This window comes from Bradyrhizobium sp. 2S1 (assembly GCF_011516625.5).
Classification (GTDB): Bacteria; Pseudomonadota; Alphaproteobacteria; order Rhizobiales; family Xanthobacteraceae; genus Bradyrhizobium; species Bradyrhizobium septentrionale.
Genome location: NZ_CP147717.1, coordinates 4,579,087 through 4,636,757, shown reverse-complemented (window position 1 = coordinate 4,636,757; position 57,671 = coordinate 4,579,087). Strand labels below are relative to the sequence as shown.

At 62.7% G+C, this 57,671-nt stretch carries 47 protein-coding genes and 10 pseudogenes (1 of these 57 running past the window's edge); 19 read left to right on the top strand and 38 right to left on the bottom strand.

Going from position 1 to position 57,671, the window contains the following annotated elements; translation table 11 throughout:
* Positions 1–39: 39 nt before the first annotated feature.
* The 10 genes and pseudogenes from HAP54_RS21910 to HAP54_RS21865 form a co-directional block, all read right to left on the bottom strand.
* Positions 40–363: a hypothetical protein gene (locus HAP54_RS21910; RefSeq protein ID WP_029084510.1), complete on the bottom strand. Its 324-nt coding sequence runs from the start codon at positions 361–363 to the stop codon at positions 40–42.
* Between the two features lie 29 nt (positions 364–392).
* Positions 393–1,565 carry a phage major capsid protein gene (locus HAP54_RS21905; RefSeq protein WP_166303808.1) on the bottom strand — a complete coding sequence of 391 codons (1,173 nt, stop codon included), beginning with the start codon at positions 1,563–1,565 and terminating at the stop codon, positions 393–395.
* Between the two features lie 24 nt (positions 1,566–1,589).
* On the bottom strand, positions 1,590–2,426 hold the full coding sequence (locus tag HAP54_RS21900; RefSeq protein WP_339156889.1) for an HK97 family phage prohead protease: 837 nt from the start codon (positions 2,424–2,426) through the stop codon (positions 1,590–1,592).
* Positions 2,427–2,607: 181 nt separating this feature from the next.
* Positions 2,608–3,939 (bottom strand): annotated as a pseudogene (locus tag HAP54_RS21895) (nickel-dependent hydrogenase large subunit); the annotation flags it as partial.
* A gap of 13 nt (positions 3,940–3,952) precedes the next feature.
* Positions 3,953–5,053, bottom strand: coding sequence for a hydrogenase small subunit (locus tag HAP54_RS21890; RefSeq protein WP_166303802.1), 1,101 nt, complete (start codon positions 5,051–5,053; stop codon positions 3,953–3,955).
* 1,384 nt (positions 5,054–6,437) lie between these two features.
* Positions 6,438–7,115, bottom strand: a complete 678-nt coding sequence (locus HAP54_RS21885; protein WP_166308237.1) for a molybdate ABC transporter permease subunit — start codon at positions 7,113–7,115, stop codon at positions 6,438–6,440.
* 1,129 nt (positions 7,116–8,244) lie between these two features.
* Positions 8,245–9,229 (bottom strand): annotated as a pseudogene (locus HAP54_RS21880) (PDR/VanB family oxidoreductase).
* A gap of 10 nt (positions 9,230–9,239) precedes the next feature.
* A pseudogene (locus HAP54_RS21875) lies at positions 9,240–9,991 on the bottom strand (GntR family transcriptional regulator).
* A gap of 3 nt (positions 9,992–9,994) precedes the next feature.
* A pseudogene (locus HAP54_RS21870) lies at positions 9,995–11,043 on the bottom strand (Rieske 2Fe-2S domain-containing protein).
* Between the two features lie 237 nt (positions 11,044–11,280).
* A pseudogene (locus HAP54_RS21865) lies at positions 11,281–11,509 on the bottom strand (DNA-binding protein); the annotation flags it as partial.
* 489 nt (positions 11,510–11,998) lie between these two features.
* Between HAP54_RS21865 and dctA the strand changes: the two are divergent.
* From dctA to HAP54_RS21845, 4 genes are all read left to right on the top strand, one after another.
* Complete coding sequence (gene dctA, locus HAP54_RS21860) at positions 11,999–13,321, top strand: C4-dicarboxylate transporter DctA (protein WP_166303799.1); 1,323 nt, start codon at positions 11,999–12,001, stop codon at positions 13,319–13,321.
* A 931-nt stretch (positions 13,322–14,252) separates the two neighbouring features.
* Positions 14,253–16,925: a PAS domain S-box protein gene (locus HAP54_RS21855; protein WP_166303796.1), complete on the top strand. Its 2,673-nt coding sequence runs from the start codon at positions 14,253–14,255 to the stop codon at positions 16,923–16,925.
* The gene (locus tag HAP54_RS21850) at positions 16,922–17,599 is read left to right on the top strand and encodes a response regulator transcription factor (RefSeq protein ID WP_166303793.1); all 678 of its coding nucleotides are present in this window, start codon (positions 16,922–16,924) and stop codon (positions 17,597–17,599) included. The genes HAP54_RS21855 and HAP54_RS21850 overlap by 4 nt, the downstream gene beginning before the upstream one ends.
* 93 nt (positions 17,600–17,692) lie before the next feature.
* A complete protein-coding gene (locus HAP54_RS21845; protein WP_166303790.1) occupies positions 17,693–18,079 on the top strand; it encodes a response regulator transcription factor in 387 nt (128 codons plus the stop codon).
* A gap of 1,051 nt (positions 18,080–19,130) precedes the next feature.
* Here HAP54_RS21845 and HAP54_RS21840 read toward each other — a convergent pair.
* Positions 19,131–20,406: pseudogene (locus HAP54_RS21840) on the bottom strand (transposase).
* A 172-nt stretch (positions 20,407–20,578) separates the two neighbouring features.
* A pseudogene (locus tag HAP54_RS21835) lies at positions 20,579–21,874 on the bottom strand (IS701 family transposase); the annotation flags it as partial.
* A 134-nt stretch (positions 21,875–22,008) separates the two neighbouring features.
* Between HAP54_RS21835 and HAP54_RS21830 the strand changes: the two are divergent.
* Positions 22,009–23,340 (top strand): IS1182 family transposase, encoded by a 1,332-nt coding sequence (locus HAP54_RS21830; protein WP_166297236.1) that lies wholly within the window; start codon positions 22,009–22,011, stop codon positions 23,338–23,340.
* Positions 23,341–23,674: 334 nt separating this feature from the next.
* On the opposite strand, the gene HAP54_RS21825 is transcribed toward HAP54_RS21830, so the two are convergent.
* From HAP54_RS21825 to HAP54_RS21780, 10 genes are all read right to left on the bottom strand, one after another.
* The gene (locus HAP54_RS21825) at positions 23,675–23,839 is read right to left on the bottom strand and encodes a hypothetical protein (protein WP_414646212.1); all 165 of its coding nucleotides are present in this window, start codon (positions 23,837–23,839) and stop codon (positions 23,675–23,677) included.
* A 23-nt stretch (positions 23,840–23,862) separates the two neighbouring features.
* Positions 23,863–25,026: a PepSY-associated TM helix domain-containing protein gene (locus tag HAP54_RS21820; protein WP_166303788.1), complete on the bottom strand. Its 1,164-nt coding sequence runs from the start codon at positions 25,024–25,026 to the stop codon at positions 23,863–23,865.
* A gap of 293 nt (positions 25,027–25,319) precedes the next feature.
* Complete coding sequence (locus HAP54_RS21815; RefSeq protein ID WP_166303785.1) at positions 25,320–26,051, bottom strand: DUF1275 family protein; 732 nt, start codon at positions 26,049–26,051, stop codon at positions 25,320–25,322.
* Between the two features lie 70 nt (positions 26,052–26,121).
* Entirely contained in the window at positions 26,122–26,904 is a 783-nt protein-coding gene (locus tag HAP54_RS21810; protein WP_166303782.1) for a 3-hydroxybutyrate dehydrogenase, read from the bottom strand.
* A 43-nt stretch (positions 26,905–26,947) separates the two neighbouring features.
* The gene (locus HAP54_RS21805; protein WP_166303779.1) at positions 26,948–28,123 is read right to left on the bottom strand and encodes a DUF3734 domain-containing protein; all 1,176 of its coding nucleotides are present in this window, start codon (positions 28,121–28,123) and stop codon (positions 26,948–26,950) included.
* 33 nt (positions 28,124–28,156) lie between these two features.
* Positions 28,157–28,951, bottom strand: a complete 795-nt coding sequence (locus HAP54_RS21800; RefSeq protein ID WP_166303776.1) for an acetoacetate decarboxylase — start codon at positions 28,949–28,951, stop codon at positions 28,157–28,159.
* Between the two features lie 70 nt (positions 28,952–29,021).
* A complete protein-coding gene (locus HAP54_RS21795) occupies positions 29,022–30,227 on the bottom strand; it encodes an NAD(P)/FAD-dependent oxidoreductase (protein WP_166303773.1) in 1,206 nt (401 codons plus the stop codon).
* Positions 30,228–30,344: 117 nt separating this feature from the next.
* Positions 30,345–30,680, bottom strand: a complete 336-nt coding sequence (locus HAP54_RS21790; protein ID WP_166303770.1) for a hypothetical protein — start codon at positions 30,678–30,680, stop codon at positions 30,345–30,347.
* 200 nt (positions 30,681–30,880) lie between these two features.
* Positions 30,881–31,780 (bottom strand): helix-turn-helix transcriptional regulator, encoded by a 900-nt coding sequence (locus HAP54_RS21785; RefSeq protein ID WP_166303767.1) that lies wholly within the window; start codon positions 31,778–31,780, stop codon positions 30,881–30,883.
* Positions 31,781–31,919: 139 nt separating this feature from the next.
* Positions 31,920–32,174 (bottom strand): hypothetical protein, encoded by a 255-nt coding sequence (locus HAP54_RS21780; protein WP_166303764.1) that lies wholly within the window; start codon positions 32,172–32,174, stop codon positions 31,920–31,922.
* A gap of 24 nt (positions 32,175–32,198) precedes the next feature.
* Between HAP54_RS21780 and HAP54_RS21775 the strand changes: the two genes are divergently transcribed.
* Positions 32,199–33,128 carry an AraC family transcriptional regulator gene (locus HAP54_RS21775; protein WP_166308231.1) on the top strand — a complete coding sequence of 310 codons (930 nt, stop codon included), beginning with the start codon at positions 32,199–32,201 and terminating at the stop codon, positions 33,126–33,128.
* 12 nt (positions 33,129–33,140) lie between these two features.
* Here the strand turns inward: HAP54_RS21775 and HAP54_RS21770 are convergent, their stop codons facing one another.
* Together HAP54_RS21770 and HAP54_RS21765 are read right to left on the bottom strand one after the other, a co-directional pair.
* Positions 33,141–33,320 (bottom strand): hypothetical protein, encoded by a 180-nt coding sequence (locus HAP54_RS21770; RefSeq protein WP_166303761.1) that lies wholly within the window; start codon positions 33,318–33,320, stop codon positions 33,141–33,143.
* A gap of 9 nt (positions 33,321–33,329) precedes the next feature.
* Positions 33,330–33,563, bottom strand: a complete 234-nt coding sequence (locus tag HAP54_RS21765) for a DUF6894 family protein (RefSeq protein ID WP_029082016.1) — start codon at positions 33,561–33,563, stop codon at positions 33,330–33,332.
* Positions 33,564–33,759: 196 nt separating this feature from the next.
* Here HAP54_RS21765 and HAP54_RS21760 point away from each other — a divergent pair, with 196 nt between their 5' ends.
* The 3 genes from HAP54_RS21760 to HAP54_RS21750 are packed head-to-tail and all read left to right on the top strand — an operon-like array spanning position 33,760 to position 38,050.
* Complete coding sequence (locus HAP54_RS21760) at positions 33,760–34,434, top strand: TetR/AcrR family transcriptional regulator (protein ID WP_166303758.1); 675 nt, start codon at positions 33,760–33,762, stop codon at positions 34,432–34,434.
* On the top strand, positions 34,431–37,112 hold the full coding sequence (locus HAP54_RS21755; protein WP_166303755.1) for a molybdopterin-dependent oxidoreductase: 2,682 nt from the start codon (positions 34,431–34,433) through the stop codon (positions 37,110–37,112). Before HAP54_RS21760 ends, HAP54_RS21755 begins: the two co-directional genes overlap by 4 nt.
* The gene (locus tag HAP54_RS21750) at positions 37,109–38,050 is read left to right on the top strand and encodes an FAD binding domain-containing protein (RefSeq protein WP_166303752.1); all 942 of its coding nucleotides are present in this window, start codon (positions 37,109–37,111) and stop codon (positions 38,048–38,050) included. Before HAP54_RS21755 ends, HAP54_RS21750 begins: the two co-directional genes overlap by 4 nt.
* Positions 38,051–38,146: 96 nt before the next feature.
* Here the strand turns inward: HAP54_RS21750 and HAP54_RS21745 are convergent, their stop codons facing one another.
* From HAP54_RS21745 to HAP54_RS21730, 4 genes and pseudogenes are all read right to left on the bottom strand, one after another.
* A complete protein-coding gene (locus HAP54_RS21745; protein ID WP_166303750.1) occupies positions 38,147–39,130 on the bottom strand; it encodes a DUF3592 domain-containing protein in 984 nt (327 codons plus the stop codon).
* A gap of 75 nt (positions 39,131–39,205) precedes the next feature.
* Positions 39,206–39,823: a LysE family translocator gene (locus tag HAP54_RS21740; protein WP_166303747.1), complete on the bottom strand. Its 618-nt coding sequence runs from the start codon at positions 39,821–39,823 to the stop codon at positions 39,206–39,208.
* Between the two features lie 230 nt (positions 39,824–40,053).
* Positions 40,054–40,566: a hypothetical protein gene (locus tag HAP54_RS21735; RefSeq protein WP_248114468.1), complete on the bottom strand. Its 513-nt coding sequence runs from the start codon at positions 40,564–40,566 to the stop codon at positions 40,054–40,056.
* Positions 40,567–40,601: 35 nt separating this feature from the next.
* A pseudogene (locus HAP54_RS21730) lies at positions 40,602–41,804 on the bottom strand (LVIVD repeat-containing protein); the annotation flags it as partial.
* A gap of 44 nt (positions 41,805–41,848) precedes the next feature.
* Here HAP54_RS21730 and tnpA point away from each other — a divergent pair.
* Genes tnpA through tnpC form a run of 3 tightly spaced genes read left to right on the top strand, consistent with a single transcriptional unit; the run spans position 41,849 to position 44,308 of the window.
* On the top strand, positions 41,849–42,244 hold the full coding sequence (gene tnpA, locus HAP54_RS21725; RefSeq protein ID WP_166299824.1) for an IS66-like element accessory protein TnpA: 396 nt from the start codon (positions 41,849–41,851) through the stop codon (positions 42,242–42,244).
* Positions 42,241–42,588 carry an IS66 family insertion sequence element accessory protein TnpB gene (tnpB, locus tag HAP54_RS21720; protein WP_063676425.1) on the top strand — a complete coding sequence of 116 codons (348 nt, stop codon included), beginning with the start codon at positions 42,241–42,243 and terminating at the stop codon, positions 42,586–42,588. The genes tnpA and tnpB overlap by 4 nt, the downstream gene beginning before the upstream one ends.
* Positions 42,589–42,634: 46 nt before the next feature.
* A complete protein-coding gene (gene tnpC, locus HAP54_RS21715) occupies positions 42,635–44,308 on the top strand; it encodes an IS66 family transposase (RefSeq protein ID WP_166303741.1) in 1,674 nt (557 codons plus the stop codon).
* A gap of 58 nt (positions 44,309–44,366) precedes the next feature.
* On the opposite strand, the gene HAP54_RS21710 is transcribed toward tnpC, so the two are convergent.
* Positions 44,367–44,663 carry a hypothetical protein gene (locus tag HAP54_RS21710; RefSeq protein WP_414646211.1) on the bottom strand — a complete coding sequence of 99 codons (297 nt, stop codon included), beginning with the start codon at positions 44,661–44,663 and terminating at the stop codon, positions 44,367–44,369.
* A 111-nt stretch (positions 44,664–44,774) separates the two neighbouring features.
* On the opposite strand from HAP54_RS21710, the gene HAP54_RS21705 reads away from it, so the two are divergent.
* Genes HAP54_RS21705 through HAP54_RS21690 form a run of 4 tightly spaced genes read left to right on the top strand, consistent with a single transcriptional unit; the run spans position 44,775 to position 46,561 of the window.
* On the top strand, positions 44,775–45,089 hold the full coding sequence (locus HAP54_RS21705) for an ArsR/SmtB family transcription factor (protein WP_028333124.1): 315 nt from the start codon (positions 44,775–44,777) through the stop codon (positions 45,087–45,089).
* A complete protein-coding gene (locus HAP54_RS21700) occupies positions 45,082–45,552 on the top strand; it encodes an SRPBCC family protein (RefSeq protein WP_166303738.1) in 471 nt (156 codons plus the stop codon). Before HAP54_RS21705 ends, HAP54_RS21700 begins: the two co-directional genes overlap by 8 nt.
* The gene (locus HAP54_RS21695; protein WP_166303735.1) at positions 45,549–46,016 is read left to right on the top strand and encodes an SRPBCC family protein; all 468 of its coding nucleotides are present in this window, start codon (positions 45,549–45,551) and stop codon (positions 46,014–46,016) included. The genes HAP54_RS21700 and HAP54_RS21695 overlap by 4 nt, the downstream gene beginning before the upstream one ends.
* A 32-nt stretch (positions 46,017–46,048) precedes the next feature.
* The gene (locus HAP54_RS21690) at positions 46,049–46,561 is read left to right on the top strand and encodes an SRPBCC family protein (RefSeq protein WP_166303732.1); all 513 of its coding nucleotides are present in this window, start codon (positions 46,049–46,051) and stop codon (positions 46,559–46,561) included.
* Positions 46,562–46,781: 220 nt separating this feature from the next.
* Here the strand turns inward: HAP54_RS21690 and HAP54_RS21685 are convergent, their stop codons facing one another.
* The 9 genes and pseudogenes from HAP54_RS21685 to HAP54_RS21645 form a co-directional block, all read right to left on the bottom strand.
* The gene (locus HAP54_RS21685; protein ID WP_166204320.1) at positions 46,782–48,125 is read right to left on the bottom strand and encodes an IS1380-like element ISBdi2 family transposase; all 1,344 of its coding nucleotides are present in this window, start codon (positions 48,123–48,125) and stop codon (positions 46,782–46,784) included.
* Positions 48,126–48,386: 261 nt separating this feature from the next.
* Complete coding sequence (locus HAP54_RS21680; RefSeq protein WP_166303729.1) at positions 48,387–48,821, bottom strand: hypothetical protein; 435 nt, start codon at positions 48,819–48,821, stop codon at positions 48,387–48,389.
* 2 nt (positions 48,822–48,823) lie between these two features.
* The gene (locus HAP54_RS21675; protein ID WP_166308228.1) at positions 48,824–49,177 is read right to left on the bottom strand and encodes a nuclear transport factor 2 family protein; all 354 of its coding nucleotides are present in this window, start codon (positions 49,175–49,177) and stop codon (positions 48,824–48,826) included.
* Positions 49,178–49,274: 97 nt separating this feature from the next.
* Entirely contained in the window at positions 49,275–49,745 is a 471-nt protein-coding gene (locus tag HAP54_RS21670) for a MarR family winged helix-turn-helix transcriptional regulator (protein WP_166303726.1), read from the bottom strand.
* Between the two features lie 18 nt (positions 49,746–49,763).
* Positions 49,764–51,372: pseudogene (locus tag HAP54_RS21665) on the bottom strand (acyl-CoA synthetase).
* A gap of 56 nt (positions 51,373–51,428) precedes the next feature.
* Positions 51,429–52,949 (bottom strand): FAD-dependent oxidoreductase, encoded by a 1,521-nt coding sequence (locus HAP54_RS21660; RefSeq protein ID WP_166303723.1) that lies wholly within the window; start codon positions 52,947–52,949, stop codon positions 51,429–51,431.
* 80 nt (positions 52,950–53,029) lie between these two features.
* Positions 53,030–53,497, bottom strand: coding sequence for a hypothetical protein (locus tag HAP54_RS21655; RefSeq protein ID WP_166303720.1), 468 nt, complete (start codon positions 53,495–53,497; stop codon positions 53,030–53,032).
* A gap of 15 nt (positions 53,498–53,512) precedes the next feature.
* Positions 53,513–53,968: a GatB/YqeY domain-containing protein gene (locus tag HAP54_RS21650; protein ID WP_166303717.1), complete on the bottom strand. Its 456-nt coding sequence runs from the start codon at positions 53,966–53,968 to the stop codon at positions 53,513–53,515.
* Positions 53,969–54,026: 58 nt separating this feature from the next.
* Positions 54,027–54,727, bottom strand: a pseudogene (locus tag HAP54_RS21645) (alpha/beta fold hydrolase).
* Positions 54,728–54,887: 160 nt separating this feature from the next.
* On the opposite strand from HAP54_RS21645, the gene carA reads away from it, so the two are divergent.
* The 3 genes from carA to HAP54_RS21630 all read left to right on the top strand — a co-directional run.
* Positions 54,888–56,081, top strand: coding sequence for a glutamine-hydrolyzing carbamoyl-phosphate synthase small subunit (carA, locus tag HAP54_RS21640; protein ID WP_166303714.1), 1,194 nt, complete (start codon positions 54,888–54,890; stop codon positions 56,079–56,081).
* A 185-nt stretch (positions 56,082–56,266) separates the two neighbouring features.
* Complete coding sequence (locus HAP54_RS21635; RefSeq protein ID WP_166303711.1) at positions 56,267–56,764, top strand: PaaI family thioesterase; 498 nt, start codon at positions 56,267–56,269, stop codon at positions 56,762–56,764.
* A 160-nt stretch (positions 56,765–56,924) separates the two neighbouring features.
* Positions 56,925–57,671 carry the 5' portion of a mandelate racemase/muconate lactonizing enzyme family protein gene (locus HAP54_RS21630; RefSeq protein WP_166303708.1) on the top strand. 333 nt of this gene lie beyond the right edge of the window, so only the first 747 of its 1,080 coding nucleotides appear in the window; it begins with the start codon at positions 56,925–56,927; the stop codon falls past the right edge of the window.

The window sequence follows — 57,671 nt, the reverse complement described above, 5'->3', positions numbered from 1 at the left end:
CTGCTTTGATCCGCACGCGAGGCTTGGTGGCGAGGTCAGTCATTCATGCTTTGCAGGAGCCGGGTTGGACGAGCGAGTCGAATAGTCGCCTCGGCCCTGCGCGGGTTTGGCGGCTTCGGCCTGCCGGGTGCGATGCTCCTGACCCTTCGGCATCGGCTTGCCGTCCGGACCCTGCTCGGGAGAGCCGTCCGGTTCATGCTCGCCAGTATGGAGGCCCATCGCCGCCTGATCGTTCTCATCCTGCGTCGGTGTCGGCTTCGCGTTGGCCATGTCCTCGGCCATCTTGGTGCGCGCGGCTTCCCGCTCGGACTTCTGATCGGCCAGCTGCTTTTTGATTGCAGCCTCGCGTTCGGTGTCGGTCATTTCGATTCTCCTTCTGGGGTTTGCCCCGCTTACCAAGTGACGCCGTTGACGACCGAGACCACACCGGGCCGACGAATGGTCCAGTTGATGGGCAGGATCAGGCGAAGCGCGATGCTGTCAGTCTGGAACATCGACTTCACCGGGTTGGCAGGCGTGCCAGGCGCTGCGCCGCTCACGATGTCGAGCGGTGCGGTGTCCTCCATGTGCAGCGTGGCCTGATCGCTCAGCTCGAAGCGCGGTGCATCGCCGCCGACCGAAACGTAGTCGGCTGCATCCATCGCGATCACGGTGCCAAGCGGGACCGTGCCCGAGCCGATGATCGGCCAGCCCGAGAGCCTGCCGTTGCTGATCTCGTCGCGGAACGGGAAAGCGCCCGCGCCGGGAGCTGCGACGAGACCAGCGCTGTTGACCTGCTGCGGATTCATCAGCCAGACCGGCGTGCGCACGTTGCCCTTGGTCGCGGTGAGCAGCTGGCCGCTGATCTGCTTGATGTCACCGACCAGAGCATTGAAGCCACCACCAGCAGTCGGCGTCAGCGGCGTGATGCCGTTGAGGATACCGGCAGGGCGGATCGTCGTTGCCGGGTTGCTGTCGATCAGGACGCTATCGAGCGAGATCGCGGTATCTTCCTGAATCGCATTGCGCAGCAGGCCTTCGATTGCGGGCACGCTGTGCTCGCTGATCTCCCGCGTCCAAGTGGTGATGACCGCCATCTTCTTGGGCGTCAGCGCCTGCGAAGTGAACAGACCCTGACGAACAGGGATCGGGAGACCTTCACCGACGAAGGAGCCCGCGATGGTCGGCGTCAGTGCCCGCGTCGGCACCACGATCTTGCCGTTGGTGCCAAACGACAGGTTCAGACCTGCAGCCGACAGGCGCGGATAGATCGACTTCGGCATCAAGGTTTCCATGAAGCCGATGTTCATCTGCTGCACCAGCTCAGCGGCCCAGCCGACTACGGTCGCCATTGCGGGTGCTGTCGCGGCCTTCACTGCCCAATCGTAGACAGCGCGCAGTGCTTCATCCTCGCCATAGACCTCGCGCATGATGAGATCGACCGGCTTGCGCTGCTGATGCGCCAGCAGCTGGACCACACCCAAGCGGACCAGCAGCTCCTGCGGCTCGATCTTCTTGCGCTGCACCGAGAGCGGGCGCAGCGGCTCAGCATGGGGCCGAACTGCTGTGCTGCCACGCTGCACCATGATGGTGCGGCCACCATCATCAGACTACTCGCCGAGAGTCTTCTCGGCACCGCGCAGGGCTTCGAGCGTTTTCTCTTCGCGCTCGATCTTCTCGTTCAGATCATTGGCGATCTTCAGCTGCTCGTCGCTGACATTGGTTTCGTCGGTCTTCTCCCAGTGCGCAGCAAGCTGGTCGCGCAATGCGACGAGCCGCTGCTCGGAGTTAGCGATCCTTTGAGCAAACGACATTGTCGTGCCCTTTCTACCAAACGATGGGGTGTCGGCTTGCCCGCCGGTGATCCCGCGCCGCTTGATCCCGTCCTTGGTGCCTTTCCCGGCAAAGACGAGGTCGATAGTCGCGGGGGAAATTTTCAGAGACTTGGCGACCGCGAGCGCATTCGGATTCGCGGGCACGGAGACGACGCTGGTCTCGACCAGCTCGCTTTTGGTGAAGAACAGGCCGAAGTCGGCCCCCGGTCGCGGCTTGCTCTCTTTCGGTTTGAAGCCGACGCTGACAGCGCGAAGGATGTCGGCATCGATCAGCCGCCTGATCTCATCGATGCGGTCGGAAGTGCCTTCCGGGGCCAGCTCCAGAACACCGCGCAGCTCCTTGTCTACGACGCGGACATTCTTCCACTTGCCAATCGGGAAGCTGCTTTGATGGCCGAACAGCGCAATCGGATTGCGCTTGAAGTTCGTGAGGTCCCAGCCGTCCGACATGATGACATCGTCCATGCGATCCGGCGTTTCATCGGAGAGCACGAACTCGAGACCGTTGACCTTGGCGGCATGCGTCTTGTAGCGGATGCCATCGGCGGCGCGATTGTCCCAGATAATCTGGCACTCCTCGGCATCGCCGAGTTCGTCGATGCATCGATCCATGAAGTCGGAATGCGACTCGTCATCATCGGGCTCGATGTCCTGTCGCGTGATATTCTTGTTGCGCTTCAGCATCCCCGAGATCGCCGACGCTATCGCCGCCGCGATCAATGCGGATGTGACGCTGCCGGTCACTGCTGCATCGGTGACTGGCGCGGTCACGCTCACCTCGGTGTTCAAGAGCGTCAAGCCCCTTGAGCAGTTTCTCGGCCGGCTCCTTGAACTCGGCTTTGCCTTGCGCACAACCGATGATGTATCGCGCCAACGGCCCGACCTCGACCGCGTGGCCGCGCCAACGCGGCGCTTTGATCCAGGAATACTTGCCGCCTTCATCGAGCTCCTTGATATCTGTCTTGCTGCCTTTGACCTTTGCCCCAAGCTGAAAACTTGGCTCGGTGATGCCATCCCAAGGATGCAGTCCGCAGACCCCACCGGGATATTTATACCATGAATGGGCGACGAATTCCTGAATCTGCTCGGGATCACCATGGTCGATCGGCAACACCTCGCTGAGATCGCCATCAAGAATGACGCCGCGCGGCAGCTTGAGACTTTTCGCGGAACAGTCGTTGGCATTTTCGGGGATGTCGCCATAGGACATCACACCTTTGCCCGAAAGCCCGCTGCCATGCAGCCAGTCCTTGTAGAACGAGCCGATCGCTGCAATGTCCGGCAGATAGACCTGCTCGACAAACTCGATCGAACGATCGATGATCGAGGACACATCGATGATCGAGGACACTAAGCTAAGCCGCTCCATATTGATCGCACCCACCGCGCCAGTTCCGTCGATATTGATCGCGCAGGGCACGCCGCCGACCAGCCAGTTCGGATGCGGGTTCTTGCCCCCATAGACCGCTTGGACCTTGACGATTTCTTTCTGGAAATCGAGCGCCTCCAGATAATGCGCCACGGCCATCAGATTCGCTTCCGGTGGAAGCTTGTAGGCCGGATGCCCCCAATAGCCATTCTTGAACGGACCGGGTTGCCCGGATCCGAAGAACTTAGTGAGCCTGATCTGCAAATCCTTAAAGTAGCCAGGGGACGACAGCGGCCAGGGCGAGATAGACTGCGCCAGCGCCGACGTCGACTTGGGATTGGCCTTGAGCGCGGACATCACGTCAACCCAATCGAGCGCGTGCAAGTGGTAGAAATGCACCAGGTGATCATGCACAAGCAGACACAGTTGCATGATATTGCGTATCGAGTTGGCATTCTCCGGAATGGCGATCCCTAGCGCATTTTCAACGGCGCGCACGGAGGTGAGCGCATGGGTGCCGGTGCAGACACCGCAAATCCGCTCGGTGAAGGCCCAGGCGTCCCGCGGATCGCGCCCGCGCAGGATGACTTCGATGCCACGCCACATCGTCCCGCTCGAGACCGCATTGCGGATCACATTATCAGAATCGACATTGGCCTCGACGCGCAGGTGGCCTTCGATGCGGGTCAGCGGATCGATGACAATTCGCTTGCCAGAAGGATCGAGATTGAACCCATTTGGTGTCTGGACAGCCACCGTCACCTTCCCCTCAACTCGGCTTACTTTTGTCAGCTGCGCGATCCGGCTTGTGGGTCAACCGTTTCACAGCCGTGACCGCCGCATGCGCAGCGACGGTCAGCCCAACAACGCCGGCAGCGGCCATGCCAATCTGATCGGCGTTCTTCTCAATGCCGAACTGCTTGATGGTCGTGAGTCGGTCGTAAAATGAACCCTTGTCCCAAAAGCCGTCTTCGGAGCAGCCCAAGCAGCCGTGGCCAGATTGAATCGGGAATGACACGCCGCCGTTCCACCGAACGGCCGAACAGGCATTGTAAGTGGTCGGCCCCTTGCAGCCCATGTTGTATAAGCAATAGCCCTTGCGTGCGCCCTCATCGTCCCACTCCTCGACAAATTGGCCAGCGTCGAAATGGGAACGCCGATAGCACTTGTCGTGAATGCGCTCGGAATAAAACATCTTGGGGCGTCCCTGGCGATCGAGCTGCGGCAGCTTTCCGAACGCGGTCATGAAGGTCACCAGGCCGGTCATGACCTCTGCGATGGGCGGGCACCCGGGCACCTTGATGATCGGCCTGTTGCTGATCACCTTATCGATCGGCACCGCCCCAGTCGGATTGGGCTCGGCCGCTTGCACGCAGCCCGAGGACGCACACGTGCCCCAAGCGACGATCGCCATGGACTCTTCCGCCATCGACCTGAGCTTTTCAACGAACGGCTTGCCGCCGTCTATGCAGAACATGCCCCCTTCGTTCAGCGGCGGATTGCCTTCCACGGCAAGCACATACTTGCCCTTGTACTTGGCACGGGTTTCCTCCAGGATGGCTTCGGCCTGGTGTCCTGCCGCCGCCATGATCGTGTCGTCATAGTCGAGCGAAATCATCGATAGCAGCGTGTCTTTAATCAACGGATGAGCCGATCGGATACAGCTTTCCGAGCAGCAGGTGCACTCGAGCCCGTGCATCCAGATGACCGGCACACGCGGCTTGGTCTCTAAGGCGGAAGCAATACCGCTTGCGGCGAGCGAACCGAGTCCGAAGCTCGCGGCTGTCAAACTGCAGAATTTGTGGAAACTACGACGCGTGATACCCTGACGTCTGATCACGCTGTAGAAAGTTTCCGATGCCCCGCCCATGGCCCCTTCCAAGTGACTTGTCGGCCGTAACAATTACTGACCTCGACAGCAAGAAACAGGCCACCGCATGGGAGCACACTCGGCAGATACGCGCCGCCGCTTCGCGATTATCGGTAGGGATGAGCGAACCGAGCTCGCGAGGCACAAGCTACGCGTTGCCCGCCATTCGTGCTAATGATCCGTCGGGGCGGATCGATCCGATGCATCTTTCATTCAGTGGGCGCTTGCTGCGCGAGCACTTTCACAGGATCTATAATCGGAGTCTGGACCTTCAAAGCTCTCATCCAGCGGCGCCAGTCCAGGTCAACTTACCTGAATTGCCTGGAAGCGCCGAGGAGCCCTTTCATGCGCGCACAGCCGCTCCGAGTCCCAATCCCGCAAAGTCGTTGGAGATTATGTGATGCGCCGTCTTGAGATCTCGAAAGCGTTGCCCATCGAGGTCCTGCCGTTTAGCAGCATTTGTCCAAACCGCACATCGTCATGGACTGTCGCAAATACGCAAACTCCCCCGCAGTCAAACTTCGTCGGACTTTCGAGGAGCTCGAGTTCTGTGGCTTTCCTGTCAGAGGGGCGTCTAGAAATTGACGCGCGGGGCGCTCGCGTTGCGATCCCGACAAATGGAACGTGGCATCTTGCGTTTCGATCAGCCTCCACGGGCTGTTCGCAGGATACTGTCACAATCGCTGTTCGCTGACTTTTCGACGACAATCCCGAGCACATCGGTCGAGAAGATGGGGCAGCGGCAGCTTAGTATGGCTTCGATGAAAGCCTGTTCATCGCTCTTGACCGGCGGAGCTACGAAATCCGGATGAAGACGCGCTGCTTGATCCGAGCTATCCGGGCGCGCCATAAGTGAGGCTGATCTATGGCGCCCTCGGCGTTCGAATTTTTGATCAACCGTCAGGCTGCCCCCCTCTACTTTCATGTTTTTGCGAAGTCCGGGTAGTGAGCGGTAATCTCGGCCTGCAGGGGTAGGCAACTTGCCGCATCAGCGTAATAGGCAATCGCCATTATCGGTTTGGCGACGGACGCGACTGCGAATATCGCTTCGAAGCGCATCGATGTTGCTTTCGCAGGGATCGAATTGCCCGTATGCCTTTTAGTGGATGAGCTTGCCGCCTCAGGCGATGCAACCCGCGCCGGCACGCACTTGCCAGCGATCTGGCGAGCGCAGAGCTCCTCCAGTTTGGCAAGGCGGCTCTTGGAACTCCGACGTCAAGCCCTAGCCTCGGGCAGAGGCGCGACGTGCGGCGAATTAAAGCCGATTCCAGCGGCAGCCGCGGCCATAACGGATGACCGGATCCGGCTTGCAATGCTGCTGCTCGCTCACGATCGGACATGTCTGGCCGTCATACCGAAGCGGATTCAATCAGGGCTGGTGCCCTCATGTGCCTCTTCTGGCACAGCGTTTGTCGATGAAGGTTAGAATAAAAATGACGGCAAAGGCAAACATCACCATACCGCCGGCAATCCAACTTGCCTCGCTCCAGCGCGATGCTTGCACATAGTCAATGACATAAGCTGACAACACCTTGGTGCGCCCAGGAATGTTGCCGCCGATCATCATCACTACGCCGAAGGTGCCGATCGAATGAGCAAAGCCAACCAAGGCAGCCTTGAGAAACTCCAGTCGCACCAACGGCAGACCGATAGTAATGAAGGCATACAATGGAGAAGCACGCTGATTGACGAGCGGTCCCCCGCCTATCGCAATAAAGGCATTATGGATCGGCTGCACCACCAAAGGGAACGCTGAGAGGACCGATCCGACTACAATTCCTGCAAAGGTAAAGGCGAGCGTGTGCTCGCCCCAGAAAGAGGCGAGAAAGCCACCCGGTCTGTTCGGGCCGAGCAGGACGAGTACGCAGAAACCAAGCGCCGTCGGAGGCAGCACCAGCGGCAGCGCGATGATCGTCGCCACCGCCTTGCTCAAAACCGTCTTTGAACGTGCCAGCCACCACGCGAGTGGCGCGCCAACAACCAAAAGGATCATCGTCGTCATGCTGGCGAGCTCGATCGTGAGCGCAACGGATTGCCAGATCTCGGCCGAAAAGGTATCCATGTGCGTCAGCTCCACGGTGAGAGCACGTTGCCATATCGGCAGAGCGATCGCCTGCACGTCCGGCTTGCTGAAGGATTTGGCATGCAGCGCCTTTTGGCCGGATCCAACCTCCAGAAGCGAGGCATCCTGCCAGGTCGGTTCACAAGGTCCTTTGCTAACCGCCGGCGCGTTCTCACATCGTTCCCTTTTAGCGGCGATTCAGAATCTCCGGTCTGAATCAATCGATCAATCTGTGGGATCGACGCACACTGTACTAGCTTCGGCCGCGCCGCCTTCCCCATTGCGAATGCATCTGCGGTGTCCGGCCCACTCGTCCCTTTTGCGGCGACGACGCGCCTGCAGATCGACGGCACGGAGAACGACGACGGCTTGCACGCACGATTCACAACGTTCGAAGCCGAACTCGCCAGAGAGGCGAAGTGGCTTTCCGGAGGCGCGAGGCCGCCCTCAAGCAGCCGAGCCGGGCGACCGCGGTCGCCCGAGCGAAACGCCAGAAATGTTGGAGCTTGCGTGGCCTGGCTGTATAGCTCAGTGCCCGCTATGACATTCAACATGGCTTCGGACCACCTCGCCCGCTTTGACAATCCGGCAAGCCTATCCGTCGGCATGAGGAATTTGATGAGGGGTGCCATATTGACGCGCGTCATTTCTGCGAGAGAGGGCAAGAGGGCGGAAATCGCAGGCCTCATCGGAGACTCCTGTGACAGGGCCGCTTCACCCAGTCTGACGGCAGCAGCTCCTGTCTTGTCGTCCAGCAATGTCTGTGCCGCTTGCCAAATGTGATGCACTCCGTGCTCAACGTGAGGAAAAACGCGCATAGATGGGCACTGCTGTGGAGTGGACCTAACGCTCTGTCAGCTTTCTGGCATCATTGTCCTCGAGCGGACAGCGCCGCACAATGAAACTGCAGAGTTGACGTGCGCGAGATGCCCTTGGGGTCTCATAACGTTCCGGATACTCGACGGAAATCCTCGCGTGCATCTCCTGCTTCGAAGAATTGGTTAGCCGTTCCTTAAACGCTAGCAGGCATGACGGCCGGCAACCGCGCCACAGTCCCATGCGTGGTCATGCGCCAGTTGTTCCGAGCGCTGGACTAGGACCCACTGCCGAAACAAGCGCTGCAACGAGCCTATATCGTGTCCAGGCGATGTAGTATATCGAGGGTGATCGTGCCGTGAGCGCGAGAATCACATGCACAGATCTTTGCGTTCGCGCGCTTTTGCTGCTCGCTGAAGAAGACGTCGCGGTGGTCAAGTTCACCGTCGATGTTGACGAGATCGATCGCACAGACGCCGCACTCCCCGCGCCGGCAATCCGCAATCACGTCGTAACCAGCTTCATTGGTACATCGAGCAACGAGCGATCGCGCGGAATCACTAGCTCGATGGCACGATCTGCAAGGCACACCCGGAAACCTTCAGTCGGCAGCGAGCCACTCGAACCGAAGGTCTCGTGGCGTAGGTCCGATAGTGCGCGCCCTGCGCCGGTCCAAGCCCGGCGCGCCGTATCGAGCATCCGCATCGGACCACACAAGAGTGTCAAGGCGTCAGGCGGCAGCGGGGCGAACAAGTCATCGAAATCGAGCCGACGCCCTTCGTTGCTTGCATGGATATTAAGTCTCTCGTTCAGCAAGGGGACGAGGACATCCAGATAGACGGCTTGATCACGAGAAGGCACGGCATAATGTAAAGTGAATTGGCTATCGCGGCGGGCTATCGCCTGAGCTGCCCCTATTTGTGGCGTAATACCGATGCCCCCGGCGATTAGGCAGTAGTGCCGGCGCGCCCAGTCTATCGACAGCAGTGAGACCGGCAATGTAATGGTCAGCCGCGCGCCCGGCGAGAGCGACCACATGTACTGCGAGCCGCCGCGCGAGCCTCCCTCCACGCGCCGCACCGCAATGCCATAGCCCGCCCGGTCGACTTCGCCGACCAAGGAGTAGGACCGCGTCTCCGGCCGTGTCCATCGACAGTGACGGCGACATTGATATGGCTGCCCACCGGATAGGCCGCGCTATCAAAGTTGTCCGGCTTGATCAGCAGCTCGCGGATCGAAGGCGTCAGATCGCATGTCGCAACGAGGGTTGCGGGTATCCAGCTTTCAATGAACCGCATGCAGCTCCCTTCAATCGCCTGCCATCCTAATGAGCGCCAGTCCCGGCAGCAGGTCGGAATGCGTCTTGTTCTTGAGCACCAAGCGCAAATTGCGCGCCGCCACTTGCGCGTGCTCCCGCATGATTGCTTCGGCCCGCGCGCCTTCTCGATTTTCGATTGCGTCGATTACGACGCGGTGTTGATCCTGCGCAATTAGGAGTGTGTGGCGCGCATCCGGCAGTGTCGATTGTGTCATCACAAAGCCGCTAGGCGAGGCGGACGGTAATGCGGACGCGCGATCGACCTGCCTGATCAAGGGCGGATGCGCGACAATTCCGTCAGCAGCGCGTGAAAGCGCGCGTTGAGCGCGACGTAGGAGGAGAAAGTCTCGACGGAGATTGGATCCTGCCGCACAAGACCGTCAGTCTCGTCAAGACAACCTTTCAAGGGTTCGAGATCGCGCAAAGAAACACCGCGCTCGGCGGCAACGCGTGCGGCCAGCCTCTGGAGCGTGCCGCGCAGTTCGATCGAGTCCACGACATCACGCTCGGAGAATGCCTTTACCATGAAACCGCCGGAAGAGATCGCTTCCAAAAGCCCTTCCTCCTGCAGTCGAACCAGCGCCATTCGCACCGGAGTGCGCGAGGCGCCGGTCGCCTCCACAGCCTGCAATTCGGAGATCCGTTCGCCGGGCCGCAAATCACCCGACAGAATCAGATCGCGCAAACTGAGCTGGGCACGCACCGTCTGTGAGACAGAGCGATCGCTGTCACGCTCGGCCATGTCCTACTCCGCGGCTTGCCGGTGCTGCGGCGGATTTCCGCGTCGATCATGCGATCTATCAGGCGGCGTGCCCACATCGCGCCAGCGTCGATGTTGAGGTTGTAGAAGACCCGATCGGCATGTTCGTCGATGGCGCGCTGTTGCGCCTCGAGAATAAGCTCATCCTCTCGGAAGATGCCGGAAACGCCTTGGCGGAGTTCGGTGGTCAGACGCTGTTCGCTTAAGCGGTAATTACGTACGAATGCCCAGAAATAATGGCAGGTCGTCTCCGTTTCGGGCGTGATGGTGTTGAGAACCATACCATTGACACCCGCCGAGCGATCGCCTTCGGGCGCGCCTGTTCCGGCGGGCGCCACCCCGACGTCGATATTGATGGTGCACGGCGCCTCGAAACGAATGATTTGCCAGCGGTCCACCCGACCAGGCTTTTGCAACTGTTTCGACCAGAACGGCGGCGGGGGTAATCCCCTTCATCCAGCGCATTACTGTGGCAGCCTTCTCGCCGTGCGTGACGTCAAGCGGCGCTTCCGCGATGGCGTCGTTGCCAATACTGGCCCCGTGCACAAAAGTCTCGTGCGTCAGGTCCATGAGATTGTCGACGACCAAACGATAGTCGCATTTGAGGTGAATGGTCTCACCATCACCGACCCAAGCAGGATCGTCGTTCCAGTGCATGTCCGGCACCAAATCTGGGTCAGCCAGCGCCAGATCGCCCATCCACAGCCAGATGAAGCGATTGCGCTCGACTAGGGGATAGGCACGCACGTATGCGGAGGGATTGATTGTCTCTTGCGAGGGCATGAAGGTGCAGCGCCCCTGCGCATTGAATTTCAGCCCATGATAGCCGCAGACAACGCTGTCGCCCTCAAGGCGCCCTTTTGAGAGCGGCACCAACCGATGCCAACAGGCATCCTCCAGCGCCGCCACTTCACCATCGGCCCGCCGATACATTACGGCGTGCCTGCCGCAGATCGTGCGCGGCAACAGCGCCTGCTTGACCTCGGCATCCCAAGCGGCCGCGTACAGGCATTGGTCGGAAAGCAATCGCTCATGCGGCTTTAGTGTATACACTAATTCGAGATTTCGTGGGAAATATGCTCATTATGAGAAATTTTTGCAGTCAAAATGGTCGTCGGAATGACAGCATGTATACAAGATTCGATTTTATCAACCCTATATATCCCGGCCGGCGATGGAGAGGCATCAGCTTGGTCAAACTCCCGGGACATCGCCAGACGGCACATCCTGCTGCATCTCAGTCCTGCATCGTCGCTATTCTCATGCGGCGATCACCATGACTCCTGGCGTGCATAGGGCGCAGCCTTGGGCGATTCTTGGCCGGCAGCAACAATGCCTTTACCGGGATCGGACGTTGACGCCCTGACAGCGAGATCGGCCCACGCTTTCAGCTCATCCAGTGCGTAGATGACGCGACCGCCAAATTCGTCGATACGTTGGCCCTGCGCCATATGTCCGGTGCTTCTTGAGCGTGCGGCCCGCCAAGCAGAGATAACGCGCCCAAAAAGAATCTCGATCTGATGCTCAGATGTCGCCAAGCTTCCATCGCGTGGATACCTGCGATCCAAACAATCGATTTTACCAATGCAACGCACTGTTGCATCAACTCGGCACTCGACACATTCCGATCACGCTAAGCTTCAACGCTGAGACGCGACTCGGCTTACGTGCCCTGCCAGAGCAAGAGATACGCCACCCAGCGCAACGCCTTCCATTCGAACATGCGAACGCAGGTCCGAGCATTCAGATAACCTCATCAAGAGATAGACGGCTTATGCCTGGTTTGATCGGCCGCAGATTAGCGTCTGGTGCAAATCTTGCTTGCCGAAAAAGATAACGTGACTGAATGCCTGCCTTTGGAATGACGCGCCGGCTCCCGGAACCGTCTTCAATCGGACACGGCTACGGCTAAAAGGACAGCCTCGTATGATGCCGTCGGCTCTCACGACGCGGCGGCTCACATTCGAGGGAATTCGGGAAGGAAGCGTCATGACCACCATGGCAACTGCGGCGCCTGCGCGCGCGTCGCAAACCTGGTATAAAATTCTCTACGTCCAAGTGTTGATCGCTATCGTGATTGGCGCCATCGTCGGATGGCAGTGGCCATCGGTCGCGACCAACGACTGGGTCAAGGCGCTCGGTGACGGCTTCATCAAGCTGATCAAGATGGTGATCGCGCCGATCATCTTCTGCACCGTTGCATCCGGCATCGCGCATATTCAGGACGCAAAGAAAGTCGGGCGCGTCGGCGTCAAGGCGCTGGTATACTTCGAAATCGTCTCCAGCTTTGCCTTGGTGTTGGGCCTTGTCATGGGCAATCTGGTTCAAGTCGGCCGTGGCCTTGCCGTCAAACCCGATGCTGCGGCAGTCGCCAATTACGTCAAGCAGGCGGAAGCCTCGAAAACCGTCGATTTCTTTCTCAATATCATTCCCGATACCGTGGTCGGCGCCCTGGCTCGCGGCGATGTTCTGCAGGTGCTCCTGTTCGCGATCCTGTTTGGCTTTTCGCTGATGGCGCTGGGAGAGCGTGGAGCGCGGCTGCGCGGCATGATTGACGACGTTGCGCAGGCGGTGTTCGGCGTGATCGCTATCATCATGAAAGCGGCTCCGATCGGCGCGTTCGGCGCAATGGCCTTCACGATCGGCAAGTTCGGGCCGGCGGCGCTCGGTAATCTGATCGGTCTGATCGCGCTATTTTATGCGACGGCCGCGATATTTGTAGTGGTCGTTCTCGGCCTGATCGCGCGCCTTGTCGGCTTTTCGATCTTCAAGTTCATTGCCTATATCAAGGATGAGCTTCTAATCGTGCTCGGCACCTCGTCTTCGGAAAGCGCGCTGCCGCAATTGATGGAGAAGCTCGAGCGGCTGGGCTGCTCCAAGCCCGTGGTCGGCCTCGTGGTGCCAACCGGCTACTCCTTCAACCTCGACGGCACCAACATCTATATGACGCTTGCGACCTTGTTTATTGCCCAGACGCTCGGGGTCGATCTCACTCTTGGCCAGCAGCTCACGATCTTACTCGTGGCAATGCTGGCCTCGAAGGGGGCAAGCGGCGTCACCGGCGCGGGCTTCATCACGCTCGCTGCTACGTTGTCGGTGGTCAACCCAGCGCTAGTGCCGGGCATGGCAATCGTGTTCTCGATCGACAAGTTCATGAGCGAGGTACGAGCCCTTACCAATATCACCGGCAACGGCATCGCAGCTGTGTTCGTCTCCTGGTGGGAAGGCGAACTCAAGCACGGGACGCTGCACGCCCGGCTCAACCAGCCCGCCGATTCCACCAGCATCGACATTAGAAGCACAAGGAGGTAGGCCACGGACTTTATCCGTGATTACAAGACGCGTCGAACGCGAGTGTTGCCCAAACTTGTGATTCTTCGCAGTTCAGATCGGCGCAGCCGACCTGAACTGCAAACCGGAGCGTTTTCTCACGCGATCTCGGACCGCCTGCTTTGCGCTGCGGTCCAGGCAACTGCTCTGAGAAAGATCCTCACATATAAAGGGAAAAGAGAGCATTGTTTTCGGCAGCCATCTCCAGGCGCGCCTTTTGAGGTACAGCTCCTGGCCATCCAAATGCCGGGGCAAGGTTGGCCGAGCCAGAGCATACGGTTAATGACAGAATCTGTGCGGCGTGACGGTCCACGGTACCCGGTCCGCCCATGAAACGGTTGGTACGTGGCTACTGATGAACCCGCCACGTCCGACGGCGACCTCGCTGGCGCAACTCGATCATCTGGCTTGTTCCGGTGCGCATTGCGGAAGAGACCGCGATGGACGTGATCACGGTGGACCAGATTGGCCCCTTCACCAGCCTGAGATGGATCCCAGAGGGTAACGTCACGGCGCTCCAGAGCTTTTCGCTGCTCTCTCCGCATAGGCAAGGCCTGCCGCATTGTTCAGCGTCAGCGCTTAGCTGAATTGATGTGGCCGCTGACCCTGACCTTGATGTGCCTTGGCGCCACGCAGCTGTGCTCGGCCGCAGCCTCACGCGCCCGCGAGCGTTTCAATAGCGAAGGAAAACAGATAGCCCGGGCTCGGTTGTACGCATGTCAGCGCGATATTGAATGGTTTAGGACAACTATACGTACGTTTGTAATGCGCCTTTCTTCGGTACGTGCTCAGTTCAACCGTAAGCAATCGATCCCGGAAATGCTCGTGTGCGTCTCTGGGGCAGAAAGGATTGCCTTATTTTTGCCTAGAATGTTATAGCTCTCCTGCCGCATAACGGCCGGACGGTCGAAGAATGCATAATCAGATCAGCAATTTCAAACGTTCGGCCACGCAGTTTGCCTTCGGCAGCATAACGCTGGCGGTGGTGACGCTAGCTTCCTTTTACCTTCAAACGCATTTCGCCGCGATGGCGCTCGTCTATCTGCTGGTGATATTGCTGTTTTCGTTGATCGGCAGCTTTGTCGCATCATACGCGCTTTCCGTCTTAGCCATCGCTGCTTTGGCCTACTGCTTTGTGCCGCCGGCGTTCAGTCTACGGATTGACGACCCCCAAGCTCTTCCGGTGGTCGTCGCATTTCTTACTGTCTCGATCGTTGGAACACACCTGATCGGAAGAGTCCGCCAGGAAAGAGAGGCTACGCATGAGGCTGCGGCCCAGCTGCGGCGCGGCGCGGCCGATTTGAAGGATCGCGAAAAACGGTGGCGCGCGATCTTTGAGCACAACCCGGCCATGTACTTCATGCTCGATGAAGCCGGTACGGTCCTCAACGTCAATACCTTCGGCGCGACACAACTCGGCTATGCCCGCGACGAACTGATCGGCCAATCCGTGCTGGGAATCTTTCTCGAGGAAGATCGCGCGTTCGTTCACAAATGCGTTCGCACCTGCCTTGAAGATATCGGCCAATCGCACACCTGGGATGTCCAGAAAATCAGGAAAGACGGCTCGGTACTGTGGGTACGTGAAAACGCTAAAGCCATGCTCTGGGCCGATGACCAGCCCATTGTCCTAATAGCGTGCGAAGATGTCACGGAGCGAAAGCGAACCGAACTTGCCCTGCAGCGGAGCGAAGCCCATTTGGCTCAGGCGCAGGAGTTGAGCCACACAGGCAGCTTCGGCTGGAACGTTGCTACCGGCGAGGTCTTTTGGTCAAAGGAGAACTTTCGAATTTTCCAATTGGACCCGCAGACGGCTCCTACGCCGGAACTGGTTGTCGAGCGTACCCATCCAGACGATAAAGCTTCGGTCCAAGAGATCATCGATCGAGCGATGCGAGACCCAAGGGACTTCGAGCACGAATACCGGTTGCTGCTGCCGGACGGCTCGGTGAAGCACATCCACGCGCGGGCGCGAGCAACAAGAACTGCCACCGGTGACATCGAGTTTGTCGGCGCAGCGACGGATATCACGGCAGCAAGGCAAGTAGAACAGCAGCTACGCCGTAGCGAAGCCTATTTGGCCGAGGCCCAGCGTCTCAGTCACACGGGCAGCTGGTCCTGGGACCTCTACAGTCTCGACTTTGTGTATCGCTCCGCTGAGGTCGACCGTCTATTTGGCTTTGAACCGCAAGAGACTGTATCGATCGAGACCATTCGGTCGCGCGTTCATCCAGATGACCTGCCGCGGCTTCAGGAAGTGCAGCGCCAGGCTATCGAAGGCAAGGAAGAGCGCTTCGAGTATGATTTTCGAATCCTTCTAGCAGATGGCGGGATAAGACGCATACACTCCGTCGCGCATGTGGTGGTCGGCAGCGATGGCAATGTGCGCGAACTCATCGGAACACACATGGATGTCACCGAGCAATACGCCGCTAGGGAACGCTTGGAAAACACACTTGCCGCGCTGCGCGAAAGCGAGCAGCGCTTTCGCGATTACGCCGAAACAGCTTCCGACTGGCTCTGGGAGACGGGACCAGATCATCAGGTCACCCACTTATCCGAGCACACCAGCGCTGCGGGAATATTGGCGACGGGATTGATGGGCCTGCCTCGCTGGGAGATCGCGTGCGACGTCGAGGAAGAACCTGAGAAGTGGCGGCAACATCGGGCGACGCTGGAGGCGCATCTTCCGTTTCGGGATCTGGTCTACCGCACTGTCAACCGTATGGGATCTCCGATCTACGTCCGGACGAGCGGCAAGCCTTTTTTTGATTTAAACGGCAATTTCCTCGGCTACCGCGGCGTCAGCACCGACATCACCGCTTTGATTCGCGGAGATCAAACCGAACAAGAGCTCCGAAAGGCGCAGGCGGAGCTTGCGCATGTGACGCGTGTGACGACGCTAGGAGAGCTGACAACCTCCATCGCCCACGAAATCAACCAGCCACTCGCCGCGATTATCAGCAACGCCGACGCGTGCCTCGGTTGGATGGGCCGCCAGACACCTGATCTTTCCGCCGCTCGCTGTTCGGTTGAGTGGATAATCGAAGACGCAATCCGGGCAAGCGAGGTGATCCGTCGCATTCGCGCACTTGCGAAGAAAGGCGAGATCGAGATGGTACCGCTCGATATCAATGATGTAGTCAAGGATGTTATTGCTCTGGTGGCACGTGAGCTGGTTAACCACCGAGTGACGCTAAAGACCAAGTTGACGGAAGCGCTGCCCGCAATCCTCGGTGATCGGATTCAGCTGCAACAGGTGATTATCAATCTGGTGATGAATGGGATCGAAGCCATGGACGCAGTTACGGACCGGACGCGCGAACTGGTGATTCAGTCGTCGGAGGACGATACGGGATATGTGCAGCTTACCGTGACGGATTGCGGCGTCGGGATCGCTGAAGATGATACCGACCGAGTATTAGACCCCTTCTTCACGACAAAGTCGAGTGGCCTTGGCATGGGCCTTTCGATCTGCCGCTCGATTGTGGAAGCTCATGCAGGGCGCCTTTCAGTCGTTCGCAAGCAGGGGCCGGGAGCGAGCTTTCGGTTTGACCTACCGTTGCACAAGGAGCTCGTGCCGTGAGCGAACGCCCTTCCCCCCCGCGCGAAGGCAGCAAAGCTGAAGCGTCGGCAAATGCGACAGTCTTCGTTGTCGAAGATGACATCTCGATGCGTCGGTCGCTAACGAACCTTTTTCAATCGGTCGGCCTGGACGTCGTTGCATTCGGATCGGCCCGCGAAATGCTCCAGAGCGGGCTTCCCGATGTTGTTAGCTGCCTGGTTCTTGATATCCGGCTGCCAGGTCTGAGTGGACTTGAGTTCCAGGCTGACCTGGCGCGGTTGAACATTCATATTCCGATCATCTTCATCACCGGCCATGGCGACATTCCCATGAGCGTCAGGGCCATGAAAGGCGGAGCCGTCGATTTTCTCACAAAACCGTTTCGCGATCAGGAGCTGCTTGACGCCGTGGTCGCCGCGACCGAACGTGATCGCAAAAGACGGAAGGCTGAGCAGACCGTCGCGGAACTGCAGGCTCTATTTAACACCTTAAGCCCGCGCGAGCAGGCGGTGATGAAGCTGGTCGCTACCGGCCTGATGAACAAGCAGATAGCCGCCGAACTGAGGCTCGCCGAGATTACGGTCAAGATCTACCGGGGACACGTAATGAAAAAGATGCGCGCCCGGTCGCTCGCGGATTTGATCAGAATGACTGAGACGCTGAGCATCCGCGCAAATCGGCCCGAACAAACCTAAGTATGATTTTACAATTTCAACACTCAAGCCCACTTTTCGCCGAGGGTGGCTAATGCTGCGGCAGCCGCCATTCCCGCGTCCGGAGGGCACGTCTTGTCCACGCCTTTAATATCTGTCGTTGACGACGACGCGTCGGTCCGCGCGGCGACAGAGAACCTTCTGAAATCGCGTGGCTACATCGTCCAAACGTTTGCGTCGGCCGAGGACTTCTTGAGGTCACCGCGATTGAACGAAACCTCCTGCGTAATTTCGGATCTGCAGATGCCGGTTATGAGCGGCTTGGACCTGTTGGCAGAAATGCGGGCGAGGTGTCACGGTGTGCCGTTCATTTTCATTACTGCGTTCCCGAACGACCGCGTGCGCGCCTCAGCCCTGGACGCGGGAGCGATTGGCTTTCTGGCCAAGCCCTTCGCCGGACATACGCTGATCGAGTGCCTCGATGCCGCACTGCAGGAGAATCGCGACGGGGGGCACACCTAATCCAGAAGACCGCCAACCTCATGTCCAATCTGCGCACTTCTCACGCGACACGACATCGATCAGCTTCTTGGCGCCGAGCACGCTGCGCCTGTAATTAGAACTCCGAGAGGCCGGGTCCGCGCGCTCCAGTCTAATTGGTTGGTCCGCTTTTTTAGGCTCGTCACCCGCGAGTTCGCTCAAGCAGGGTTCAAGACCTGCATGTTGAAATCCTATCTCGAGCTCGTACGATCTACTGGAATGACCCCCCCGAAATCGGCCGGCATCACCAGCGGTCGATTTCTTACTTTGGCTTATTGATCCTTGTGACGTGCTCCGCCCGCTAGCCGCGTTGATCAGGACCAACGTTGCCGCCGCGAGGCTCGCGGTACTCGGCACTCCCGGCTCCGTTCAATCTCCGTAGGCTGGTGCTCAGGGTGATCCTCCTCCCGGACAGGATTCGACAGGTTCGCGCGCTTGCTTAGCTCGGTCTCGTTGCAGCAAGCATACTATTTTCAACAACGAAAGAGCTCTGCTCAGCCCAAGAGCTCTCCGGAACGCATTTTCGAACCAATTGCTTGCGTCTTGTTCATTTCGTCGGGCGAAAAGCTCTGTGGGACGAGCTCCTGTTCACCGCGCCGCCCGTCACAGCTTCTATCCTCCTTGTCTATTGGGGGGCAGCAATCGCTCCGTAGCTCCTTCACGCCCTATCTCAGGCTGCTCCTTTGCTCCTCATGAACTCTTGGGCCTCATCAGATCGCCCGGAAGACCTTTGCCTCCAGATACCCCACATAATCTGCGTGCAAAATGCCCGGCCTCCTTTCGACGGCCGGGCGGATCTTGGCCGCGCCTCGTAAAGTTATTACGACGCCGCCAATTCGATCTATTGGCTCGTGCATTGCTGTCACAGAGCGCACCAGGCACTAGCAGCTCGGCGAAGACTACGCCGGCCGGCTCAGTCTGCGTACCATCTTCTCCGCGCAGGAGCTCTTCTGACTGTGAGCCTTCCCCAAGGCCGCCTAGGAGCCCGTCCAGATATGTTTTCGTGACGGGCATTTGTTGTAGAGTAGCAGGCTCAGGCTGCGTTTGCGAGGTTGAACAGCTTGAGGAGGTTATGGACGGTGCAGATCATTGTCCACTCGGCGCGCACTTTCTCGATGCCCCGCAACAGGAACTGGCGGAAGCCTCTTGCCTGTTTGATCTGCCCGAACACCGGCTCCACCACTTGCTTTCGCAATCGGTAGGGTGTTTCGAAGCCGCCATCGTCGATCTTCTTTCGCATGGCCTGTGTCAGCGGGCCGCCGACTTTTCCGTTCGCTACTGTCGGGTGCTTGGCGCGTCCGGGCGCGACATAGCCATCGATGCTGCGTGTGTCGAGCGCTTCGAGATTGGCTTCGCTGCAGTAGCCGGAATCCGCTGAGGCCTGCCGCGGCTTGCGGCCAAGATTGCTCTCGATGGCCTCGATCAGGGGCACCAACTGGCCCTGATCGCTGCCGTGCTGGGTCAGTTCTTGCGCGACAATGATCTGGGCATGTGCATCGACGGCCGCCTGGGCATTATAGGCCTGAACGAAGCCATCCTTCGACTTCATGATGCGGCTTTCCGGATCGGTGAAGTTGCGTTGCGCCTTGGGATTGGGTTCCTCCGATGGCAGCGCCGCCGGTTTGCCCGGCTTCTTGCGGCCTTCGGCCTGGCGCTGCTGTTCCTTTTCGGCCTCGATGCGGCGCTCTTCCTCCGCCGCCAGTTTGGCGTCCGCTTCCAGCGCCGCCATCGCTTGCTGGATCTTCGCCAGCCGTTTCTGCTTGTCGACGGTCCAGTCCGGCAGTTCGTCGCTGTTGCCGAAAGTCTCATCCTCCGAGGCATCCGCCGCCTCGGCGGCCGCCAGCATGCGAGCGACCTCGGCCTTCAATTCCGCCTCGCGCTTCTTCATGCGCTCATAACTCATCGCACCTTGTGTTTCGACGCGTTCGCCTTGATCTTCGTACCATCCAGCGCGACATGACCGAGCTTGACCAGCCCGGCCGTCTCGCACAACTTCAGAACCTGCACGAATAGCGCGCCGAGCGCCTTCAAATGTCGCTTGCGAAAGTCGCTGATCGTCCGAAAATCCGACGCGACGAATACAGCCCACTCGCATAGCTATGCAGCAGCAGCGCCACCATCATCCGCGGATCAAACGGCGGCTGCCCAAGCCCGCTCACATAGCTGCCCATGATCTCCCTGAGATCGAGGCTCTCCCGCACCAGATCAACCATAAACCGCGAGACATGGCCTTTCGGCACGAAGTCCTGCACATTCGGCGGCAGAAGCAGCGTCTGATCGATGTTCCAAGGCCGAAAATACTTGCTCATCGCCCAATGTTGAATCAGACCCGACCAGATTTGAACAGCGACTATCCAGACAAGCTCCTAGTGGTCGAACTTGATCGCACAACAAGGACATCTCGACAGCGTTCGGACGAGCCCATGTTCGAGGCGCCGTCGCATCGTCGCGATCGAATTTGGAATGTGACGTTGGGTCCGCAGCGGCAAATCCGCGGGGTCTGTAATCTGCGGGAATGCGATCGAGCAGGATCGGCCGGGCGTGCCGAGTGCCTGAGGGGGGAATCGTCTCCCGCTCGGAGATCAGGAATCCGTAGGCTGCGATGCACATTGTTGCGTGATGATGAAAGCCGCGCCAGCCGCGTCCCTCGAAGTGGCCGAGCCCGACCTCCTGCTTGAGTTCCTGATAGTCGCGTTCGATGCGCCAGCGCAATTTAGCCGTCTCAACGAGAGTCCGGAATGCCACATCCTCCGGCAATGTCGAGAGCCAGTATTTGGTAGGCTGGTCCTCGCCTTTTGGCCATTCGATCAGCAACCATTCCTCCAATCGCCGGGTGGTTTGCCAATAATCACGATGCGCGGCACGGACCCGCACGCGGGCAAAGCGCGAGGTCAGCTTTTCGTTCGTTCCTTGCCGCCACGTGATGGTGCGCCAAGCTTTGGCCGGCAGGCCGATCGCGAGCGCCTTGACGGCGGCCGGCTGATGCTGACGGTTGCGGCGCATCAGTTTCGGTGGACGGCCGCGGCCCGACCATGGCTTCGGCGGCAAGGGACCGGTACCGGGCGCCCATACCGTTGTGCTCGACAGAAGACCCGCCACATAGGTCAATCCCAGCGCCGTGATCTCCGTGCGCAGGTCGCTGTTATTGCCATAGCCCGCGTCCATCAGTACGACACCGCGTGGAAGGCCGCTCGCGCAGGCCCACCGCAACTGCTCCAGCGCGATCTCCGGCTTGGTCCGGAAGCCAACTTCGGCAGGAATGCCCACCTTGCGCCGCCGATCGCAGTCCTCAGTCCATTCCTTCGGAAGATAAAGGCGATAAGCGACAGGCAGGCTGGCGTGGTGGTTGGCAATCGACAGTGACACCGCCACCTGACAATTATCCTGCTTGCCGAGCTGCCCGCAATATTGCCGTGCAACTCCAACTGAATGTCGGCCCTGCTTGGGAAATCCGGTATCGTCGATGATCCAGGCTTCGATGGGGCCCTGGCGTTCAATCGCCGGCAGGACCATCTCACGTACCTTGCCCAGCACCTTCTCATCCGACCAGGCGCCGCTGCCGACGAAATGCAGCAGCGATTGATGCTGGGCGGCCGTCCGTTCCGGAGCTGTCACCGCCGCCATCGACTCCACGCTCTTGCGACCGCCACAGGCCATCAGGCCGACGCAATAGTCGCGCAGCGGCGCCTTCCGATCAGCATGACCGATGACACTGGCAAGCCCTTCCAAATACGTCGCAAATCGCTTCTCGCTCGTCTTGGTGCCACGCCCGCTCATGTCGGCCTCTCGACTGATGGTCCGTGCTTCATCCATCGCTGATTCTGGCCGGCGGTTTTGTGACTCAGTCAGACTAGGAGCTTGTCTGGATAGTCGCTGTTCAAATCTGGTCGGGTCTGATTCAACATTGGGCGATGAGCAAGTATTTTCGGCCTTGGAACATCGATCAGACGCTGCTTCTGCCGCCGAATGTGCAGGACTTCGTGCCGAAAGGCCATGTCTCGCGGTTTATGGTTGATCTGGTGCGGGAGAGCCTCGATCTCAGGGAGATCATGGGCAGCTATGTGAGCGGGCTTGGGCAGCCGCCGTTTGATCCGCGGATGATGGTGGCGCTGCTGCATAGCTATGCGAGTGGGCTGTATTCGTCGCGTCGGATTGCCAAGGCCTGCCGGGAGCGGAACGATTTTGTGATGATCGTGGCGCTGGATGCGCCGGATTTTCGGACGATCAGCGACTTTCGCAAGCGACATTTGAAGGCGCTCGGCGCGCTATTCGTGCAGGTTCTGAAGTTGTGCGAGACGGCCGGGCTGGTCAAGCTCGGTCATGTCGCGCTGGATGGTACGAAGATCAAGGCGAACGCGTCGAAACACAAGGCGATGAGTTATGAGCGCATGAAGAAGCGCGAGGCGGAATTGAAGGCCGAGGTCGCTCGCATGCTGGCGGCCGCCGAGGCGGCGGATGCCTCGGAGGATGAGACTTTCGGCAACAGCGACGAACTGCCGGACTGGACCGTCGACAAGCAGAAACGGCTGGCGAAGATCCAGCAAGCGATGGCGGCGCTGGAAGCGGACGCCAAACTGGCGGCGGAGGAAGAGCGCCGCATCGAGGCCGAAAAGGAACAGCAGCGCCAGGCCGAAGGCCGCAAGAAGCCGGGCAAACCGGCGGCGCTGCCATCGGAGGAACCCAATCCCAAGGCGCAACGCAACTTCACCGATCCGGAAAGCCGCATCATGAAGTCGAAGGATGGCTTCGTTCAGGCCTATAATGCCCAGGCGGCCGTCGATGCACATGCCCAGATCATTGTCGCGCAAGAACTGACCCAGCACGGCAGCGATCAGGGCCAGTTGGTGCCCCTGATCGAGGCCATCGAGAGCAATCTTGGCCGCAAGCCGCGGCAGGCCTCAGCGGATTCCGGCTACTGCAGCGAAGCCAATCTCGAAGCGCTCGACACACGCAGCATCGATGGCTATGTCGCGCCCGGACGCGCCAAGCACCCGACAGTAGCGAACGGAAAAGTCGGCGGCCCGCTGACACAGGCCATGCGAAAGAAGATCGACGATGGCGGCTTCGAAACACCCTACCGATTGCGAAAGCAAGTGGTGGAGCCGGTGTTCGGGCAGATCAAACAGGCAAGAGGCTTCCGCCAGTTCCTGTTGCGGGGCATCGAGAAAGTGCGCGCCGAGTGGACAATGATCTGCACCGTCCATAACCTCCTCAAGCTGTTCAACCTCGCAAACGCAGCCTGAGCCTGCTACTCTACAACAAATGCCCGTCACGAAAACATATCTGGACGGGCTCCTAGTCGCTCGGACGGCGGGGACGAAGCCGCCGCTTTTTCGGCGAACGGTTGACCGACCTCGCCTTGCACTTTCGGACGGCCGCGCGCGCGACTCTGGACTTGCGAACGGCCTCGATCGCGGCGGCCGTGCCGATGCAGCCGTGGCAGATGATCCTTGGGGCTCGCACCGGCGCAATCCCGCACGCCAGGCATTTGCGCGGCGGCGAGCGCTTGTTCGATTGCTTGTTCGATTTCTTCCGCATCTCCGCGGTTGAGACACCACAGAGATGCGCATATTCCGATCAATCCGTCCGGCGCCGCCAGATGAACGCCAGATAGAGCAGCACGGGCAGGCCGAGCGCCGCCCATGAGACGGCATCCCACCAGCCGTCACCGACGAGTGCGCTGACCAACCCCACCGTGCTCACGATCGCGATGACGAGAGGCGCGGCAAAGATCCGGGTCAAGGAGCGATGCGAGACCATGCTGATCACGACGAGAGCGCTGACACGTCGATCGAGGCGGCGTTGGCGATGGCGCGCTCCTGGCTCACGCCCGCCTTGCGCCGGCGCCACCACAGATAGACGCCGGTCACGAGGATGAAGATGGTGAGGATGTCGAGCAGCGCCCAGACGATCTTGAGCGGCATGCCGCCATAGTCGCCGAAATGCAGCGGCTGCGAGACGAACAGCGTCGTCACATACCAGGGCATGTCGCGGCTGTCCGTCAGCTTGCCGGCTTCCGCATCGATCAGCGCCGGCTTCAGCAGCCGTGAGGTCAGCGGCGTATCGCCGCGCAGGAAGACCGCGTAATGGCTCTTGCTGCTGAAGGTCGTGCCTGGGAACGCGACGAAGCTCGGCGTCATTCCGGGCACCGCATGCTTGGCCACCTCGACCGCCGCATTCAGCGAGGTCAGCCTCACAGGCACCGGCCGGTCGCGATACTGCGCGGTCATTTCGGCGAGTTGGCCGAATTGCCACATCTTCACGACCAGATCGGCCCAGGTGTTGATGACCCCGGTGAAGCCGACGACCAGCGTCCAGGCCACCAGCAGGATGCCGGCGAGGTTGTGGACATCGAGCCAGCGCACGACGCGGGTGCGCTGGGCACGGTAGGCGCCGAAACGCAGCTTCCGCATCGACGGCGCATAGACCACGATCCCGGAAATGATCGCGACGCAGAACAGGATCCCCATCAATCCGAGGAACAGCTTTCCGGGCAAGCCCGCGAACATGTCGGTGTGCAGCTTCAGCATGATGTAGGTGAAGCGGCCGGTCACATCGGGGGAATCGAGATAGGCGCCGCTATGCGTGTCCATCCGGATCAGCAGGTTGTTGGTCGGATCGGCATCGATCGTCGGACCGACGCTGACCCACATCGCGCCGGGTTCGTCGCGATCCCAGATCAGGAAGTGAGGCACCTTGCCCGGCGCCCGCGCCAGCGCGTTGCCAAGCAGATGGTCAAGATTGGCCGGCGGCGTGCCTGCCGGCACCTCGGCCGGCTTGACCTGGTTGTGCAGGAGGTCATCGATCTCTTCGTGGAAGATCAGCGGCAGGCCGGTGATGCACAACAGCAGCATGAACAAGGTGCAGATCAGGCTGGTCCATTTGTGGACGGCGCCCCATCGCCGCAGGGAAGTGGTGGTCGCAGTCAATTTCCGTCGCCTAATTCCAGGTACGCTTTTGCTCGCCGTCACTAACACGACGAAGGATGCGCACAGCCGCTTGCGGATTAGAACTCGTCCAGTGTTGGACTTATCGTTGATCGTGTTGCGATCTCGCAACGAGAGCATCAGGGAACTGCGACGATGCGTCCCGTCTTTCAATGCAATTCTTAGGATTGTTCTAAACTGAATCGAGGCGAGCGACGAACGACAACCGCGCGGCGAAGCGACCCTGCGCGCGAGAGCGGCGTGCATGCGGATCCCGCGTGCGACCTCGACCGCAGTTACCGCACGGCAATCGCAGCGCACGCCAGTGCCGCGGGTAGCGACCAGGTCCAATCTCCGGCCAGCGAAACCGCCGCCGCTGCAATCACACAGCCCAGAAGGAACCCGGCCAAGCGGCCAAGCGAATGCTTCAACGGCGTCGCGTCACGCGGCAGCAGGGGATGACGGACCGAAAGCAGGTCCATCACCGACAAGACGGCATTGGCCAGATTGCCGGTCATCACGGCAGTCGAGATCGCGCCCCGCACCGCGAGGCGCAGCAGCGCGTACTGACAGGCCATGGCGGACACCGCCATCATCGCCGCCGTGCCCGCCAACCATCCAGCCGGATCGGTGGATGGCCTGGCGATGATGCTGAAGGCCAGCAACGCTGCAAGGATCAGAAACTGAACCAGCAGCAAGAGCCGCACCAGTCTTGCACCGTGCAAGCGTGATGCGCGCGCAATCAGCCAGACGGTGGCCAGCGCCAGCATGAAGACCGGGATGGTCAACAACTGCGCCCAATGGAACGAGCCGCCGTCGACGGCAACGCCCGCTGCCAGCACGAGGTTGCCGGTCACGTGAGCCGTGAAGACGTGGCCCAGCGTGAAAAAGCCGGTACAGTCGACCATTCCGGCGATCACGCTGAGCAAAGCCGGCAGTCGCGCCTCCATGCGCGACAGCTCCATGGCGTCATCCGCGGAATCATCCGGCCCTTGGAAGGCGAGCAAGCCTCTGGCGAGCAGTGACATGGGCGAGCACCTGGATTTTGGCCGTCATGGGCCGGCTGAGGAAATCCCGGTCATGCTCGATGACCGTGCGCTACCGCGCCGTCCAGCCGCCATCGACCGAGATCGCGGTTCCGGTGATCTGGTCGGCTGCGCCCGAGCACAGGAAGGCGACGGTGCCGCCAAGCTGTGCCGGAGAGACGAACTCGAGCGACGGCTGCTTTTCGGCGAGCATATCTCTCGCAGCATCCTGCTGGCTGATGCCGCGCTCCGCGGCGATGTCGTTGATCTGCTTGTCGACCAGCGGCGTGCGCACCCAGCCGGGACAAACCGCGTTGCAGGTCACGCCGCTGCCGGCGGTCTCCAGACCAACCACCTTGGTCAGGCCGATCAGACCGTGCTTGGCCGCGACATAGGCCGCCTTGTGCGTCGACCCAACGAGGCCGTGGGCGGAGGCGATGTTGACGATACGGCCCCAGCGCTGCTTCTTCATCTGCGGCAACGCGGCGGCAATGCTGTGGAATGCAGCCGACAAGTTGATCGCCAGGATGGCATTCCAGCGGGCGGCCGGAAATTCCTCGACCGGCGCGGTGAACTGGATGCCGGCATTGTTCACGACGATATCGAGGCGGCCGAACTTGGCAACCGTCGCGGTGACCAAGCCGCGCACGGCATCTTCCTTCGACATGTCGGCGCCGTCGTAGCTGACGCGCACGCCATGCTCGCGTTCGATGCCGCCGCGGATCGCCTCGATTTCATTGGCGTCACCAAAGCCGTTCAAGACGATGTCGGCGCGCAGTCTGGCGAGTTCCCTGGCAATGCCGAGCCCGATGCCGCTGGTCGATCCGGTGACGATGGCAACCTTGCCTTTCAACATGGGAGTTTCCTTTCGATGCTGTGAGGATGTGAGGCGCCGCAACTCAGTCGCGGCGGTGGATGTCGTGGGTGACGATGCCGCGCTCGGGCGCCGGCCGGTCGAGGCGGCTCGGATCCGCCAGGGTGCGGCGAATATCCTCCAACCCGCTTTGCCAGTGCGCGCGCATCGCGCTCAACCCGAACTCGTAGTCCTTGGAGTGGCGCTCATGGATCTTGGACTGGTAGATCAGGTGAATGATGTTGCAGGAGCGATGGCGAGCCATCTCGGCGATCTCGCGAATTTCCGGATCCTGCCTGACACTCTCCGGCAGCAGTGCGAGCGTCCGCTGCAACGCCTGACGCATCTTCTGCATTCGCAGCGCCTGGTCGGTGATGGCACGGGTGCGGCTGGAATACTGGATGTCCTTCTGCCGGCTCGATACCTCCATCAGGTCGTTGGGCACGCGGCCCTTCGCCGACCACAGATCGATCTGGAAGGTTAGCGTATCGCGCGGCTCGCTGGACAGCACGCGGGACAAGGGCGTGTTCGAAACCACGCCGCCATCCCAATAGTGCTCGCCGTCGACCTCGACCGCTGGGAAGCCTGGCGGCAGCGCACCCGACGCCATGAAGTGCTTCGGTCCGAGCCGGCGCTCGGCGGTGTCGAAATAGGTCAGATTGCCGGTGCGCACGTTGACCGCGCCGACGCTGACGCGCACTCCTCCCGAGTTCAGCCGATCGAAGTCGACGAGCTGTTCCAGCGTCTGGCGCAATGCGGAGGTGTCGTAGAAGCTTGTCGCGGCGGCGCCCGAGAATGGCGACAGGAACGGCGGCGGGAAGCGCGGCTTGAAGAAGCCGGGCTGCCCCTGGAACAAGGCGCGCATCGCCGCCAGCGCATTGTGCGCCGAGCGCATGTCGAAGGCGAACGGCAGGGCATTGGCGAGCCCCTCGCCGGCAGGCCATTCCACCGACGCGGCACAGATGCCTTCCCAGAATTTGCGCAGCCGCTCGACGCGCTCTCCCTCGGGCGAGCCGGCGATGATCGCGGCGTTGAGCGCGCCGATCGAGATGCCGGCGAGCCAGTTCGGCCGGATGCCCGCCTCGTGCAGGCCTTCATAGACGCCGGCCTGATAGGCGCCGAGCGCGCCGCCGCCCTGTAGCACCAGCGCCACGACATCGTAGGGCAGCGACATGGTCTGCTGCGACAGCGGATTGATCTGCTCGCGCATCACGTTCAGCATTGCTGGATCTCCTGATGGACGGGTTGCGGCCGGTCAGCCGGCATTCGCGGCGGTCAAGACGTCGCCGCCGCGATGCGGTGTCGCCTGGCTCGTGGCGAGATAGTCGTGCACCACGTCGCCAAGCCCGAGCGTGAGGTCGGCAAGTATGTGCTTGGCGGAGAGAACCTCCAGCACCGGCAGCTCGGCGACAGGCGCCAGCGCATGCGAGTACAGGTCGAGCGCAGCCGGTCCGGTCCAGGCGCCCTTCACCGTGACGTCCTCGAGGTGATAGCGCACCAGCTCGCAGATGCGCGGCGTGCCGTCGACATGCGGAATGATCTTGAGGAGGAAGTTCGGCGAGGCGAGCTTTTTGGTCTCGGCCGCGATGTCGAGCGCGCGGTGCTTGTAGCCCATGGTTCCGGTCGCGATCCGCACCGAACCGTAGTTCAGGGTGCCGACCAGCGTGTCGATCTCGACCTCGAGCTTCGGCTGCGCCAGCTTCTTGGGAAAGCCCCACAACTCACGCCCGCCCGCGATCGGCGGATGATCGTTGAGGAACATCTGATGGGTGAAGCCGCCAAGCTGGCCCTTGTATGACACCGGAATGACCTGGCCGCTCTCGGTGTAGTCGCCGAAGCCGGTCGAGTCCGGCATGCGGATGAACTCGTAGTTCACCACCGGATCGGTCAGCTGCAGCGGCTCAGGCACCACGCGGCGCAGCGCGTCGGGATCGGTCCGGTACTGGATGATGAAGTACTCGCGGTTGACGAAGCGGTACGGCCCGGGAGGAAAGGCCGGACTGGTCAGCGGCATCGCGAACGACGATGTACGCACGGTCTCGTGTTTCACTTTGGTGAGCTCCAGATATGGCGGTCGAGGGTGGCCGCGCCCGTGCAGGGCGCGGCCGATGTCGGGAGTGTTAGACTTCGGTGACGTGCTCCGGATCGGCGGATGCGAGCGCGGCGGCACGCTCGGCGCGCGGCGGATAGATCCAGACGGTGTTGATCTCCCGCTTGGTCTTCTTGGCGACGTCGCCGACCATCTCGACCTTGCGTTCCCAGCCGCGGGTGAACAGCGCGCCGGCCTCGCCGAGATCGAGGCAGGTGACATAGGCCTTCTGGTGATATGGCTTGGTCGGGACGCCGAGCAGCTCGGCGGCGGCGTTGTTGCCGGCAAAGGCGCCCATCCGCGTGGCGTGCTGGCACGACATCAGCGCGTAGTTGCCGTCATCGTCGCATGCCGCACGCGCGGCATCGCCGGTGGCGAACACGCCTGCGACCGCCGGCACGCGCAAATCGCGGTCCACCAGCAGCCGGCCGGAATTGTCCCGCTCGGCCGGGATCTGCGCGGTCAGCGGCGCGGCGCGGATGCCCGCCGCCCAGACCACGGTCGCGGCCTCGATATGCTCGCCGCTGGAGAGCGTGACGCCGGACTTGCTGACCTCGGCGACGCCGGCGCCGAAGCGGCCCTCGACGCCGAGCTTGCGCATCGCTTCCTCGATGATCGGACGCGGCCCCTCGCCCATGTCGGGTGCGATCGCAGCGTTACGCTCGACGATGATGACGCGCGGCCTGGCGTCGTTGCCGAGAATCTCCTTGAGCCGTGCCGGCATCTCGGTCGCCGCCTCGATGCCGGTGAAGCCGCCACCGGCAACGACCACGGTGTCGCGCGCCACCGATGCCGGCTGCTTGGCAAGGCTATGCAGATGACGGTCGAGCGCGATCGCGTCCTGAAGGTTGTCGACGCTGAAGGCATGCTCGGCAAGGCCGGGCACGTTCGGGCGGAACAGCCGGCTGCCGGTCGCCACCACCAGCCGATCGTAGGGCAGCGTCTTGCGTGCGTCCTTGGCGGTGACGATCTGCACGGTACGCGCCTTGGTGTCGACGGCCTCGGCGCTGCCCTGCACATAGACGACGTCGATCGCGTTGAAGACGTCGAGCAGCGGCGCGGTCAGCGTCTCCGGCTTGGGCTCGTAGAGCCGCGGGCGGACCACCAAAGTCGGCTCCGGCGCGACCAGCGCGATCTCGAGCTCCTCGGGCGAAACGCCCTTGATGTCGCGCAGGCGGGCTGCGGAAAGTGCGGCGTACATGCCGGCAAAGCCGGCGCCGATGATGACCAGTCGCATGGGATATCTCCTCTGGGTTGACAGTCTCTGATGTCCGCGCGTCGCCGCCGCCGCTTGCCGCTGACGGTCAAACCTGTCGCGAGCTGCGACGCGAAGCGGTGAAATGAACGTGAGTGCCTATTGACTGATGGCACAGCCCGATACGAACGGCGTGCGCGGCGCCGGTCCACACGCCGCGCGACAACCGCGCGCGCCGGGCAGCGAACCGCGGTGAAAGCTGACCGGCTGCGCGGCGCCCGGAAAGAGGTCCCGGGTGAGCCCCTGAGCCGCGTCGTTGATCATCACCGAGGTCATCGGATGGACGCCGTGAGCGGCCTGCGCCGGGGCGTCGGCATCGTCGGCGGTTGCCGTGGTGAAGCGGACGGTGAGCGTCAGCCCGTACATCAGTGCGGTCGCGACGGCCCGGCGTCGCCGCGTGATTGCGAGGGAGCTGCCGAAATCCTTCCAGGCCATCGCTTGTCTCCGTTGTTGGCGTGGGCGCCACGGTGATCTAGCGAATTGGGCTTGTCGGTGCCCCAGAGCGATTGCCCGACCTGAAGAGCGATTGCTGCTAGAGCACTTTCGATTCTGATTAAATCAGAACCGAAGCTCCAGCCTCTTGTTTTGACGCGTTTTCTTCACGCGAACCGGCGTCCACATCGCTCGAAAACGCTCTACCGCAGACGGCGCCGCCAATCACTCGGGGTTTCGCCGGTCAGCTTCCTGAACGCCGCGGCGAACGCGGTCTGCGAGCTGTAGCCGAGCGCCGCCGCGATCGAGACGACGGATGCATCGGTGTCGCGCAGCATGTTCATGGCCTGCTCGAGCCGGTGCTGGCGCAGCCAGGCATGCGGCGAGAGCCCGGTGCTTTCCTTGAAGGCACGGCAGAAGTGAAAGCGCGACAGGCCGGCGTCCATGGCCAGAGCCGCAAGCGAGACGTCCGCATCGCTGTCCGAGCGCAACCGCTCGGTGGCGCGGCGCAGCGCGGTCGGCGACAACCCTCCCATGGTCGCCTGAACGGCGGCGGGCACGCCGGCATGCGCCGACAGCAGGCGGTTCGCCAGAAGATCGGTCAGCTGGTGTCTGAACAGCGCATCCAGCGCCTGGCCGCCGTCGAGAGCGTCGGCGGCGCTCAACAACAATCGCGATGTAATGGGATCGGGATGCGCAGTGCGCTCCAAGAGATCGCCGGGCGCGGCAGTGTCGGCTTCGCCGGCCACGCGCTGCAGCGTCGCATGCGGAAGATAGAGCTGAACGACATGCATCGACTGGTGGATGTCCCATCGCGAGGTCGAGCCGGCCGGAATGATCGTCACGACGCCTGAACGCGCCGTGCCGATCGAAGTCACCTTGCCGGTGCGCCGCTCTAGCTGCTGCGAGCCGGCGGGATAGGTCATGATGACGTGGTCGACCATCGGCCGGACGACGTCGTGCAGGGCCTCGTGCTTCCAATAGGCGATCGCGCCGCTCGACGGGTCGGCCGCGATGCGCAGCGGCCGCGTGTGGAGCACACGGGCCATCTCCTGGTCGGCGGGAGCGCGCGGGCCGACCGGCGTCTCGGGCGGCCTTGGCATCGGATGCGGCGGACGAATCCCGCAAAGGATCGTGCAGGATCGGCTTAGTCATGACCTGTGCTCGCGTTTGAAAGCTCATGCGCTACCTCCCTGCGGGCAGGGTCTACGGACCGATAAGGCGCGGAACTGTCGGCGGGAACTAAGCGCCGCGCAGTACGAATGTCTTTCCTAAAACGGCCCGCTTTATCCAATCCTGCTGCAAGCGCGCCGCCGCGACATTCTGCATCCCACAAAGTCGATCGGACCAAAGCAATTGAAATTGTTCTGGAATAGCACTGCCGTGATCGACGCGGTGCGGGTCGTTCATCATCGCGTGAGGAACTGGACGGCACCGCAGCAATCCGGATAATAAGCCACGACCACGCGAGATGACGGTGACGGTATCCGAGGTCACCCATTACAGTCGGACTTGATCGATATGGTACAGGCAGGCGTCTACGGACGGAGGCTCGGGCGGCCGCTGCAATTGGCGGAAGCGCCCTCGCTGATCACGCGCTCGCTGCGCAGTGCGGAGCTCGCGGTCACCGAGACGCGGAACGACAACCCGGTGCGCGACCTGTCCGGGTCGCTGCCCGCCGACGATGCCTATCTGCTCAGCCTCAAGTTTCGCGATTATCCGGACTGCGAGTGCTGGGAACGCGGCCGGTGCGTCATCAAGTCGGATATCCGCAGCGGCGCAACCTACCTGTACGACCTGAAGCGCGATCCGCGTTATGTGATCGACAAGCCGTTCCACTCGATCTTTTTCTATCTGCCGCGCTCCGCGCTTAACGACATCGCCAGGCAGGCCGGCGCGCCGCGTATCGGTGAACTGGCTTATCAGCCCGGTATCGGCCATGACGACGCCATCGTCCGTCATCTCGGCGCTTCGCTGCTCGAAGCATTGCGCCGGCCGGAGGAGACCAACCAGCTGTTCATCGATCACATGATGCTCGCCCTCACCGCACACGTCGCGCAGACCTATGGCGGACTGCGGAGCATCACCGCACCGACCCGCGGAGGCCTGGCCGCCTGGCAAGCGAGGCAAGCGTGCGAACGGCTCGAAGCCGACCTCGGCGGAAAAATCCCGCTGAAGCAGATCGCGGCCGAGTTCGGCCTCTCGGTCAGCCACTTCTCGCGCGCCTTCCGCATCTCCACCGGCCTGCCGCCGCACCAATGGCTGCTGCGGCAACGGGTGACGGCGGCCAAGCAATTGATGGCGGTGCGCGACCTGTCGCTGTCCGAGATCGCGATTTCGGCCGGCTTTGCCAATCAGAGCCATTTCACGCGGGTGTTTTCGGCCGTGATCGGCGTCAGCCCGGCGGTGTGGCGCCGCGAGACGCATCGCCCGACGAAAGGCGAGAGCTGAACCGGTCTGCGTTCAACCGGCCGGGGCGGCTTGGACGGCATGCTTGGCATGCCATTTGGGGCCCGGCCCGCGCATGTAGTGGCGCTCGGGCCGGTAGGGATCGCGAATTCGCTCGATCAGATTCTGCCAGCCGGTCGTGATCGCGTGCAGGCCGCGGCGAAAGGGCAGCAATGCTGGCTGCAGCGACGGCATGGCGTCCTCTCAGTGTGGTTTGCCGAGAACGGATGCGAAGGACAGGATGACGATCTCGTCGCCGGCCTCGTCGCTGACATGCACGGCCCAGTCGCGCCAGTCTTCCAGGCTGGCCGTTGCGACCAACGATCGCATCATGCACGTCGCCGCCTCGCAGGCCTCGGAAAGGCTGGTCACCGCGGTGCCGCGGCGATCCATCAACACGCCGCGCGTAGTCGAGCAATGGAAATAAACCTGGGCCATGTCAGTGTCCTTGCAAGCTCCGGGCGAGCAGGCTCGCCTTTAACAAGCTCTACGTTTCTTGGACGCGACCATCCGTGATGCGGTTCACACCGGTGCCGGCGGCGCGGCGACCTCGCGGAATGGTGATCAGGGGCGCCAGCACCACCCTCACCAAATCGCGATTTGACAGTTCTTCTATATTTGTCAAAATCGTCAAATGGGACCGAAGACCCGCATTCTCGATGCCACGATGCTGGTGTTCCGCCGGCACGGCTTTCGCCGTTCCTCGATCGAGCAGGTCGCCGAAGCGGCCGGCCTGACGCGGCAGGCGCTCTATCACCATTTCGAATCCAAGGAAGCGCTGTTCCGCGCCGTGATCGAGCGGGTGCATGAGTCCGCGATCGCGGCCGAGGACGCCGCTGTTGCCGAAGCGGAGACGGCGGGCGGCGATCTCGGCGACATTCTTGCCGCGGGCATGATCGCGCGGATGTCGACCATGATCGCGTCGCTGGACGGCTCGCCGCATCTCGAGGAGCTGTATTCCGAGCACCTCGTGCACGCGCGCGACCTCTACCAGACCTATGCCGCGCGCTACGCGGAGCGCATGGTCGCGACGATTTCACGGATCGTGCGCAAGCAGCAGCTTGTGCTGCCGCAGGGCCTGTCGCCGGCCGAATTCGCCCGGCTGGTCGAAATGGCGATGTACGCATCGAAGTCGCAGTACCCGGCGATGCAGCCGGCCGATGCGTTCCTGAAGGACATGGCGATGATGGTGCGGACGCTCTGCGCGGGCGCCGTGCCGAAATCCATGCCGAAATCGCAAAAGCCGCCCGTCAAGAAGGCGGCGATGAGGGAAAAGCCGACACGCAGGACGACAGGAGGACATCCATGAGCACGACGACCATCAACGGCCGCGTTGAATCCCTGCCCGACGATCCCGACGCGCTATTGATCGACGTCGTGCGCGACCAGCTCAAGCTCACCGGCACCAAGCTGGTGTGCGGCGCCGGCGTCTGCGGCGCCTGCACGGTGCTGGTCGACGGCGCGCCGGTCGCAAGCTGCCTGATGCCGGCGCAGGCCGCCGCCGGCAAATCGGTGACGACGGTGGAAGGCATCGGCGCCGCAACGCTACATCCGGTGCAGAAGGCGTTCATGGCGCACGACGCGCTGCAGTGCGGCTTCTGCACGCCGGGCTTCATCGTGGAAGCGACCGCGTTCTGCGACCGCTGGCGTGCAACCAAGGGAACGGCCGTGCCCTCGCGCGAGGAGATCGGCGTGGCGCTGTCCGGCCATCTCTGCCGATGCGGCGCCTATGACGGGATTTTCCGCGCGGTGGCGGATGCCTGCGCCGGCCGCTTCGACGGCGACAATGTCACAGCGCCCCGCATCGAGGCGCGCGACAAGGTGACGGGCGCGGCAAAGTACACCGTCGACATCAACCATGATGGTCAGCTCGAAGGCGTGATCCTACGGTCGCGTGAGGCGCATGCCCGCATCACCGCGCTTGATCTGGCTCCGGCGCGGGCGCTCTCCGGCGTCACCGCGGTATCGCTGCTCGGCGACGATCGTACTGTGCGCTATGTCGGCGAGCCGATTGCGGCGGTTGCAGCGAGGGACCGCAAGACCGCGCATGCCGCACTCGCCGCGATCAAGCTGACCAGCGAACGCCTGCCCGCGGTGATCGGGCTCGACGCGGGACGCAAGGATGGCGCGCCCGTCGTGTTCGACAAGGCGAGCCGCAAGCGGGCCGGCAATGTCTCGGAAGCGGCCGGCGGGCCGGCGCCCTGGAAGCAGAACATCCGCGGGCCGACCGCGGTATTCTCGACACGCGCCAAGAAGGCCCGCAACTGGGTCGATGAGGCGCGCCAGGCCAACAACCGGCTGCTCGTCGAAGCAACCTTTCGCACCGCCACGCAACAGCACGCGTGCCTCGAGCCGCATGCCGCGGTGGCGCGCTTCGACGGCGACCGGCTGACCCTGCACGCCTCGACCCAGCAGGTGTTTCACCTGAAGGAGCAGATCGCAAAACGCTACAAGCTCGGTCACGACAAGGTCCGCGTGATCGCCGATCACGTCGGCGGCGGCTTCGGATCGAAGGCGAGTCTCGGCGTCGAGACCATCGCAGCGATCGAGCTCGCGCGCGAGGCGCGGGCGCCGGTGCGGGTCGCCTACGACCGCCAGGAAGAGCTTTCCGTCGCCGGCTATCGGCCGGCCGCGGAATTGAAGGTCGCGCTGCTTCCCTCCGAGAAGGGCGGCCTGAAAGCGCTCTCCGTCACTGCGCATGCCGATACGGGGGCCGCGACCAACTCGACGATCGCGGGCCTGGCGCGGCTGATCTACCCCGCGGAGGCGAAGGACCTTTCGGATTTCGACGTCATCAGCAATTTGCCGCCCGGCACAGCCTTCCGCGGCCCCGGCGGTCCGCCGATGGCATTCGCGGTGGAGCAGGCGATCGACGAAGCCGCGCTGCGGCTCAACGTCGATCCGATCGCCCTGCGCAAGCGCTGGGATCCTGACCCCAACCGTCAGCGGCTCTACGACTGGGCATCCGGGCTCGAGATCTGGCGCAACCGGAAGCCGGCGCAGACCGGGCGCTATCGCCGCGGCATCGGGGTGGCGACGGGCTACTGGCTCTATCTGTGGCAGCCCAATGTGAAGGTCGAGGTCGCGGTCAAGGCCGGCCGCATCATCGCCAGCACCGCGACGCAGGACATCGGCACCGGCACCCGCAGTGTGCTTGCCGACACGATCGCGCGCGAGTTCGATCTCGAACCCGGCGACATCGAGGTGCGGATCGGCGATTCGTCGCTGCCCGAGGGGCCCGGCTCCGGCGGCAGCCGCGTCACCGCCTCCGTGCTGCCGCCGACGCTGCAGGCGGTGCGGAAACTGAAGGCCGCAATCCTCGAACAGGCCACGCGAAAGCCCGCGCCGGGTTCGAACGCGCCGTGGCGCGAGCTGATCGCGCGCTCGCCCGACATCGCTGTCACGGAGACGCGCGGCGAGGACGGCAAGAACACGGCGCCCGGCATCCGCTCGCCGCTGCGCGAAGTCGGCCTGATGGGATTTGTGTTCGGCTGGATGATGCGCCGCTTCTCGAACATCGCGGTCGGCGCCGGCGTGCCGAGCTCGGTGCAGGTCATCGAGGTGGAGGTCGACACCTGGCTCGGCCATGTGCGCGTGCTCAACGTGCATACCGGCATCGCGGTAGGAAAGATCGCAGCGCCCGCACTGGCGCACAGCCAGGCCTGCGGCGCGGTGATCCAGGGCCTCGGCTACGCGCTCTATGAGGCGCGCGAGCTGGATCCGACCAGCGGCGACGTCCTGACCGCGGGGATGGAGGATTATCGCATCCCGGGCATCGCCGACACGCCCGAGATCGATGTCCATTTCGACGAAGCCGGCTTCGACCATGTGCTCGGCAACAGCGTCGGCATCGGCGAGGCGTCGACGGTGCCGACCTCGGCGGCCGTCGCCAACGCGATCCACAATGCGATCGGCGTCCGCCTCACCGAGATTCCGATCCGTCCCGACCGCATCGTCGCCGCGCTGAAAGGGAGGGCTGCCGCATGAGTGCCGCAACCGCAGAGGCAATGTACGCGCCCGAATTCCGTGCCGCCGGCACCGACCTGTCGGAGCGCCGCCGCAGCGGCCTGTCGTGCGGGTCGATCATCGATCTCGCCGCCAGTCCCGATACGATCGGGATCGCGTGGAACGCCGACGGCTCGGCGCGCATCGGCGCCCTGACTGCGATCGCGACCATCGCATCCGACGGGCGGCTGGCCCAGGCCTATCCCGGCATCGCTGCCGCGGCACAGGGCCTTGCCACGCCGCAGATCCGGCACATGGCGACGCTCGGCGGCAACCTCGCCCAGCGTTCGCGCTGCTGGTATTTCCGCAATCCGCAGATCGCCTGTCTCAAGAAGGGTGGCTCCGACTGTCCGGCGCGATCGGGCAACCATCTCTATCACGTCGCGTTCGATCTCGGCCCTTGCGTGGCGCCGCATCCGTCGACCATGGCGATGGCGCTGTTGGCTTATGATGCGAAGGTCACCACGGACCGGCGCAGCGGATTGTCGATCTCCGACCTGCTCGGCGACGGCAGCAACGGCACGGCCGACAATTTGCTTGCGGCAGGCGAACGGATCGAACGGATCGAGCTCCCTGCCCCGCTGGCCGGCGAGCGCGCGCTCTACAAGCGCGCCATCAGCCGCTCGCATGCGGAATGGCCGCTGGTCGAGATCTGCGTACGAACCGTGATATCCGGCGGTGCATTCCAGCAAGTCTATATCGCCGCCGGCGGCATCGCTCCGGTGCCGCTGCGGCTTGCGGCATGCGAGGCGGCGCTACAGGGCAAGCCAGCCAACGCGGCGACGATCGCGCAAGCCGCCGAGCTCGCGACATCCGGCGCAAAGCCGCTGCCGATGACGGGATACAAGCTCGACCTGCTGGTGGGTTTGCTGCGCGATGTGACGGAGCAGACGCTCAACGTGAATGAGACCGCGCGCTAGAGCTTCGATTCTAATTGAATCAGAACCGAAGCTCTAGATTCTTGTTTCGACGCGTTTTCTTCACGCGAACCGGTGTCCACTTCGCTCGAAAACGCTCTAGCCGCCACGGGTGACAGCAAACAGCGCGGCCGCGAAAAAGAGTCCTGCGATGGTCCACAGCACCCAGGCGAGCCGGCCGTCGCCGCGCGCGTCGAGCGACGCTTCGGCGGGATTGACGGGATTGACGTGGACCTCGACGGCGGCGCCATCCTGGTAGCGCGACATCAGGCGCTGCAGCATCTTGTTCGAACTCGCGGCGGATTCCGCGCCGACCCGCGCGCATTCGTTGGTGTAGCTGACGTTCTCGTAGGTGTAAGTGTAGGACACGCGCTTGCCGAACATCTCCATCCCGCGCCCGTCGCCATCGGGGGCAGCGCCACGATACTCCTCCATCTCGGACACATGGATGATGCCTGATACCACCGGCCAATGACTCGCCGTCGACGCCTGCCGCCGCACGGCGAGCGCAAACAGCGCGACGACGAAGCCGAACGCACCGAAGCCGATCACCATCCCCGACAAATCGGGCCGCGCCATGTGGCGCGAGACAACATCGTGGATCCGGTTGAGACCGAAAGCCGAGCCGAACACGATCGCGAGCACGATCGCACTGCCGATGCCCAGACATCCCCAGATGCCCTTCGGCAAGTCACGCTCCAGCACCGCCTGATCGGGATGTCGCGGATTGTAGTAGACGGTCACGATACTGCCGGCCGGATACTTCGCCAGTGTCTCCGCAACCTGGAAATTGCCGAGGTCCTCGCCGATGCTGACGCGGTTGTTGCGCAACTTCCTGCCGTCCACCTGGTACTCGTAGACCACGTTGGCGAAGTTGCGCTGCTCCATCCGATAGCCGTCCTCGCGCTCGTCGTCGGAGACCCTGACCTCACGTACCTCCGCGGCCGCGGTCACGACCTTGCCCGATGTGTCCGGCCAGCCCCTCGCCTCGCGCACCTGCCAGGTCTTGACGGCGGCGGCGATAAGGATCAGCCCGAGCGGCGCGAGCAGCATCGCATAAACAAGCCAGGGCAAATCGGGCACGGGAAGGGTCCTTCATCGGAGGCAGCGCCGGTTTGACGCGCCACCCCTGTGAAGGGTTCAACCACCCGGCGGGGTTTATCGGGCCCGGGTCAGCGCCAGCCAGATGCCGCCGCCGATCATGAAGCCGCCGGAGATGCGCGACATCAACCGCGTCCGCTCCTTGGAGAAGAACTTTCGGGCGCGGCCGGCCGCCAGCGCGTAGGCCGCGTCGGTCAGCACGGCGGTCGCCATGAAGGTGACGCCGAGCAGCGCCACCTGCGGAATGTGCGGCTTGTCCATGTCCATGAACTGCGGAATGAAGGCGCCGAAGAACACCAGGACTTTCGGGTTCGAGAGCAGCACCAGAAAGCCCTGCAGGAAGAAGCCGCCGCGCGGCGGCGGCGGCGTCTCGTCGGTGCCGACGCCCTCGACCGGGGAGCGGACCAGCTTGACGCCGAGCCAGACCAGATAGGCCGCGCCGGCAAAGCGCACCCAGTCGAACCAGTACCCCATCGTCGCCATCAGCGAAGTCAGGCCGACCGCGACGATGCCGATCACGATGGTGAGTCCCACCTGCGCGCCCAGCACGTTGGTGAGCGCGGCGCGCGTGCCGTAGCGCAGGCCGTTGGCGATCACCATCGTGACGATCGGACCGGGCAACAGCGCCAGCGCCATGCAGGCGGCGACGAAGGCGAAATAGGCTTGCAGGGACATGGGGAGCTCGTTTGTTCTTTCCTAGACATTATGCATGTGGAGGAAGTGGATGGAAGCGGCACTGTCGCTCCCTCTCCCCGTCCTTCACGGGGAGAGGGCTGGGGTGAGGGGCTCTCTCCGCCAGGCGGTGCAGACCGAGAGACCTGTACCCCCTCACCCGGATCGCATCTGTCGATGCGATCCGACCTCTCCCCGCAAGCGGGGCGAGGTAAGAAAGACGCACGCTACGCTCAACGTCCCTCCATCGCGGCAGTCATCCATTTCCGGACTTCGCGCGACTCCAGAAACTTCAACGTCGCCCGCCGCACCCGTGCGGCATCGCCGCTGCCCTGCGCCGCCACCGCCATCAGATCGCAACGATGCGAGGCCGCGATGCCGATCGCGGTGCGTTTCCCGTCGGGCATGTCGAGATCGTACGCCCTGATCCGCCCGGACATGCCCGCGACATCAACCACATCGCCCGCCCTTAGCGGCACGAAGCGCGGGCTGATCATGTCGACATCGGAAACGCGATCGACCTCGTCGTCATCGGCGACGCCGCTATCGCAGTTGCAGAAGCCGAGTTTTGGCCTGAGATAGACCTCGACGTCGGCGCCGCATTCGGCCACGTCGCAGCGGAAGGCGCGGCCGGCGGGCCAGCCGTCGCGCGGGAACGGCCAGGCGATCTCGCGCCACGCGGCTGCCCGCGGCGGTGCCATTTCGTAGCCCGCCACGGCCGAGAGGCCGCCGAGCGCCAGGAACATCGCCGCGATGATCGGCCACGCGCGCATCAACGCGCTCACGGCGGACCGGCGATGGCGCGCGCCTCGCCGGTCAGTTCGAGAATGTGCAGGCCGGTGTTGGCGCGGTCGACCGCGTAGATATAGCCGCGCTCGTCGGTCTCGACATTGTTGGTCTGGATCGCGACCTTGCAGCGCTCCTTGCCGTCGATGGTGACGCAGCGCTTGTCGGTCGCCGACGTGATCGGCGGGATGAAGTAGCCGACTTCCCGGGGGTGATAGGGATCCCGGATGTCGAGCGCGCGGACGCCGGCGTTGAAGAAGGCGATGAAGGCCATTTTCTTGTAGTAGACCGGCGCCATGCTCTCGTTCGATGAATGCGAGCCGAACCGGCCGCCGCGCTCGCAGAACGCGCCGGAGGCCTCAGGCACGGTGTAGCTCGAAATCAGCATCGGCCGCGTTTCAGTGGTGACATCGGCGAACCACACCATCTGCCGTGCCTCGCCGCATTCGTTCTGGATCGCCTCGTCAACGATCATCACGATGTCGCGGGTGCTGCCGTCCTTGTCATGCGCAAACTCGGCGATCGGCATGCCAGGCATCGGGAACACCGTGTGTGCGCCATTCATCGCCGACAGCGGCATCCGCGCGATCTCCGGATATTTCAGGTTGTCCGGCGTCGGCTCCTTCGGCCCGTTCAACAATTTGTCGCGGTCGACGATCTGCAGGAAGCCGCCCTTGTTGGTGCCGTAGCCGAAATAGACGCGGTTGCCCTTCGGCCCGGTCGAGATCGGCCCGTGCAGCTCGGTCGGCACCGCGCCGGTGGCGCCGGGCTCCTGCCCGGGCAGGCCGAAATCCCTGATCTTCTTAGGCTGCGCGGGATCGGAGAGATCGTACACCTGCGTCATGCGCCGCGTGCGCCAGTCCGGCGCGCCCGACACCAGGAAGGCGATGCCGGTGCCGCATTCCCAAAAATTCTTGTGCGTGTCCTTCAGCCCGCCGATCCGGGTGACCAGCACCGGATTGGCGGGATCGGCGACGTTCCAGATCTCATGCGCCTCGCTGCCAAAGGTACGCAGCATGTAGACCGCGTTGCGATCACCCTTCGGCAGATCCTTGCCGTCGCAGATCCGCACCATCTGCGCGCCGCCGGATTCGTATTTGCCTTCCTGCCCGGGAATGTGCCGCAGATATTTCGGATGCGCGGGATCGGTGACGTCGACGATCGAGGTGCCGTTCGGTTCGGCCGTATCCGTCCGAGGGCGGCCGTCTTGCGAGTTTTTCCGATCTGTAGCTGACTGTCCTTATGGACGGACATAAGGACAGTGCGGTGCTGAGCCGCATGGATTTGGTGGAGACCGGTCGGCGGCGACGCTGGACGCGTGCGGAGAAGCTCAGAATCGTAGAGGAGAGCTTCTCGGGGGCACGACTGGTGTCGGCGACGGCTCGCCGGTATGGGATATCACGTCAGCTTCTGCTGAGCTGGCGCAAGGCTTGGACCTGTCATGATCCGGCCGAAGAGGATTCGATCGGCCCGACATTCGTCCCTGCGATAGTTGCGGCAAGTACGCCGCCAACGACGGAAGCTGTCGAGACAGGTCAGATCGAAATCGTGAGCCCTCAGGGGCTGCGCGTGGTCTTCGGCCCCGGTGCGGATATCGAGGCGGTCGTTCGAATTGCTCGGGGCCTGGCGCGCCGATGATCCCGATCCCGACGGGCGTGCGGGTGTGGCTGGCGACGGGCCATACCGACATGCGGTGCGGCTTTCCGAGCCTGGCTCTGCGCGTGCAGGAAGTGCTCAAGCGCGACGCCATGGGCGGCGGTCTTTTCTGCTTCCGGGGCAAACGCGGTGATCTATTGAAGGTCATTTGGCACGATGGCCAGGGCGCCTGCTTGTTCACCAAAAGACTCGAGAGAGGCAGGTTCATCTGGCCATCGGTTGCTGGTGAATCGGTAACGATCTCTCCGGCGCAGTTGAGCTATCTGTTGTCCGGGATCGATTGGCGCAACCCTCAAGAAACCCAGCGTCCGACGCGGGTCGGATAGTCGTTTTACGGTTTGAATCTGCTGCTCGATCTGATTCAATGGCTCCATGATATCGAAGCCGGATGATCTTCCATCGGACCTTGTCAGTGCCCTGGCGGCGCTGCAGGCCGAGCGTGAGGCGCGACAGAAAGCCGAGGCGAAGGCCGCCAACTGGCAGGCGCAAGCCGCGAATGCGCAGGCGAAACTGTCGGATACCGAGGCGCTGATCGCTCATCTCGAGTTGCGCATCGAGAAGCTGAAGCGCGAACTGCACGGGCAGCGATCCGAGCGCTCGGCACGGCTGCTCGAGCAGTTGGAGTTGGAGCTCGAAGAACTCGTCACCACGGCGAGCGAGGATGAGCTTGCCGCACAGGCCGCAGCGGCGAAGACGCAGAACGTCCGCCCCTTCATGCGCAAGCGGCCGGTGCGCAAGCCATGGCCTGACGATATCGAACGCGAGCGCGTCGTCATTGAGACTCCAACGACCTGCGCCTGCTGCGGTGGATCGCGGCTGGCGAAGATCGGTGAGGATGTGACCAAGACGCTGGAGGAGATCCCGCGCCGCTTCAAGCTGATCGAGACGGTACGCGAGAAGTTCACCTGCCGCGATTGCGAGAAGATCAGCCAGCCGCCCGCGCCGTTCCATGCCACGCCGCGCGGCTTCATCGGCCCACAATTGCTGGCGACGATCCTGTTCGACAAGTTCGGCATGCATATCCCGCTCAACCGCCAGAGTGCGCGCTTTAAGGCCGAGGGGATCGACCTGCCGTTGTCGACGCTGGCCGACCAGGTCGGCCACGGGACCTTCGCCGTCATGCCGCTCTTCCACTTGATCGAACGCCACGTGCTCGCTGCCGAGCGCCTTCATGGCGACGACACCACCATCCGTATTCTGGCGAAGGGCAAGTGCACGACCGGGCGGATCTGGACTTATGTGCGGGATGACCGGCCGTTCGCCGGGCCTGCGCCGCCGGCAGCGGTCTATTACGCCTCGAGCGACCGACGAGGCGAGCATCCACAGAGACATCTGGCCGCCTTCGCCGGCATCTTGCAGGCGGATTGCTACAGCGGCTTCGAGCCGCTGTTCGACCCGCAGAAGAAGGCGCTGCCGATTACGCCGGCGTTTTGCGTGGCCCATGCGCGGCGGGGCTTCTTCGAGCTGGCTGATATCGAGAAAAATGCTCGGGAAGGCAAGAAAGGCAAACCGGTCTCCCCGATCGCGCTGGAGGCTGTCAGACGCCTCGATACGTTGTTCGAGATCGAGCGCGCCATCAACGGCCGCGGTGCCGGCGAGCGGCGTGCCGCTCGCCAGGAACAGAGTAAGTCACTTCTCGAGGACATGCATGCCTGGCTGCTCCGCGAGCGCGAAACCCTCTCGCGTTCCTCCGAGGTCCTGAAGCCGATTAACTACATGCTCAGGCGCTGGGACGGCTTCGCCCGCTTCCTCGACGACGGCAGGATCTGCTTGACCAACAATTGCGCTGAGCGCGCATTGAGAGGCATCGCCTTGGGAAGGCGCAACTGGACCTTCGCCGGCAGCCAGCGCGGCGCCGACCGTGCCGCCATCATGCTGACGATGATCACGACCTGTCGCCTCAACGACGTCGATCCCAAGGCCTGGCTCGCCGACGTCCTGGCCCGTATCACCGATCATCCCGCATCGCGTCTGCACGAGCTCTTGCCCTGGGAATGGAAGCTCCTGCGCCAGGCCGACAAGCCAGCCAATCAGCAGGCCGCCTGACCTTCACCCTTCACCCAATGCCATCATAGACCTCGCCGTGCCCGCGCGCATGCGTCAATCAGGCGGCCTCCGTCGTATGCGTACGTTCGGCCTTGCCGGTCATCGGATTGACCGGATCGGGAATGTCGTCGGTGCCGCCGTGATGGCCGATATAGGCGATCCACCTGTCGCCCTGATGATGAATGGTCGGCTGATAGGCGCTGCGCGCCTGCAGGTCACTGGTTCCAACCAGCCTCATATTGGAGGCTTCGGGCGGGTCGCCGATCTTCGGCTGCTGGGCGCCCGCAGCATTTGCGAGCAGGACAAGAACAAACGTGCAGCAAACTGCCGTAACGCGACCACCCATGCGCACCACCTCGTATTCCCTGCCAATCTGCGTTGGCTGTCAGTGACGATAGCACGGCGAAATGACCGCCCAAACACACGCTCTTGACATGCAACCATTTGGTTGCGTATTATCCGACCCATGGATGAAGTCTTCAAAGCCCTCGCGGATGCCTCACGGCGGACGCTGCTTGACCGGCTTCACGATCAGAACGGGCAGACGCTCGGCGAGCTCTGCGACGGCCTCGACATGACGCGTCAGGCCGTGACCAAGCACCTTGTGATTCTCGAGGAGGCCAACCTCGTCACCACGATCAGGCATGGCCGCGAGAAGCTGCATTACCTCAACCCGGTTCCGATCCATCAGATCGGCGAGCGGTGGATCAGGAAGTTCGAGCGCGGGAAACTTGCCGCGCTGAGCGAATTGAAAAGACAGTTGGAGAAGCGTGATGAGTAAGCCGGAATTCGTCTACACCATCTATATCGCCTCAACACCGGAGCAGGTGTTCGCCGCGCTGACCGACGCCAAAATGTCGGAACAGTACTGGCACGGCAGCTCCGTCGTCTCGGACTGGAAGATCGGCTCGCCATTCGCGATCCGGATGCCCCGACACAACAAGGAAATCACCGGCGAGGTGCTCGAATACGATCCGCCGAGGCGGCTGTCCTATTCGTTCCTTGCCCATGACGGCTCCGACGGCGGCAAGGCTTCACGGGTTACCTTCGAGCTGGAACGCCAGAGAGATCAAGTCAGGCTCACGGTGATCCACGACCGCTTCGAACCCGGCAGCGTGGCGCTCGAAAAGATCAGCCTCGGTTGGCCGCTGATCCTGTCGAGCCTGAAGAGCTACGTCGAGTGCGGCCGGATGCTGCATGCGCCCTGGTATGAGAACGAGGCAACGACGGAGCAAGCGCAATGAGCAGGCCCGAATTCGTTTACGTCACCTATATCGAGACCACGCCGGACAAGCTCTGGGATGCGCTGACCGACAGCGCGTTCACCAGGCAATACTGGTTCGACACCGAGGTCCGATCCGATTGGAAGGTTGGCTCGCCGTTCCCATTGGTGATGAGCGGCAAGATCACCGACACCGGCAAGATCCTCGAGGCGGACCGGCCGCGGCGGCTGTCTTATACGTTCAAGCACGAGATGTTCGACGGCATGCGCGACGAGCCGGCGACGAAAGTCGTCTTCATCCTGCAGCCGTTCGGCGATCTCGTGAAGTTGGCCGTAACCCACGAAGGCTTCTCCGCCGGCAGCAAACTGCTCGGCGCTATCTCCAAGGGTTGGCCTGCGATCCTGTCCGGGCTCAAGAGCCTGCTCGAGACCGGCAAGGTGTCGCCGATTCCGCCGGAGGCGCTCGGGATCGAGGGCTTCGAGTGACCATGAGAATCTATCGAAGGACACGTGCGGACATGAACGTCGAAAAATTCAAGCCGGCGATCGTCTATGCGATTTACATCGCCGCCACGCCCGAGAAGGTGTGGCAGGCACTCACCCAGGCCGAGTTCAGCCGGCAATATTTCTCCGGCCACGCGGTCGAGGTCGATCTGCGGGTCGGCGGCGCCTACATCGTGCGCACGCCTCACGGCGCGCTGCATATCTCGGGCGAAGTGATCGAATGCGATCCGCTGAAGCGGCTGACCGTCACCTTCAACGTCAACTGGCCGCAGCTCGTCGAAAAGCTCGGGCCGACACTCGTCACCTACGAGATCGAGCCAGCCGGCGACGGCGTGAAGCTGACCTTGCTGCAATCGCATGACCGCCCGATCAGCGACGACATCCTCGAAGGCGGCCGCACCGGCTGGCCGGCGATCCTCTCCAGCCTGAAGAGCCTGCTGGAAACCGGCAAGGCCATGGTGATCCCGATGCAGCCCCCGCAACGCATGATGGCCGCGCTGAAGGAATTGGGAATCGCGCTGCCGTGAACATACTCCGCCGTCGTCCCGGCGAAAGCCGGGACCCATGACCACCGCTCTAACCCGTCCTATTCGTGAGAGTGCTTTTTTTAGTCCGATTGATGTGGCCGCACATCTGCTCTGACGAGGCGCGCGGGATTGCCTTCGGCTTTTCACCGCCTGACCGACCCGTACTTTGCAACGCGCTTGAGGTGTAGGTTGGGCGAACGGGGGGCGGACGCCCCGCCGGTCAAGGACCGAGAGGCAGCAGCGCGCCTGGCAAGCCGCGGATCAGGTCGGCTTCGGGACATGCCGCGGCAAACGCAAGGCGAATGCGGCTCGTGGTCTCGACGACACGGGCAGCGAGTTTCAAGAGACGAAGACGCAGCGTCGCGAACTCGGCTGTGGCCAATTCCCGGGCTTTGGGAATCGCGTCGCGCACGGTCAGCATCAGCCAATAAGCGGCGGTGTGGAGAACGAGGCGGACTTGATTGGCGAGCGCCGAACGGCAGCTGGTGCGATCGGAGGCGAGCTGTGTCTTATGCAGCTTGATCAGATTCTCGGCTTGGCCGCGCGCGCAATACAGGCTGTCGTAGATCCACTCGGCCGAGCCGACATCGAGGCTGGTGACGACGAAACGGATGTCGAGGCCGAGCATCGTCGCCTCAATACGGGCGACGGTACGCCGTTCGCGATCCCAGGACTTGGCCTTGTGGCGCGTCTCGGTATAGCCACGCAGAACCGGCAGGTTCTCGATGGCGCGTCGCGTGCGGATGTCGTCGGCGGCCTCGTCGAGTTTTCTGGCGAGCGGCTTGGTGCCGGACAGACCGAAGATGTAGTCGATGCCGTTGGTCTCGCACCACGCCATTGCCTCCGGCCGGGCATAGTGCCCGTCGCCACGGAACGTGATTCGCGTGTTGTGCCACCGCGTCCGGATATGCCGTATCAGGCGGCGCAGATGGGCACGCACCTCGACGCCGCCCGGCGTCTTGCCGGGCCGCAACACGACCGCCACGGGCCGGCTCTTCTCCGTGTCGTAGACGTGGATCGGCAGGAAGCAGCGTTCGTCATAATGAGCGTTGAACAGCGAGAGCTGCTGATGGCCGTGGACGACATCGCAGGTATCATCGATGTCGAGCGTGACGGATGCCGGCTCGCGCGGGTAGCTATCCATCCATGCGTCGACCAAAGTGTAGGTCAGTCGGATCACGTCGCGCAGGCGCGGAGCATTCTCCAGCCGCGACAGCGTCGGTTGGGAACACAGATCGCGACCCGTGTCCGGCAGCCGTCCGCAGGCCAGCTTGAATGCGGGATCGGACCGCAGATGATCGAGGTCGTCGGCGTCCTCGTAGCCGCAGCAGATCGCGAACATGCGCGCGCGGAACATATCGACAAGGCTGTGCACGACCCGCGTCGGATCGCGCCGATCCGGGAACACCCGGGCCAAATTGTCGGCCAAGCCGAGACGCCGCTCGGCCATCGCCAGAAGCATCACGCCCCCGTTCGAGGTCAGCCGACCGCCATCGAAGGCAGCTGTGACTTTCTTGGCGTGAACGGCTGGAAACGAGAAGGGCAGAATCGTATCATCGGTCATGGCGGGCCTGGCGTTCGCGGTTGAGGTGATGGGGTTGGCTTTGCAACCGAATCCTACGCCGCATCAGCGCTTTACACCACGCTCGCCAGCCTCTCAGGCGCACTCTGACGAATAAGACGGGCTAAGCGGTTAGAGCTCGCTGGAGCCACGGCGTTGCGTAACAACTTCACCCTGTGGTTATGGGTCCCGGGTCGCGCTTCGCTTGCCCGGGACGACGGTGGAGGAAGTTATCTCAATGCCCGCAATGGCGCGCGTGAGTGGCTAGACGAGCAAGAAAGCGACAACAAGATTGGCCACGAACAGCGTCGCATCGATGACGAAGATCCTGAGCATCGGGCCGGTCAACACGGGCCAATATGCCACCCCGACGCGTCCGCCGCGCATCAGGACTGGAAGGTTGTAGGCGAACTGGCTGAAGTGACATGCGGCGAAGAACAGGAACAGCGCGAGCTGCGCCTCGCCGGCCTGGAAGAACGGCGGCCTCGCCGCGAGGAGATACAGCGACAGCAGCCCGATCGGCAGATTGATCCCGCCCAGGAACGCAACGCTGGCCGACAGGGTTGGCGCGATCGGATTTGCACGCTCCTGCCGCGGCACCAGGATCTTCAGCGTATTGCCCTGGGCAATGCTGAACTGGATGAATGCGCCGCCGAACCAGAGTGCGTTGAGAAGCAGGACGAAATCCGCAAATCGCATGGCTATTTTCCGTAGAACGCTTCGCTGCGCACCACACGGCCGGCATCGTCGAAGTCCATGAACTCGCTGGCGCGCGTGTCGCCCAGTTGCCACCACACCGTCAGGCGCGCGATGGTGTCGTCCCAGCTCCAGTTCAGGATTTTGAGGTCTGCGCTTTCGATGCTTCCATAAGCTTGGCGCCAGTAGGCGCGGATGTTCTCCGCACCGGAAACCACGGGGGAATCCGTCAATTTAAGTGCCAGGGGGCTGCGCATCTCGGCGTTCTCAGCGAAATGCGCGACCACGGCGTCGATATCGACCTTGCACCAGTTGGCGCACCACGCCGCGACAAAGCGTCCGGCGGCTGCCCGATCCATTGCCTGTTCGCCCACGCTCCCGCCCTCCCCCGCTGCTTCTGGCGGAAGAGTGGCACGGAGAGTTCTTAACGTCAACTAAGTTGACGTAAGAAACGGATCAGTTGCTGTCGGCGATGGCCTCCATCACGGCCATCCAGGCGGCGGCGCCGGACTGGCCGACACGGTCGAACGCCTCGCGCATCACCTTGCGCTCGTAGCCCGATGCGCGCTGCTCGATGCGTTGTCCGGCCGGCGTCAGGCGCAGCAATTTGGAGCGATGCTGCTCGGGCGACCGTTTCGATGTCATGAGCTCACGCTGCAGCAACAGGCCGAGCGGCCGGTTCAAGGCCTGCTTGGAAATACCGAGAACGTCGATCAGCGCGCCGATCGAGATGTCGGGTTGTCGCGCAACGACGTAGAGAATGCGGTGGTGCGGGCGCGACAGGCCGAGCGTGGCAAGATACTGGTCGGCCGACAGCGTCATCCCGCGCCAGCCGTAATACATCAGCTCCAGCGCGGCGTCCAAATCGTGGACCTTGCTGAGCGAGGCGCGATGCAGGCCCGCGGCGCGCGTGGCGGCTTTCTTCATTGGTCCCCCGAACCGAACTTAGCCCAGCGCCCGCAATTCCCTTCGCAGGACTTTTCCTGTCGCCGTCATCGGCAGGCTGTCGGCGAACTGCACGAAGCGCGGATATTCGTGGGCGGCGAGCTGGATCTTGACGAACTCCTGGATCTCGCGCGCCAGTGCGTCGCTCGGCGCGTAGCCCGGGCGAAGCACGATCCAGGCCTTGATCGACTCGGTGCGGATCGGATCGGGGATGCCGACCACTGCAGACATCGCAACCGCCGGATGCTTCATCAGCGTGTGCTCGATCTCGGACGGGCCGACGCGATAGCCAGCTGTGGTGATGACGTCGTCCTCGCGGCTGACGTACCAGAAATAGCCGTCCTCATCCTGCATGCCGAGATCGCCGGTCAAAAGGAATTCGCCGGCATATTTCTTACGCGTCGCCTCCGGATTGCGCCAGTACTCGATCATGGTGCAGGGGCATGGCTGGCGCACGCCGATGATGCCGCGCTGTCCGCGCGGCAATTCCTCGCCCTTGTCGTTGACGATGCGGACGTCGAAGCCGGGCGTGGCGCGGCCCATCGAGCCCGGGCGGATCGGAAACAAATTGGAGTTGCTGCCGATCACGAGATTGCATTCGGTCTGCCCGAACACCTCGTGGGCATCGATGCCGAAGGTGTCGCGCACCCAGCCAAGCAATTCGCCGCCAAGCGACTCGCCGCCGGTGAAGATGCTGCGCAGCTTGACGCCCGAGTTTTTGACATCGGCCTGCCGCATCAGCTTCAGCGCGGTCGGCGGCAGGAACACGTTGCGGATGCCGAGCTCGGCCATCATCTGCATCGCAGCCTGCGGCTCGAACTTGCGGGCGCGGTGACCGACCATCGGGATGCCGTGGTACCAGAACGCGAACAGGCCGTTGATCAGGCCGCCGATCCAGGCCCAGTCGGCCGGCGTCCACATCAGGTCACCCGGCTTGGGGAGGAAGTTGTGGCACATCTCGACATTGGGCAGATGACCGAGCACGACGCGATGCGCATGCAGCGCGCCCTTCGGATTGCCCGTGGTGCCCGAGGTGTAGATGATCAGTGCGGGGTCGTCGGCCGATGTGTCGACGGTGGCAAACTCGGGAGATGCCGATCTGATCGCGCCCCAGAAAGATTTTGTGCCCGCCGGAATCTTTTCGCCGACGATGTAGACGCTCTTCAGCTCGGGCAGGCGATCGCAGATCTTTGCGACCTTCTGCCACGGCCTCATCGGTGATGATCGCCTTGGCGGCCGAGTTCGCCAGCCGGAACTCGAGCGCGTCCTCGCCGAACAGCGCGAACAACGGGATCGAGATCATCCCCGCGCGGAATGCCGCGAGATGCGCGATGGGCAATTCGAGCGATTGCGACAGGAACACCGCAACGCGGTCGCCACGCACGAGGCCGTCGGCATCAAGCACATTGGCGAAGCGGCGCGAGGCGTCCGCGACCTCGTCGAACGAGGTGCGCACGGTGCCGCCATCCTCGTCGACATAGATCAGCGCGAGCCGCCCGGTGCCGTCGGCATGACGATCGCAGCAGGCGGTCGCCATGTTGAAGCGCACGGGGACTTCCCAGCGGAAGTTGCGATAGAGCTCGTCGTAGGTTTTGGCTTCCTGAAGCATGGCGGCAGATTAGACCATTGCCGTCAGACCACAAACCCTCCTTGAGGAGAAAGCCGTCAAGCTGCCGCCCGCTCCATTGCGACCTCGGCCTTGAGGCTATCGAGGTCGCGATAGATCGACGCGACCGCGAGCACGCGCCCGCCGCGCTTGTAGCGGAGCACGCAATCCCTCCCGCCAATGCTGCCGTCCACCGCGATCTCGTCCCACTGTTCGGCGTGGCCGACATAGTTGATCGGCACGTCGTAATGCTGGCTCCAGAAGAACGGCACCGCGTCGAAGACCTCGCGGTGCCCAAGCATATTCCGCGCGGCGGTCTGGCCCTGGCGCTCAGCCACCACCCAGTGCTCGACCCGGATATTCTCGCCGCTGTGCCGATCGGGCCAGCGCGCGATATCGCCGGCCGCGTAGATGCCGGAAACACTGGTCTCGAGATAGGCGTCCACGTTCACGCCGCGATCGATTGCGAGCCCAGCCCCTTCCGCCAGCGCCAGCCGCGGCTTCACGCCGACACCGACCACGACGAGATCGGCATCAAGCACGGGCCCGCTCTTCAGGCGGGCGCGGTTGCCGTCGATCGCGGTCACGGTGTCACCGAGGTGGAATACGACGCCATGTTCTTCGTGCAGCGCGCGGACGAAATCGCCCATGTCAGGCCCGAGCACGCGCTCCATCGGCCGCTGTTCCAGCCCGACCACGTGAACCTCGATCTCCCTCGCGCGCAACGAGGCCGCAACCTCGAGCCCGATGAAGCTTGCACCGATCACAACCGCGCGGCGTGCTCCGCTGGCCGAGGCGATGATCGCCCGGCAATCGTCGACGGTGCGCAACACATGAATGTGGGGCTGGTCCGCGCCCGGGATCGGCAGCCGTACGGGCTCCGCGCCGGTCGCCAGCAGCAGCCGATCATACGGCAGCGCTTCGCCGCCGGCGAGCACGACATTGCGGCGGCCGGCGTCGATCGACTTGACCTCGGTCCTGAGTTTCAGATCGATGGCCGCGTCAACATAGAAATTGTCCGGCTTCAGCGGCAGCCAGTCTTCCGGCGCGCTGCCCGCGAGGAAGTCCTTTGACAGGTTCGGCCGATCCACCGGCGGCGCGGCCTCGCCGCTCAGCATGACGATGCTGCCGCGATAATCCTGCCGTCGCAGCATCTCGGCAGCGGCAAAGCCTGCCGCGCCTCCGCCGACAATCACGATCCTGCCGGGCGCATCGACCGGACCCTTGACGCGGGGCTTCGGCTGCTCGCGCTTCTCGCGCACGATGATGCGATCGCCCTCTCGCTCGACCTTCCAGACGGCGAGCGCGTTGAGGGCGGGCGCGGCGGTCGCTTCACCGGTGCGAACATCAAAACAGGCGTGATGCCAGGGGCAATGGACGGTCTCGCCCTCCACCAGGCCTTCGGCGAGCGGGCCGTGGTAATGGCTGCAATGAGCATCGATGGCGAAGATATCCGCCCCCGAGCGCACCAGCAGCACGTCCTCGTCGCCGACATGGCCGAGCAACATCGTGCCCGGGAATTCGGAGAGTGCCACGCCTTGTGTCAAATCTGGACCGGAAGGGGCTTGCTGATCGGCCATGGCCTATCTCCAGTTTATCCAGAACTTCACCCCGATGGCGCCGCTTTCACGGGGCCCCGCCCCTTTTCGGCAAACTGATATCAGCTTCCCTGCATATAGCGGACCGGGTTCTCCTTATCCGCCTTGAAGATGTCGGCGGCCTCGGTGAACAGCGCCGCAACGGCAGGCGCCTTCAGATCAACAAACGCCTCAAAGCTGAAATTGTTGCCGCCTGTCCGCAATGCGCCGAGCTGGCCGGCGTAGCAGGACACCAGCGGCTTGCCGCCACGGGTCAGCGCGACATAGACGCTGATATAGTTCTTCTGCAGCGCCACCCCGATCACGGGCCACGTTGCCGTCTTGCCGGATTTGATCGCATAGCGAAACTGGCCGTAGCCGATCATGCACATGCGCATGCCGGCCTCGCCGGCCGGCGAGCCCGCATGAAAGTGCCGCTTCAGCGAAGGCGCGGCCTTTCGTATCACCGCATGCAGTTGTTCGAAATCCGCGGTCCGGGCGGGATCAAAGGCGAGGTAGGCCTCCAGACTGTCCGCGGCGACACGAAACATCGGAAGCCTCCGCCGCTATCCCGCAAGCGCCGCCTTCACCAGGCCGCTGGCCTTGCCGAAATCCATCTGGCCGGCATACTTCGCCTTCAGCGCCCCGATCACCTTGCCCATGTCCTTGATCCCGACGGCACCGGTCTCGGCGATGATGGCCGAGATCGCGGCCTTCACGTCGTCGTCGGACATCTGCTTCGGCAGATAGGCGGAGATCACCGCGATCTCCTCGCGCTCCTGGGCGGCGAGCTCGGCGCGGCCGCCCTTGTCGTAGAGCTCGACCGACTCCTGGCGCTGCTTGATCATCTTCTGCAACAGGCCGAGCAGGTCGGCGTCCGCAAGCGGCGGCTTGCCCTGCCCGCGCGCGTCGATATCGGCGTTCTTGATGGTCGAATTGACCATGCGCAGCGTGGAGAGCTTGCGCTCGTCCTTTGCCTTCATCGCTTCCTTGACCGCAGTATTGATGTCGTCGCGCAGCATCCTGGTGTCCTTAAACTGGCAATTCCCTCATGTAGGCAGTTTGCAGCTGCCGAACAACCTAGTTGCGCAACCATTCGACCAGCGCATCAGCGCAGGCCTGCGGCTGCTCCAGCTGCACCAGGTGACCACAATTGGCGAGCACGACGAGCCTGGCCCCGGGAATCCCGTTGGCCATCTCGTCCGACAGTGCGTTCGGAACGGTGTTGTCGGTGTCCGATGTCAGCACCAGGGTCGGGCACTTGATCCAGGCCATGCTCGGCCGCGAATCCGGCCGGCCGAGCACTGCGTTTTGCTGGCGGATGAAGGCCTCGGCGCCGACGTCCTCGCTCATGTCATTTACAATCTGGCGCAGGCTTGCGTCGCCCTGCCGCGACGGATGCACGAAGCCCGGGTAGAGCTCGTCGACCACGCTCCGGTATTGGCCGCCTCTCGCGCGCTCGATCATGCCACGGCGGCGGGCGGTCGCTTCCGGCGTGTCGGCGCGCGCCTGGGTGCTCATCAGCGCCAGTTTCGCCACCCGCTCCGGCGCCTGCCGCATGATCTCGAAGGCGATGTAGCCGCCCATCGAGTGCCCGGCGAGTGCGAAGCGCGGCGGCGCCTCGGCCAGGATGCGGCGGGCGATCGCCCCCATATTGTCGTCCCTGACGTGGTTAGCGACCGTGACCGGCCCGAACCGCCACAGCCCGGGATGACAGGGGCAAAAATCCGCGGCGAGCAGATGAGGCCCGGGACGAGCAGGATCGGCATCGTGTTGTCCATGCGGGGCTCCGGTCCGGGTCATTTTCGGCAAGCAAACGGCCGCTTCAGGGAACTTTAGATTAAAAGGCCGTTCCGGCCTGTCAAATCGACCGGGATTGCCGTGTGAATCCGCGCCGTTTCGCTTTGACGCCGCAGGGTGCGGCGACTATTTAAAGGGCTCATGACAACCCCTGAAAACGCTCCCGCCTGGCCGGACCATAAACCGACCGCGCTCCTTGTGCTCGCCGATGGCACCGTGCTGGAAGGTTTTGGCCTCGGCGCGGAAGGCCACGCCGTTGGCGAAGTCTGCTTCAACACCGCGATGACCGGCTATGAGGAGATCCTCACCGATCCGTCCTATGCCGGCCAGATCATCACCTTCACCTTCCCGCATATCGGCAATGTCGGTACCAACGAGGAAGACATCGAGACGGTGAACATGGCCGCGACGCCCGGCGCGCGCGGCGTGATCCTGCGCTCGGCGATCACGGATCCTTCAAACTACCGCGCCACCCGCCACCTCGACCAGTGGTTGAAGGCCCGCGGCATCATCGGCCTCTCCGGCATCGACACCCGCGCGCTGACCGCGCTGATCCGCTCCAAGGGCATGCCCAATGCCGTGATCGCGCATGCCAGGACCGGCGAGTTCGACCTGCACGGCCTGAAGGAAGAGGCCCGCGAATGGCCCGGCCTCGAGGGCATGGACCTGGTGCCGATGGTCACCTCCGGCCAGCGCTTCACCTGGGATGAGACTCCCTGGGTATGGGGCAAGGGCTTCGGCCAGCAGACCGCGCCGGAATTCAACGTGGTCGCGATCGACTACGGCATCAAGCGCAACATCCTGCGCCTGCTCGCCGGCGTCGGCTGCAAGGTGACCGTGGTGCCGGCGACGACCACAGCCGAGGACATCCTGGCGATGAAGCCGGACGGCGTGTTCCTGTCGAACGGCCCCGGCGATCCGGCCGCGACCGGCAAATATGCGGTGCCGGTGATCCAGAAAGTGATCAATTCGGGCACACCTACCTTCGGCATCTGCCTCGGCCATCAGATGCTCGGCCTCGCCGTCGGCGCCAAGACCATGAAGATGCATCAGGGCCATCATGGCGCCAACCACCCGGTCAAGGACGAGACCACCGGCAAGGTCGAGATCACCTCGATGAACCACGGCTTTGCGGTGGACCAGGCGACGCTGCCTGCTGGCGCGACCCAAACCCATATCTCGCTGTTCGATGGCTCCAATTGCGGCATCGCGCTCGAGGGCAAGCCGGTGTTCTCGGTGCAGTACCACCCCGAGGCCTCCCCAGGCCCGCGCGACTCGCACTATCTGTTCCAGCGGTTTGCCGATCTGATGCGGCAGAACAAGCGCGCGGCGTAAGGTACTCTGCAGGCCATCTCCAAGATCGTCATGCCCGGGCTTGTCCCGGGCATCTACGTTTTTGGCGCCCAAGACGTGGATGGCCGGGACGAGCCCGGCCATGACGACGTGCTATGTTGCTTAGCGCCTTGGCAGGATGGCGCGTTGTTTATGACCAACCACGATCAAATCACGGGAAATGCCACATGACCGACAGCGCCGCCCCGAAGCCGGAATACGGCGTCTCCTCGCTGGAGGTGATGGCGTCGATGTCCGGGCTCGACTTCGTGCGCGGCATCTTCGCCCGCACCCTGCCGGAGCCGCCGATCATGGAGAACGTCGAGCCGTTCGACTGCACCGCCGAGACCGGCCATGTCGTGATCCACAGCGTGCCGGGCCTGCGCCACTACAACCCGATCGGCTCGGTGCATGGCGGCTACGCCGCGATCCTGCTGGATTCCGCGATGGGGCTCGCGGTGCAGAGCACGCTGCCGAAGGGTTTTGGCTACACCACGCTGGAGTTCAAGATCTCCTTTGTCCGCGGCATGAGCCAGGACACCGGGACGATCCGCACCGAGGGCCAGGTGCTTAATGCCGGCCGTCGCGTCGCAACGGCTGAAGCGCGCATCACCGACGACAGGGGCAAGCTGATCGCGCATGCCACGACAACCTGCCTGGTGTTCGAACTTCCCAAAAATAGCTGAAGGCAATCGCGTCTTGCCGTAAGGTCTTGGCGCATTGGAGGCATGACGAACAGCGCTGGATTGGCGCCGGCGTTCTGTGATTGAGTTTCCGTCTCCGAGATCAGGCAAACCTGATCCGGCCAGAAAAGGGAAACGCCCGATGATGTCAGCCAGTTCAGACATGACCATCCGCGACATCCGTGTCACGATGCTGCGGCTCCCCTGGGCCGATGATCGCTGGCTGAAGGGCGCAGCGCTGGGTGAGACGCGCGACATTCTGATCTGCGAGGTCGAGACCGCGGGCGGCATCACCGGCATGGGCTATCTGTTCGTGTTCCGCCCGGCGATGAAGTCGATTGCGGCCTGTCTGGACGAGTGCATCATCCCGCGCGTGAAGGGCAAGGACGCCACCGCGATCGAGGCGATCTGGCGCGATCTGTGGACGGCGACGATGACCTATGGCCGCGGCGGCATCGCCGCGATGGCGATGTCGGCGCTCGACATCGCGCTGTGGGACGCGGTGGGGAAGCGCGCCGGCCTGCCGCTGCACCGGCTGTGGGGGCATTATCGCTCCGAAATCCCGATCTACGGCTCCGGCTGCTTCCGCGGCGCCGGCGGCGACGGCATGATCGAGAAGGCGCTGCATTTCGTGAAGCAGGGCTACAAGGCGATCAAGATGCAGGTCGCGCATGTTCACACGCCCGCGCAAGACCTCGACAATGTGCGCCGCATGCGTGAGGCGCTCGGGCCCGACATCGACATCATGATCGATGTCAACATGGGCTGGAGCGCCGATGTCGCCATCGAGATGGGACGCAAGTTCGAGAAGTACGATATCTACTGGCTCGAGGAGCCGGTGCCGGCGGACGATTTCGCCGGCTATCAGCGTATCGCGGCGGCACTCGACATGCGCGTCGTCGGTGGCGAG

Excerpts from the sequence above, each read along its gene's own strand:
- HAP54_RS21910 (WP_029084510.1), bottom strand. The coding sequence starts at position 363 with ATGACCGACACCGAACGCGAGGCTGCAATCAAAAAGCAGCTGGCCGAT.
- HAP54_RS21905 (WP_166303808.1), bottom strand. The coding sequence starts at position 1,565 with ATGGTGCAGCGTGGCAGCACAGCAGTTCGGCCCCATGCTGAGCCGCTG.
- HAP54_RS21900 (WP_339156889.1), bottom strand. The coding sequence starts at position 2,426 with ATGGATCGATGCATCGACGAACTCGGCGATGCCGAGGAGTGCCAGATT.
- HAP54_RS21890 (WP_166303802.1), bottom strand. The coding sequence starts at position 5,053 with ATGGGCGGGGCATCGGAAACTTTCTACAGCGTGATCAGACGTCAGGGT.
- HAP54_RS21885 (WP_166308237.1), bottom strand. The coding sequence starts at position 7,115 with ATGGATACCTTTTCGGCCGAGATCTGGCAATCCGTTGCGCTCACGATC.
- dctA (WP_166303799.1), top strand. The coding sequence starts at position 11,999 with ATGACCACCATGGCAACTGCGGCGCCTGCGCGCGCGTCGCAAACCTGG.
- HAP54_RS21855 (WP_166303796.1), top strand. The coding sequence starts at position 14,253 with ATGCATAATCAGATCAGCAATTTCAAACGTTCGGCCACGCAGTTTGCC.
- HAP54_RS21830 (WP_166297236.1), top strand. The coding sequence starts at position 22,009 with ATGAGCAAGTATTTTCGGCCTTGGAACATCGATCAGACGCTGCTTCTG.
- HAP54_RS21815 (WP_166303785.1), bottom strand. The coding sequence starts at position 26,051 with ATGTCACTGCTCGCCAGAGGCTTGCTCGCCTTCCAAGGGCCGGATGAT.
- HAP54_RS21810 (WP_166303782.1), bottom strand. The coding sequence starts at position 26,904 with ATGTTGAAAGGCAAGGTTGCCATCGTCACCGGATCGACCAGCGGCATC.
- HAP54_RS21805 (WP_166303779.1), bottom strand. The coding sequence starts at position 28,123 with ATGCTGAACGTGATGCGCGAGCAGATCAATCCGCTGTCGCAGCAGACC.
- HAP54_RS21795 (WP_166303773.1), bottom strand. The coding sequence starts at position 30,227 with ATGCGACTGGTCATCATCGGCGCCGGCTTTGCCGGCATGTACGCCGCA.
- HAP54_RS21790 (WP_166303770.1), bottom strand. The coding sequence starts at position 30,680 with ATGGCCTGGAAGGATTTCGGCAGCTCCCTCGCAATCACGCGGCGACGC.
- HAP54_RS21785 (WP_166303767.1), bottom strand. The coding sequence starts at position 31,780 with ATGCCAAGGCCGCCCGAGACGCCGGTCGGCCCGCGCGCTCCCGCCGAC.
- HAP54_RS21775 (WP_166308231.1), top strand. The coding sequence starts at position 32,199 with ATGGTACAGGCAGGCGTCTACGGACGGAGGCTCGGGCGGCCGCTGCAA.
- HAP54_RS21770 (WP_166303761.1), bottom strand. The coding sequence starts at position 33,320 with ATGCCGTCGCTGCAGCCAGCATTGCTGCCCTTTCGCCGCGGCCTGCAC.
- HAP54_RS21765 (WP_029082016.1), bottom strand. The coding sequence starts at position 33,563 with ATGGCCCAGGTTTATTTCCATTGCTCGACTACGCGCGGCGTGTTGATG.
- HAP54_RS21760 (WP_166303758.1), top strand. The coding sequence starts at position 33,760 with ATGGGACCGAAGACCCGCATTCTCGATGCCACGATGCTGGTGTTCCGC.
- HAP54_RS21755 (WP_166303755.1), top strand. The coding sequence starts at position 34,431 with ATGAGCACGACGACCATCAACGGCCGCGTTGAATCCCTGCCCGACGAT.
- HAP54_RS21750 (WP_166303752.1), top strand. The coding sequence starts at position 37,109 with ATGAGTGCCGCAACCGCAGAGGCAATGTACGCGCCCGAATTCCGTGCC.
- HAP54_RS21740 (WP_166303747.1), bottom strand. The coding sequence starts at position 39,823 with ATGTCCCTGCAAGCCTATTTCGCCTTCGTCGCCGCCTGCATGGCGCTG.
- HAP54_RS21735 (WP_248114468.1), bottom strand. The coding sequence starts at position 40,566 with ATGTTCCTGGCGCTCGGCGGCCTCTCGGCCGTGGCGGGCTACGAAATG.
- tnpA (WP_166299824.1), top strand. The coding sequence starts at position 41,849 with ATGGACGGACATAAGGACAGTGCGGTGCTGAGCCGCATGGATTTGGTG.
- tnpB (WP_063676425.1), top strand. The coding sequence starts at position 42,241 with ATGATCCCGATCCCGACGGGCGTGCGGGTGTGGCTGGCGACGGGCCAT.
- tnpC (WP_166303741.1), top strand. The coding sequence starts at position 42,635 with ATGATATCGAAGCCGGATGATCTTCCATCGGACCTTGTCAGTGCCCTG.
- HAP54_RS21705 (WP_028333124.1), top strand. The coding sequence starts at position 44,775 with ATGGATGAAGTCTTCAAAGCCCTCGCGGATGCCTCACGGCGGACGCTG.
- HAP54_RS21700 (WP_166303738.1), top strand. The coding sequence starts at position 45,082 with ATGAGTAAGCCGGAATTCGTCTACACCATCTATATCGCCTCAACACCG.
- HAP54_RS21695 (WP_166303735.1), top strand. The coding sequence starts at position 45,549 with ATGAGCAGGCCCGAATTCGTTTACGTCACCTATATCGAGACCACGCCG.
- HAP54_RS21690 (WP_166303732.1), top strand. The coding sequence starts at position 46,049 with ATGAACGTCGAAAAATTCAAGCCGGCGATCGTCTATGCGATTTACATC.
- HAP54_RS21685 (WP_166204320.1), bottom strand. The coding sequence starts at position 48,125 with ATGACCGATGATACGATTCTGCCCTTCTCGTTTCCAGCCGTTCACGCC.
- HAP54_RS21680 (WP_166303729.1), bottom strand. The coding sequence starts at position 48,821 with ATGCGATTTGCGGATTTCGTCCTGCTTCTCAACGCACTCTGGTTCGGC.
- HAP54_RS21675 (WP_166308228.1), bottom strand. The coding sequence starts at position 49,177 with ATGGATCGGGCAGCCGCCGGACGCTTTGTCGCGGCGTGGTGCGCCAAC.
- HAP54_RS21670 (WP_166303726.1), bottom strand. The coding sequence starts at position 49,745 with ATGAAGAAAGCCGCCACGCGCGCCGCGGGCCTGCATCGCGCCTCGCTC.
- HAP54_RS21660 (WP_166303723.1), bottom strand. The coding sequence starts at position 52,949 with ATGGCCGATCAGCAAGCCCCTTCCGGTCCAGATTTGACACAAGGCGTG.
- HAP54_RS21655 (WP_166303720.1), bottom strand. The coding sequence starts at position 53,497 with ATGTTTCGTGTCGCCGCGGACAGTCTGGAGGCCTACCTCGCCTTTGAT.
- HAP54_RS21650 (WP_166303717.1), bottom strand. The coding sequence starts at position 53,968 with ATGCTGCGCGACGACATCAATACTGCGGTCAAGGAAGCGATGAAGGCA.
- carA (WP_166303714.1), top strand. The coding sequence starts at position 54,888 with ATGACAACCCCTGAAAACGCTCCCGCCTGGCCGGACCATAAACCGACC.
- HAP54_RS21635 (WP_166303711.1), top strand. The coding sequence starts at position 56,267 with ATGACCGACAGCGCCGCCCCGAAGCCGGAATACGGCGTCTCCTCGCTG.